The 56134-nt window shown below is 67.6% G+C and carries 52 protein-coding genes (2 of these 52 only partly in view); 25 read left to right on the top strand and 27 right to left on the bottom strand.

The window, feature by feature from the left end; all coding sequences use genetic code 11:
* The 7 genes from fdhA to glyA form a co-directional block, all read right to left on the bottom strand.
* A protein-coding gene (gene fdhA / locus B7D75_RS28105) for a formaldehyde dehydrogenase, glutathione-independent (RefSeq protein WP_012078002.1) crosses the window boundary here: on the bottom strand, window positions 1-317 show its 5' end (the start). The gene continues 883 nt to the left of window position 1, outside the view; 317 of the gene's 1200 nt are visible here — the first part of the coding sequence; its start codon is at window positions 315-317; its stop codon lies beyond the left edge, outside the window.
* Window positions 318-520: 203 nt separating this feature from the next.
* Window positions 521-1378 (bottom strand): formyltetrahydrofolate deformylase, encoded by an 858-nt coding sequence (locus B7D75_RS28100; RefSeq protein WP_003157890.1) that lies wholly within the window; start codon window positions 1376-1378, stop codon window positions 521-523.
* A gap of 49 nt (window positions 1379-1427) precedes the next feature.
* Window positions 1428-2063, bottom strand: coding sequence for a sarcosine oxidase subunit gamma (locus B7D75_RS28095; protein ID WP_058130381.1), 636 nt, complete (start codon window positions 2061-2063; stop codon window positions 1428-1430).
* A 93-nt stretch (window positions 2064-2156) separates the two neighbouring features.
* Window positions 2157-5174, bottom strand: a complete 3018-nt coding sequence (locus B7D75_RS28090) for a sarcosine oxidase subunit alpha (RefSeq protein WP_033997005.1) — start codon at window positions 5172-5174, stop codon at window positions 2157-2159.
* Window positions 5171-5491 carry a sarcosine oxidase subunit delta gene (locus B7D75_RS28085; protein ID WP_012078000.1) on the bottom strand — a complete coding sequence of 107 codons (321 nt, stop codon included), beginning with the start codon at window positions 5489-5491 and terminating at the stop codon, window positions 5171-5173. The genes B7D75_RS28090 and B7D75_RS28085 overlap by 4 nt, the downstream gene beginning before the upstream one ends.
* Before the next feature lie 93 nt (window positions 5492-5584).
* Window positions 5585-6835: a sarcosine oxidase subunit beta gene (locus B7D75_RS28080; RefSeq protein WP_034080655.1), complete on the bottom strand. Its 1251-nt coding sequence runs from the start codon at window positions 6833-6835 to the stop codon at window positions 5585-5587.
* 84 nt (window positions 6836-6919) lie between these two features.
* On the bottom strand, window positions 6920-8173 hold the full coding sequence (gene glyA, locus B7D75_RS28075) for a serine hydroxymethyltransferase (RefSeq protein WP_012077998.1): 1254 nt from the start codon (window positions 8171-8173) through the stop codon (window positions 6920-6922).
* Between the two features lie 215 nt (window positions 8174-8388).
* Between glyA and B7D75_RS28070 the strand changes: the two genes are divergently transcribed.
* The 3 genes from B7D75_RS28070 to B7D75_RS28060 all read left to right on the top strand — a co-directional run bounded on the left by B7D75_RS28070 (window position 8389) and on the right by B7D75_RS28060 (window position 13984).
* Window positions 8389-9030, top strand: coding sequence for a hypothetical protein (locus B7D75_RS28070; RefSeq protein ID WP_034082441.1), 642 nt, complete (start codon window positions 8389-8391; stop codon window positions 9028-9030).
* A gap of 83 nt (window positions 9031-9113) precedes the next feature.
* Window positions 9114-10154, top strand: a complete 1041-nt coding sequence (locus B7D75_RS28065) for a threonine aldolase family protein (protein ID WP_003105702.1) — start codon at window positions 9114-9116, stop codon at window positions 10152-10154.
* A 1400-nt stretch (window positions 10155-11554) separates the two neighbouring features.
* A complete protein-coding gene (locus B7D75_RS28060; RefSeq protein WP_107114612.1) occupies window positions 11555-13984 on the top strand; it encodes a ferredoxin in 2430 nt (809 codons plus the stop codon).
* Here B7D75_RS28060 and gbcB read toward each other — a convergent pair.
* A complete protein-coding gene (gene gbcB, locus B7D75_RS28055) occupies window positions 13978-15078 on the bottom strand; it encodes a glycine-betaine demethylase subunit GbcB (RefSeq protein WP_003096769.1) in 1101 nt (366 codons plus the stop codon). The genes B7D75_RS28060 and gbcB overlap by 7 nt on opposite strands.
* 423 nt (window positions 15079-15501) lie before the next feature.
* Between gbcB and gbcA the strand changes: the two genes are divergently transcribed.
* From gbcA to B7D75_RS28035, 3 genes are all read left to right on the top strand, one after another.
* Entirely contained in the window at window positions 15502-16791 is a 1290-nt protein-coding gene (gbcA, locus tag B7D75_RS28045) for a glycine-betaine demethylase subunit GbcA (protein WP_012077995.1), read from the top strand.
* Between the two features lie 336 nt (window positions 16792-17127).
* Window positions 17128-17688 carry an HdeD family acid-resistance protein gene (locus B7D75_RS28040; RefSeq protein ID WP_034082435.1) on the top strand — a complete coding sequence of 187 codons (561 nt, stop codon included), beginning with the start codon at window positions 17128-17130 and terminating at the stop codon, window positions 17686-17688.
* Between the two features lie 4 nt (window positions 17689-17692).
* Window positions 17693-17869 (top strand): hypothetical protein, encoded by a 177-nt coding sequence (locus tag B7D75_RS28035; RefSeq protein ID WP_053814822.1) that lies wholly within the window; start codon window positions 17693-17695, stop codon window positions 17867-17869.
* On the opposite strand, the gene B7D75_RS28030 is transcribed toward B7D75_RS28035, so the two are convergent.
* The 13 genes from B7D75_RS28030 to B7D75_RS27970 form a co-directional block, all read right to left on the bottom strand.
* On the bottom strand, window positions 17866-18156 hold the full coding sequence (locus B7D75_RS28030) for a cell division protein ZapA (RefSeq protein WP_003151858.1): 291 nt from the start codon (window positions 18154-18156) through the stop codon (window positions 17866-17868). The two genes, B7D75_RS28035 and B7D75_RS28030, sit on opposite strands and share 4 nt — an antisense overlap.
* A complete protein-coding gene (locus B7D75_RS28025) occupies window positions 18153-18386 on the bottom strand; it encodes a hypothetical protein (RefSeq protein WP_003105710.1) in 234 nt (77 codons plus the stop codon). The genes B7D75_RS28030 and B7D75_RS28025 overlap by 4 nt, the downstream gene beginning before the upstream one ends.
* 95 nt (window positions 18387-18481) lie before the next feature.
* The gene (locus B7D75_RS28020; RefSeq protein WP_012077991.1) at window positions 18482-18715 is read right to left on the bottom strand and encodes a hypothetical protein; all 234 of its coding nucleotides are present in this window, start codon (window positions 18713-18715) and stop codon (window positions 18482-18484) included.
* Window positions 18716-18741: 26 nt separating this feature from the next.
* Complete coding sequence (locus B7D75_RS28015) at window positions 18742-19146, bottom strand: hypothetical protein (protein ID WP_034082434.1); 405 nt, start codon at window positions 19144-19146, stop codon at window positions 18742-18744.
* Window positions 19147-19177: 31 nt separating this feature from the next.
* On the bottom strand, window positions 19178-19384 hold the full coding sequence (locus tag B7D75_RS28010) for a helix-turn-helix domain-containing protein (protein WP_003096753.1): 207 nt from the start codon (window positions 19382-19384) through the stop codon (window positions 19178-19180).
* Between the two features lie 7 nt (window positions 19385-19391).
* Complete coding sequence (locus tag B7D75_RS28005; RefSeq protein ID WP_053814821.1) at window positions 19392-19961, bottom strand: hypothetical protein; 570 nt, start codon at window positions 19959-19961, stop codon at window positions 19392-19394.
* A gap of 124 nt (window positions 19962-20085) precedes the next feature.
* Window positions 20086-20859 carry an electron transfer flavoprotein subunit beta gene (etfB, locus tag B7D75_RS28000; protein ID WP_034082431.1) on the bottom strand — a complete coding sequence of 258 codons (774 nt, stop codon included), beginning with the start codon at window positions 20857-20859 and terminating at the stop codon, window positions 20086-20088.
* Window positions 20860-20894: 35 nt separating this feature from the next.
* Window positions 20895-22127, bottom strand: a complete 1233-nt coding sequence (gene etfA / locus B7D75_RS27995; RefSeq protein WP_058136306.1) for an electron transfer flavoprotein subunit alpha — start codon at window positions 22125-22127, stop codon at window positions 20895-20897.
* Between the two features lie 118 nt (window positions 22128-22245).
* Window positions 22246-24222 carry a dimethylglycine demethylation protein DgcB gene (dgcB, locus tag B7D75_RS27990; protein WP_043102528.1) on the bottom strand — a complete coding sequence of 659 codons (1977 nt, stop codon included), beginning with the start codon at window positions 24220-24222 and terminating at the stop codon, window positions 22246-22248.
* A gap of 102 nt (window positions 24223-24324) precedes the next feature.
* A complete protein-coding gene (gene dgcA / locus B7D75_RS27985) occupies window positions 24325-26385 on the bottom strand; it encodes a dimethylglycine demethylation protein DgcA (protein ID WP_107114611.1) in 2061 nt (686 codons plus the stop codon).
* A gap of 15 nt (window positions 26386-26400) precedes the next feature.
* Window positions 26401-26931 carry a DUF5943 domain-containing protein gene (locus B7D75_RS27980; protein WP_003107282.1) on the bottom strand — a complete coding sequence of 177 codons (531 nt, stop codon included), beginning with the start codon at window positions 26929-26931 and terminating at the stop codon, window positions 26401-26403.
* Between the two features lie 124 nt (window positions 26932-27055).
* Complete coding sequence (locus tag B7D75_RS27975; protein WP_043102526.1) at window positions 27056-28033, bottom strand: dipeptidase; 978 nt, start codon at window positions 28031-28033, stop codon at window positions 27056-27058.
* Between the two features lie 221 nt (window positions 28034-28254).
* On the bottom strand, window positions 28255-28725 hold the full coding sequence (locus B7D75_RS27970) for a nuclear transport factor 2 family protein (protein ID WP_003096740.1): 471 nt from the start codon (window positions 28723-28725) through the stop codon (window positions 28255-28257).
* Window positions 28726-28877: 152 nt separating this feature from the next.
* Here B7D75_RS27970 and cls point away from each other — a divergent pair, with 152 nt between their 5' ends.
* From cls to argE, 5 genes are all read left to right on the top strand, one after another.
* Window positions 28878-30350 carry a cardiolipin synthase gene (gene cls, locus B7D75_RS27965; RefSeq protein ID WP_107114690.1) on the top strand — a complete coding sequence of 491 codons (1473 nt, stop codon included), beginning with the start codon at window positions 28878-28880 and terminating at the stop codon, window positions 30348-30350.
* A gap of 215 nt (window positions 30351-30565) precedes the next feature.
* The gene (locus B7D75_RS27960) at window positions 30566-31918 is read left to right on the top strand and encodes a flavin-containing monooxygenase (protein ID WP_107114610.1); all 1353 of its coding nucleotides are present in this window, start codon (window positions 30566-30568) and stop codon (window positions 31916-31918) included.
* On the top strand, window positions 31918-32340 hold the full coding sequence (locus B7D75_RS27955; RefSeq protein WP_003096732.1) for a RidA family protein: 423 nt from the start codon (window positions 31918-31920) through the stop codon (window positions 32338-32340). The genes B7D75_RS27960 and B7D75_RS27955 overlap by 1 nt, the downstream gene beginning before the upstream one ends.
* 13 nt (window positions 32341-32353) lie before the next feature.
* Complete coding sequence (locus B7D75_RS27950) at window positions 32354-33028, top strand: DUF1028 domain-containing protein (protein ID WP_034082414.1); 675 nt, start codon at window positions 32354-32356, stop codon at window positions 33026-33028.
* Window positions 33029-33087: 59 nt separating this feature from the next.
* Window positions 33088-34242: an acetylornithine deacetylase gene (gene argE / locus B7D75_RS27945; protein ID WP_107114609.1), complete on the top strand. Its 1155-nt coding sequence runs from the start codon at window positions 33088-33090 to the stop codon at window positions 34240-34242.
* Here the strand turns inward: argE and cdhR are convergent.
* Window positions 34172-35182, bottom strand: coding sequence for an HTH-type transcriptional regulator CdhR (cdhR, locus tag B7D75_RS27940; RefSeq protein ID WP_003153460.1), 1011 nt, complete (start codon window positions 35180-35182; stop codon window positions 34172-34174). The two genes, argE and cdhR, sit on opposite strands and share 71 nt — an antisense overlap.
* A gap of 210 nt (window positions 35183-35392) precedes the next feature.
* Here cdhR and B7D75_RS27935 point away from each other — a divergent pair, with 210 nt between their 5' ends.
* From B7D75_RS27935 to B7D75_RS27915, 5 genes are all read left to right on the top strand, one after another.
* On the top strand, window positions 35393-36331 hold the full coding sequence (locus B7D75_RS27935; RefSeq protein ID WP_107114608.1) for a choline ABC transporter substrate-binding protein: 939 nt from the start codon (window positions 35393-35395) through the stop codon (window positions 36329-36331).
* A gap of 72 nt (window positions 36332-36403) precedes the next feature.
* Window positions 36404-37288, top strand: coding sequence for a BKACE family enzyme (locus tag B7D75_RS27930; protein WP_003153458.1), 885 nt, complete (start codon window positions 36404-36406; stop codon window positions 37286-37288).
* Window positions 37289-37337: 49 nt separating this feature from the next.
* A complete protein-coding gene (locus B7D75_RS27925; RefSeq protein WP_107114607.1) occupies window positions 37338-38303 on the top strand; it encodes an L-carnitine dehydrogenase in 966 nt (321 codons plus the stop codon).
* Between the two features lie 50 nt (window positions 38304-38353).
* The gene (locus B7D75_RS27920; protein WP_034082408.1) at window positions 38354-38833 is read left to right on the top strand and encodes a thioesterase family protein; all 480 of its coding nucleotides are present in this window, start codon (window positions 38354-38356) and stop codon (window positions 38831-38833) included.
* 5 nt (window positions 38834-38838) lie between these two features.
* Window positions 38839-39834, top strand: coding sequence for an acylcarnitine hydrolase (locus B7D75_RS27915; RefSeq protein ID WP_107114606.1), 996 nt, complete (start codon window positions 38839-38841; stop codon window positions 39832-39834).
* Here B7D75_RS27915 and B7D75_RS27910 read toward each other — a convergent pair.
* On the bottom strand, window positions 39778-40845 hold the full coding sequence (locus B7D75_RS27910) for a YeiH family protein (protein ID WP_058136310.1): 1068 nt from the start codon (window positions 40843-40845) through the stop codon (window positions 39778-39780). The genes B7D75_RS27915 and B7D75_RS27910 overlap by 57 nt on opposite strands.
* Before the next feature lie 107 nt (window positions 40846-40952).
* Here B7D75_RS27910 and B7D75_RS27905 point away from each other — a divergent pair, with 107 nt between their 5' ends.
* Window positions 40953-41843: a LysR family transcriptional regulator gene (locus B7D75_RS27905; protein WP_003149677.1), complete on the top strand. Its 891-nt coding sequence runs from the start codon at window positions 40953-40955 to the stop codon at window positions 41841-41843.
* 272 nt (window positions 41844-42115) lie between these two features.
* Entirely contained in the window at window positions 42116-42364 is a 249-nt protein-coding gene (locus B7D75_RS27900) for a hypothetical protein (RefSeq protein WP_003149675.1), read from the top strand.
* Window positions 42365-42416: 52 nt separating this feature from the next.
* On the opposite strand, the gene gbdR is transcribed toward B7D75_RS27900, so the two are convergent.
* Both gbdR and B7D75_RS27890 read right to left on the bottom strand, forming a co-directional pair.
* Window positions 42417-43520 (bottom strand): choline metabolism transcriptional regulator GbdR, encoded by a 1104-nt coding sequence (gene gbdR / locus B7D75_RS27895; RefSeq protein WP_003096699.1) that lies wholly within the window; start codon window positions 43518-43520, stop codon window positions 42417-42419.
* A gap of 414 nt (window positions 43521-43934) precedes the next feature.
* Window positions 43935-45311 (bottom strand): L-serine ammonia-lyase, encoded by a 1377-nt coding sequence (locus B7D75_RS27890; RefSeq protein ID WP_033998040.1) that lies wholly within the window; start codon window positions 45309-45311, stop codon window positions 43935-43937.
* A gap of 463 nt (window positions 45312-45774) precedes the next feature.
* Between B7D75_RS27890 and B7D75_RS27880 the strand changes: the two genes are divergently transcribed.
* The 3 genes from B7D75_RS27880 to choV are packed head-to-tail and all read left to right on the top strand — an operon-like array spanning window position 45775 to window position 48776.
* Window positions 45775-46713, top strand: coding sequence for a choline ABC transporter substrate-binding protein (locus B7D75_RS27880; RefSeq protein WP_058136319.1), 939 nt, complete (start codon window positions 45775-45777; stop codon window positions 46711-46713).
* Between the two features lie 41 nt (window positions 46714-46754).
* Window positions 46755-47594, top strand: coding sequence for a choline ABC transporter permease subunit (gene choW / locus B7D75_RS27875; protein ID WP_012077971.1), 840 nt, complete (start codon window positions 46755-46757; stop codon window positions 47592-47594).
* 3 nt (window positions 47595-47597) lie between these two features.
* Window positions 47598-48776 (top strand): choline ABC transporter ATP-binding protein, encoded by a 1179-nt coding sequence (gene choV, locus B7D75_RS27870; protein WP_003149671.1) that lies wholly within the window; start codon window positions 47598-47600, stop codon window positions 48774-48776.
* A 209-nt stretch (window positions 48777-48985) separates the two neighbouring features.
* On the opposite strand, the gene B7D75_RS27865 is transcribed toward choV, so the two are convergent.
* Window positions 48986-50536 (bottom strand): BCCT family transporter, encoded by a 1551-nt coding sequence (locus B7D75_RS27865; RefSeq protein ID WP_107114605.1) that lies wholly within the window; start codon window positions 50534-50536, stop codon window positions 48986-48988.
* A gap of 332 nt (window positions 50537-50868) precedes the next feature.
* Between B7D75_RS27865 and betI the strand changes: the two genes are divergently transcribed.
* The 3 genes from betI (at window position 50869) to betA (ending at window position 54816) form a co-directional block, all read left to right on the top strand.
* On the top strand, window positions 50869-51462 hold the full coding sequence (betI, locus tag B7D75_RS27855) for a transcriptional regulator BetI (RefSeq protein WP_003096684.1): 594 nt from the start codon (window positions 50869-50871) through the stop codon (window positions 51460-51462).
* A gap of 60 nt (window positions 51463-51522) precedes the next feature.
* Window positions 51523-52995: a betaine-aldehyde dehydrogenase gene (betB, locus tag B7D75_RS27850; protein WP_058130366.1), complete on the top strand. Its 1473-nt coding sequence runs from the start codon at window positions 51523-51525 to the stop codon at window positions 52993-52995.
* Window positions 52996-53130: 135 nt separating this feature from the next.
* The gene (gene betA / locus B7D75_RS27845) at window positions 53131-54816 is read left to right on the top strand and encodes a choline dehydrogenase (RefSeq protein ID WP_058146151.1); all 1686 of its coding nucleotides are present in this window, start codon (window positions 53131-53133) and stop codon (window positions 54814-54816) included.
* 45 nt (window positions 54817-54861) lie between these two features.
* Here betA and B7D75_RS27840 read toward each other — a convergent pair whose 3' ends face one another.
* The gene (locus B7D75_RS27840; RefSeq protein WP_003096677.1) at window positions 54862-55266 is read right to left on the bottom strand and encodes an acyl-CoA thioesterase; all 405 of its coding nucleotides are present in this window, start codon (window positions 55264-55266) and stop codon (window positions 54862-54864) included.
* Between the two features lie 287 nt (window positions 55267-55553).
* Between B7D75_RS27840 and B7D75_RS27835 the strand changes: the two genes are divergently transcribed.
* On the top strand, window positions 55554-56134 hold the beginning of the coding sequence (locus tag B7D75_RS27835; RefSeq protein ID WP_034082394.1) for an MFS transporter. 736 nt of this gene lie beyond the right edge of the window; only the first 581 of its 1317 coding nucleotides appear in the window; the start codon lies at window positions 55554-55556; its stop codon lies off the right edge, out of view.

Here is a 56134-nt window from a genome sequence, read left to right as displayed (position 1 = left end):
TCCTTGCAGGTACGGCAATGGCCGCAGGCGACGTTGAACGGTACCGAGACCAGGTCGCCGATCTTCATGGTTTCCACGCCACGACCGATCTCCACCACCTCGCCGGTGATCTCGTGGCCCAGCACCAGGCCTTCCGGCGCGGTGGTGCGGCCGCGCACCATGTGCTGGTCGGAGCCGCAGATGTTGGTGGAGACCACCCGCAGGATCACCCCGTGGTCGATCTGCCGGCCCTGCGGGTCCTGCATCTTCGGATAGGGAATGTTCTGCACCTCGACCTTGCCCGGGCCGAGATAGACCACACCACGATTGCCAGACATACGCGTTTCCTCTTTGTCGTTGTGGGTACAAGTGCGCGGCGTCCACGGCCGCGCGGCTTTGCACTGGAAAGTCGTCTGTTGCGCGACAGGGCCGGAGAATGCTGGCAGCCGGCGGGCTGTCGATGTTGCTCGGATCGCGAGGCGGTCCGGGGCGCTCCTCTTCCTGGCCTTCTCCTTCAGGGAGGGTTTGGAAGAGGGCGCGCTTACAGCACCACGGTCCGATTGGCGTTGAGAAACACCCTCCGCTCGATGTGGTAGCCCACCGCCCGCGCCAGGGTCAGGCACTCGATGTCGCGGCCCTTGGCGATCAGGTCCTCGGGGTAGTGGGCGTGGTCGACCGTCTCGACGCCCTGGGCGATGATCGGCCCTTCGTCGAGGTCGTTGTTGATGTAGTGGGCGGTGGCGCCGACCAGCTTCACGCCCTTCTGGTAGGCCTGGTGGTATGGCTTGGCGCCCTTGAAGCCGGGCAGCAGCGAGTGATGGATGTTGATCGCCCAGCCGTCCAGGCGCCGGCACAGTTCCGGCGACAGCACCTGCATGTAGCGAGCGAGGATCACCAGTTCGGCGCCGCTCTCCTCGAGCACCTGCCAGACCCTGGCTTCCTGGGCCGGCTTGTCGTTCGGGTCGAGCGGGAAGTGGTGGTAGGGAATGCCGTGCCAGCGCGCCAGCGGCTCCAGGTCCGGATGATTGGAAATCACCGCCACCACGTCCATCGGCAACTGGCCGATGCGCTGGCGGTAAAGCAGGTCGTTCAGGCAGTGATCGGCCTTGGAAACCATGATCGCCACCTGGCTGCGGTAGCCCGGCGCGGTCAGCTCGGTACGCATGCCGAACGGCGCCACCCGTTCGGCCAGTCCGGCGCGGAAGGAGGCTTCGTCGAAGCCTTCGCCGGCGCGGAACTCAACGCGGATGAAGAAGCGTTGCGCCAGGCGGTCGTCGAACGAGTGGTGCTCGGTGACGTAGCAGCGCTGCTCGAAGAGGTAGCGCGTCACCACGTCGACGGTGCCCAGCAGGCTGGGACTGTCGGCGGTGAGGATCCAGGTGTCGGGGGTACGGCTCATCGCGAGGCTCCGGGTCCGGTATCCCCTCTCGGGGAGAGGGGAAGGCTGCTCATGCCGCTATCTGCAGGCCGTATTCGGCGCTGGCGTCCTGCAACCAGAGCCAGAAGTAGTCGGCGAAGCTGCGGCGCACGACCAGCTCCCAGGTGTCCTCGCCGGTATGGCGGATCACGCATTGCGACTTGGCGAAGATGCTGCCGACCGCCTTGCCCACCGGGAAGTTGCTCGGATGCACGTCGTAGCTGGTGGATTTCATCAGCAGTTCGCGGACGTTCGCTCCGCTCAGTTCGAGCAGCGTCTGCCCGCCGCTGACGTTGACCACCGCGTAGTGCAGCTCCCCGCCCAGGGCCTGGCGCAGGCGCTGCTCGACGGCGTATTCCTCGCCGCCGGGGACGATCAGCAACCATTCGTCCGGGGCCAGCCATTGCAGCGAGGTCTCGCCGCTGGCGACCAGGGTCAGGGCCACCGGCAGTTCCAGGCCGAGGGCCTGGTGTACGGCGGCGGCGAAGGTCGGGTCGGCGGCGTCGCCGCGCAGCACCAGGTGGCCGAGCAGCTTCTTCTCGCGCAGGACGATACCGGCCTTCGCGGCGGTCTTGCCGGCGAGCTTGTGCAGCTCGGCATGGTGCAGCGGCGATTCGGCGTGGACGCCGGGTTCGGGGCGTTGCTGGTAGACGTTTGCCTTGCTCATTCGTTTTCACCTTCGGGCGCCGCGCGCCCTGGTAGCCTGTCTGCCCTCTCCCTTCGGGGAGAGGGCCGGGAAGAGGGGCGAACCCCTCTCCGCTCAATCCACGTTCTGCCGTTCCCCTTTCGGGTCGTAGAACACCGAGGAACAGATCTCCGCCTCGATGAAGCGGCCGTCCGCCAGCGGCGCGTAGACCTTCTGGCCCATGCGCTTGAGGCCGCCCTTCACCACCGCCAGGGCGAAGCCGTGGCCGAGGCTGGCGCTCATGTAGCTGGAGGTGACGTGGCCGACCATCTTCATCGGGATCGCCTGCTGGGTGTCGAACACCAGCTGCGCGCCTTCGGGCAGTACCTCCTGCGGGTTGCTCGGCTTGAGACCGACCAGTTGCTTGCGCTCCTCGCGCAGGCAGTCGGCGCGGTTCATGCCGCGCCAGCCGATCCAGGAGAACGGCTTGCTGCGGCCCACCGCCCAGCCCATGTTGAGATCGTCCGGGGTGACCGAGGCATCGGTGTCCTGGCCGACGATGATGAAGCCCTTCTCGGCGCGCAGGACGTGCATGGTCTCGGTGCCGTAGGGCGTCAGGCCGTACTTCGCGCCGTGCTCGGCGAGCGCTTCGAGCACGCCCATGGCGTAGTCGGCCTGGACGTTCACCTCGTAGCTCAGCTCGCCGGTGAAGGAGATGCGGAACACCCGCGCCGGCACCCCGGCGACCTTGCCTTCCTTCCAGGTCATGAAGGGGAAGGCGTCCTTGTCCAGGTCGATGTCGGTGACTTCGGCGAGCAGCTTGCGGCTGTTCGGGCCGGACAGGGTGAGGGTCGCGTAGTGGTCGGTGACCGAGGTGAAGTACACCTTCAGTTCCGGCCATTCGGTCTGGTGGTACAGCTCCAGCCACTCCAGCACGCGGGCGGCGCCGCCGGTGGTGGTGGTCATGACGAAGTGGTTGTCGGCCAGGCAGGCGGTCACGCCGTCGTCGAAGACCATCCCGTCTTCCTTGCACATCAGGCCGTAGCGCGCCTTGCCGACGTCGAGCTTGGTCCAGGCGTTGGTGTAGACCCGATTGAGGAACTCCCGCGCGTCCGGGCCCTGGATGTCGATCTTACCCAGGGTCGAGGCGTCGAGCAGGCCGACCGCCTCGCGCACCGCGCGGCATTCGCGGGCCACGGCGGCGTGCATGTCCTCGCCGCGGCGCGGGAAGTACCACGGCCGCTTCCACTGGCCGACGTCCTCGAACTCGGCGCCGTTCTTCACGTGCCAGGCGTGCAGGGCGGTGAAGCGCACCGGTTCGAACAGATGCCCGCAGTGGCGGCCGGCGACGGCGCCGAAGGTCACCGGGGTGTAGTTCGGGCGGAACATGGTGGTGCCGGTGTCGGCGATGCTCTTGCCCTGGGCCCGCGCGGCGATCGCCAGGCCGTTGATGTTGCCCAGCTTGCCCTGGTCGGTGCCGAAGCCCAGCGCGGTGTAGCGCTTGACGTGCTCGATGGACTCGAAGCCCTCGCGGCAGGCCAGTTCGATGGCGGCGGCGGTGACGTCGTTCTGCGGATCGACGAACTGCTTCGGCGCGCGCGCCGTGGGCTTCTCGTGGGGCACCTGGAACAGCGCGACGGGCGCTTCCTCGCGGCGTGGCTGGACCTTCGGCAGGCTGCCGGCGGCGGTCTTGTAGCCGGCGTCGAGGGCGGCGCGGCCGCCGGCCTGGTAGCCGTCGGCGAGTACCTCGGCGAGCCCGAACACGCCGTTCACGGCGCCGGCGCAGATGCGCTTCTGCAGGCCTTCGCCGGGGACGAAGGCGAGGATTTCCTCGCGCCATTGCGGCTTGCCGCCCAGGTGCGAGGCCAGGTGCACGACCGGGCTGTAGCCGCCGGAGCTGGCGATCAGGTCGCAGTCCAGCCATTCGCCGCCGCTGGCGCGCATGGCCTGCAGGTCGATCCGGGCGACCTTGGCGCCGCTGACCCGCTTGCCGCCGCGAGCCTCGATCACCGAACTGCCGGTGATCACCCGCATGCCGCGTTGGCGTGCTTCCTCGACCCACTCGCCGCGCGGATTGGCCCGTGCGTCGGCGATGGCCACCACGTGCAGGCCGGCTTCCTGCCAGTCGAGGGCGACGCGGTAGGCGTAGTCGTTGTTGGTGGCCAGCACCAGTTTCCTGCCCGGAGCCACGCCGTAGCGCCGTACATAGGTGGAAACCGCGCCGGCGAGCATGTTGCCGGGCAGGTCGTTGTTGCCGTAGACCAGCGGCCGCTCATGGGCGCCGGCGGCCAGCACCACGCGCTTGGCGCGCACGCGGTGCACGCGCTGGCGAACCTGGCCGAGCGGGGCGACCTCGCCGAGGTGGTCGGTGCGTCGCTCGTGGATGGTGAGGAAGTTGTGGTCGTGGTAGCCGTTGACCGTGGCGCGCGGCAGCAGGATGACTTCCGGCAGGCCTCGCAGCTCGGCCACGGCGTCCGCGACCCACTCGGCGGCGGGCTTGCCGTCGAGGGTCTCGCGGGTGTCCAGCAGGCTGCCGCCGAATTCTTCCTGTTCGTCGGCGAGGATCACCCGTGCGCCGCTGCGAGCGGCGGCGAGGGCGGCGGCCAGGCCGGCCGGGCCGGCGCCGACCACCAGCACGTCGCAGTGGTGGTTCATCCAGTCGTAGCTGTCCGGATCGACCTCGGTCGGCGCGCGGCCCAGGCCCGCGGCCTTGCGGATGTACTTCTCGTAGGTCATCCACATCGACTGCGGGTACATGAAGGTCTTGTAGTAGAAACCGGGCGGCATCAGCTTGCCGCCGACCTTGCCGAAGATTCCCATCAGGTCGTTCTGCACGTTCGGCCAGCCGTTGGTGCTGGTGGCCACCAGGCCGCCGTAGAGGGCCTGCTGGGTGGCGCGCACGTTGGGGATCTGGGTGGCTTCGCGGGAGCCGATCTGCAGGATCGCGTTGGGCTCCTCGGCACCGGCGGCGACGATGCCGCGCGCCCGCGAGTACTTGAAGCTGCGGCCGACGATGTCGACGCCGTTGGCCAGCAGCGCGGCGGCCAGGCTGTCGCCGGCATAGCCCTGGTAGTGCTGGCCGTTGAAGCTGAAGGTCAGCGGGCGCTCGCGGTCGATGCGGCCGCCGCTGGACAGGCGATTGATCTGGCTCATGCCGGCTCCCCTTGTACGGCGGGTTTCTTCTCACCGTCGGCGGCGACGCCGGGTTGCTCGCCGATCGGGTAGGTCTCGAGAATCTCGTAGGTCACCGTGTGGCGGGTGACGTTGAAGTACTTGCGGCAGCCGGCGGCGTGTACCCACAGCTCGTGATGGAGGCCGCGCGGGTTGTCGCGGAAGAACATGTAGTCGCCCCATTCCTCGTCGCTGCAGGCGTTCGGATCTAGCGGGCGCGGGATGTGCGCCTGGCCCTTGGCGTGGAATTCCTCTTCGGAACGCAGTTCCCCGCAGTGGGGGCAGAAGATGTGCAGCATTTTGTAGTCTCCGGAAACTGTTCTTGCCGGCTGACCGGCACCCTCTCCCTGAAGGGCGAGGGGCAGCGGATTTCGCCCTTCGGGCGGCTTTTGTCAGTGCGCCACTGCCGCCGCGCCGTGCTCGTCGATCAGCGCACCGCTGTGGAAGCGTTCGATGGAGAAGGGCGCGGCCAGCGGATGCGGTTCGCCCTTGGCCAGGGTGGCGGCGAAGACGTTTCCGGAGCCGGGGGTGGCCTTGAAGCCGCCGGTGCCCCAGCCGCAGTTGAAGAACAGGTTCTGCACCGGAGTCTTGCCGATGATCGGGCAGGCGTCCGGGGTGGTGTCGACGATGCCGCCCCACTGGCGGTTCATGCGTACCCGCGAGAGCACCGGGAACATCTCGACGATGGCTTGCAGGGTGTGCTCGATCACCGGGTAAGAGCCGCGCTGGCCGTAGCCGTTGTAGCCGTCGATGCCGGCGCCGATGACCAGGTCGCCTTTGTCCGACTGGCTGATGTAGCCATGCACGGCGTTGGACATGATCACGCTATCGATGATCGGCTTCAGCGGCTCGGAGACCAGAGCCTGCAACGGGTGCGACTCCAGCGGCAGGCGGAAGCCGGCGAGCCTGGCCATGTGCCCGGAGTTGCCGGCGGTGACCACGCCGACACGACGCGCGCCGATGAAGCCGCGGTTGGTCTCGACGCCGATCACCGCGCCGTCCTGCTTGCGGAAGCCGGTGACTTCGGTCTGCTGGATCAGGTCCACGCCCAGGGCATCGGCGGCGCGGGCGAAGCCCCAGGCCACCGCGTCATGGCGGGCGACGCCGCCGCGACGCTGGATGGTCGCGCCCAGGATCGGGTAGCGGGTGTTCTTGCTGCAATCCAGATAGGGAATCTCCTCCGCCACCTGCTGCGCGTTCAACAGTTCGCCGTCGACGCCGTTGAGGCGGTTGGCGCTGACCCGGCGCTCGCCGTCGCGCATGTCCTGGAGGGTGTGGCAGAGGTTGTAGACCCCGCGCTGGGAGAACATCACGTTGTAGTTGAGGTCCTGGGACAGGCCCTCCCACAGCTTCATCGCGTGCTCGTAGAGCAGCGCGGACTCGTCCCACAGGTAGTTGGAGCGCACGATGGTGGTGTTGCGCGCGGTGTTGCCGCCGCCCAGCCAGCCTTTCTCGACTACCGCCACGTTGCTGATGCCGTGTTCCTTGGCCAGGTAGTAGGCGGTGGCCAGGCCGTGCCCGCCGCCGCCGACGATGACCACGTCGTAGACCGGCTTCGGCGTGGGCGTGCGCCACATGCGTTGCCAGTTCTCGTGATGGCTCAGTGAATGCTTTAACAGGCCGAAGCCGGAGTAGCGTTGCATGTGGATGCTCCTGAACTGTTGCTCCCTCTCCCGCGGAGAGGGTTGGGCCGGGGCGCGTCGGGCTCCCCGACCGTCTTCGGGGGCTCAGCGGTAGACCGGGAAGTCCGCGCAGAGACCGGCGACCTGGGTGGCGACCTTGGCTTCCACGTCGGCATCGCCGAGGTGGTCGAGGATGTCGCAGATCCAGCCGGCCAGTTCGCGGCTCTGCGCTTCCTGCAGCCCGCGGGTGGTGATGGCCGGGGTGCCGATGCGGATGCCGGAGGTGACGAACGGGCTCTGCGGATCGTTCGGCACGGCGTTCTTGTTCACCGTGATGCCGACCCGGCCGAGGGCGGCGTCGGCTTCCTTGCCGGTCAGGCCCTGGCGCACCAGGCTGATCAGCATCAGGTGGTTGTCGGTACCGCCGGAAACCACGTCGTAGCCGCGCCCGATGAATACCTCGGCCATCGCCCGGGCGTTGCGGATCACCTGCGCCTGGTAGTCCTTGAAGCCCGGCTCCAGCGCTTCCTTGAAGCACACCGCCTTGGCCGCGATCACATGCATCAGCGGGCCGCCCTGGGCGCCGGGGAATACCGCGGAGTTGAGCTTCTTCTCGATCTCTTCGTTGGCGCGCGCCAGGATCAGGCCGCCGCGCGGGCCGCGCAGGGTCTTGTGGGTGGTGGTGGTGACCACGTCGGCGAAGGGGATCGGGTTCGGGTAGAGGCCGGCGGCGACCAGCCCGGCGACGTGGGCCATGTCGACGAACAGCAGCGCGCCGACCTTGTCGGCGATGGCGCGGAAGCGCGGGAAGTCGAGGGTCTTGGAGTAGGCGGAGAAGCCGGCGACGATCATCTTCGGCTTATGCTCCACGGCCAGGCGCTCGACTTCGTCGTAGTCGATCAGCCCGGTAGCGGTGTCCAGGCCGTACTGCACGGCGTTGTACAGCTTGCCGGAGGAGGACACCTTGGCGCCGTGGGTGAGATGACCGCCATGGGCCAGGCTCATGCCCAGGATGGTGTCGCCGGCGTTGAGCAGCGCCAGGTACACCGCGGCGTTGGCCGAGGAACCGGAATGCGGCTGGACGTTGGCGTAGTCGGCGCCGAACAGTTGCCTGGCGCGGTCGATGGCCAGCTGCTCGACCTTGTCGACGTGTTCGCAGCCGCCGTAGTAGCGCTTGCCCGGATAGCCCTCGGCATATTTGTTGGTCAGGCCGCTGCCCTGCGCCTGCATGACCCGCCTGCTGGTGTAGTTCTCCGAGGCGATCAGTTCGAGATGGTCTTCCTGGCGGGCCTCTTCGGCGTCCATCGCGGCGAGCAGCTCGTCGTCGTAGCCGCGGATCTGGTCATGCTTGCTGAACATCGCTGGGTCTCCCTGCGGCGCCGGAACCGCGCCGGAATGGCTGCAACGGGACACGCGGTCCCTTTGCCAGCGATGGTATGACCGGCCCTGGCGGCCCAGATGCCTATGCACGCCACGGGGAGGTGCGTTTGCGACATGCCGGCGGGATTCGGCAACCGATGCGGAACGCCCCGGGCTGGCGCTAAACTGCGTGCTCTTCGTCCTGCGAGAACACCATGAAACGCCCGCTGATCTTCCTTTCCGCCGTGCTGCTCGGCGCATCCCTGCAAGGGTGCGGGGGCGGCGACGAAAAGCAGGCCGCCGCGCCTGCGTTGCCGGCCGACTCCTGCACCGGCCATGAACTCGAAGTGGCCTTGCCGCCGGCCGGCAAGCCACTGTTCGGCTACGACTTCCTCTCCCGCCAGTGTGGGTACAACGACGCCACCGTGGTCTTCGGCGCCGCCGACGGCAGCAAGCGCCTGGAGATCGTCCTCACCGACACCGGCCTGCCGGCGCCGCCGACCGAGGGCGACGCGGTGGCCTACCGGGCGGCGCAGGACAAGCTGCGCGAGATGACCCGGACCAACCTGACCCTGCTCCACAAGACCCGCGAGACCGCGCTGAAGAACGGCACCGCCGAGCGCTTCGGCGGCGAGGACTACCTGCCGCTGATCGATACCACGCGGATGGGCGACCCGCTGGGAGTGATGGTCCCGGCCAAGGGCGAGGAAGGCGCCTCGACCCTCAGCGGAGTGATCAAGAACCGCTACGTACTGACCCTCAGCACCCGCGACACGCCCAATGGCGGCAGCGCCACGGCGATGCGCCAGGTACTGGTGCCGTTCGTCGAGCAGATGAAGCTGACCAAGCTACCCTGACAGACTGTGTCGGCACGTACCGGTGCCGGCGCCACCGCACGGAGCCCCACAAGGGCTCGGCAACCGTTCCATCCGAGGCCCACATGACCGATCACACCCAACAGTTCGCCAGCGACAACTATTCCGGCATCTGCCCCGAAGCCTGGGCGGCGATGGCCGAAGCCAACCGTGGCCACGAACGCGCCTATGGCGACGACCAGTGGACCGCGCGCGCTTCGGACTATTTCCGCCAGTTGTTCGAGACCGATTGCGAAGTGTTCTTCGCCTTCAACGGCACCGCCGCCAACTCCCTGGCCCTGGCTGCGCTGTGCCAGAGCTACCACAGCGTGATCTGCTCCGAGACCGCCCACGTCGAGACCGACGAGTGCGGCGCGCCGGAGTTCTTCTCCAACGGCTCCAAGCTTCTGCTGGCGCAGACCGAGGTCGGCAAGCTGACCCCGGCGTCGATCCGCGATATCGCCCTCAAGCGCCAGGACATCCACTACCCGAAGCCACGCGTGGTGACGCTCACCCAGGCCACCGAGGTCGGCACGGTGTACCGCCCGGATGAGCTGAAGGCGATCAGCGCCACCTGCAAGGAGCTCGGCCTGCACCTGCACATGGACGGCGCGCGTTTCTCCAACGCCTGCGCCTTCCTCGGCTGCTCGCCGGCGGAGCTGAGCTGGAAGGCCGGGGTCGACGTGCTCTGCTTCGGCGGCACCAAGAATGGCATGGCGGTGGGTGAGGCGATCCTGTTCTTCAACCGCGACCTGGCCGAGGATTTCGACTACCGCTGCAAGCAGGCCGGCCAACTGGCCTCGAAGATGCGCTTCCTCGCCGCGCCCTGGGTCGGCGTACTGCAGGACGATGCCTGGTTGCGCTACGCCGATCACGCCAATCGTTGCGCGCGGCTGCTGGCCGAGCTGGTGGCCGATGTACCCGGGGTGAGCCTGATGTTCCCGGTGGAAGCCAACGGCGTGTTCCTGCAGCTTTCCGAGCCGGCGATCGAGGCCCTGCGCGCGCGCGGTTGGCGCTTCTACACCTTCATTGGCGAGGGCGGTGCGCGCTTCATGTGTTCCTGGGATACCGATATCGAGCGGGTCCGCGAACTGGCGCGGGACATTCGCCTGGTGATGGGCGCCTGAGCCCGCTCTCGGCCGCCTCCGTGACGCGGGGCGGCCGCTGTTCCTCATATCCTGTGGATAACTCTGTGAACTAACTGTTCGGGAGCTATGCAAAAGTACCCCCGGGTACGCCCTTCCTGTCTCCGCCGGGGGCGCCGAAAGCCTTTATCCACGCGGCTCCACTCCCGAGGCGCGAGAACCTGGCCAATCCACAAACACTGTGGAGCCGAATGTGAATAACGTGTTCGCAGTCGCTTCCGGGCAGCGCCCCGCCGGGCTCTTCGGAGGCTGGTCGGTTTTTGAGCGAAAACAGCCGTTTGTGAAAGGACGATGACGGTTCAGGTGAAAAGCGCTGACGAAACGATGACGGGCATTGTCCCCGGGGGCCCCTGCAAGCCTGTGGACAGAAAAGAAAGCACCGACGCGGGGTAAATGCCGAAAATATCCTGAGCGGACGTAATGGCTTGAGGGAAAAGACAAAATTCTCCCGCTCCGATGTCGCGGGACAGCGGATGCAATCGCCGAAGGGAATTTCCCCCAATTCCTGTTGAGGTCGGTGTGAAGAGCCTGTTTATAGAATGCTGGGAGCCAGAGTTTTCGCGCCTTCCAGGCTGTTGGTCAAGAATTGAGCGGAATCTCCGTCAACAGGCTGCCGGCTTACTTTAGGGAGCATGTGCATAAGCTTGGGGTTGCTCACAAAAGGCCTGGAAAGCCTTGTGGACAACCTGTATGGATAGCGCCGAAAGCCGCATAAAGACAGGTCTGCACTGGATTGGTCAACAAATGATCGGCGCGCGTGGGAAGAACTGGATTGCCAGAAAAGGCAGAGGTTTTTCTCCATGCTGTGAATATTTTTTTGATTTTCCCCAAGGAAAGTGTAAAGCCCTGTGGAAAAGTTGTTCGTTCACGCCTGGAGGGGCCGTACGGCGGGGCGCCTGGCGGATTGATCGTTAAATGAGCAGGAGCACGCGGCCAGCCCGAACGGGCGGCGAAGCGCGATTTACCGGGAAGGGAAGCCGGATAGGCTCGCGGAGCCCTCGCGCCTCGGAGAGTGGGGCATTGTCGGTATGTCGACCCTGAACCCGCAGGGCAATGGCTTGCACAACTTGTGGATAAGTCTGTGATCAACTCGCTCTCGAAAGGGCTTCCCGGAGACCGTGAAGGGCTTCGTGCCCAGCCCCTGAAACCCACTTGAATTTTTATAATTTACCTTTTATTTCAAATACTTGAATTAAGATTTCGCGAACCTCCAGGCGGCGAAGGAATACCTGTATGGAATTCCAGGCCGAATGTGGACAACCTTCGCACCCTGGTGTTTTCAAGTATGAGAAGGACAGCTTCGCGATGGCTCTGGTGGTTGGCCGGAGCCTTGATTACCCTTGGCTTTTGCCAGGAAAGTGGGATGGATCATGGATGATCGGATGTCAGACAAGCCGCTCGGCCGCTTGTTGCTCGAAGGCTTCGGCGAGATCGCCTGGATCGCCGTGCTGCTGGCCCTTGGCGTTCTCCTGCCATTGCCGCTGGTAGCGCTGGGCTGGGCGTTGCTGCTGGGCGCCGAGTGGGCCACGGATCGTTGGCGCGGCAAGGTGCCGTATCGTCTGCAACAGGCGCTGTTCTTCTGGGTTCTTGGTGGCGGCATCGCCCTGGGCCAGGCTCTGCCGGGCTTCTGGCTGGGACTGGGCGGTGGGTTGCTGGCGGTGATCGGCGGCGTGCTGTTGCAGATCCGTTTCGAGCGCGGCCTGCGCCTGGAGCGCCAGGCTCCGCGAGCGCTGGACGTACCGCTGCCGGCGGGAGGTAGCGCCTGGGGCGGCGAAGCGCCCGAGCGGACCCCCGAGGGCGAGGCGATCCGTCTGTTCGACGGCGGCGAGATCGCCATGGGCGGCCCGCTGGTATGCCACTACCTGATGCCTGACGGTTGCTTCATCCCCGACTGCAATCCTTCGGCACGCTTTTCCAGTGATGGCCGCCACTTCGTTTCGCCGATACCGAGCCGAGGCGCCTGGGGCCTGGCGATCTTCGACCGGCAGGAGCGCTTGCTCTACCGCTGTGCCGTGGACAACTTCTGGGAGCTGGACAGCGTCACCGAGCGCGAGGTGATCGGCCGGCACAGCCCGCTGACGTCCAACGCACCGCAGCGCCTCGAGCTGCAGGCGCTCAAGGCCGGCAGCGAGGCCGAGGCCTTCGTCGCCATCGGCGACCTCTGGCTGCCCGAGAGCGAATGGCAGCGCTGGAGCGGGGATCTGCGCGCGCATCCGCTAACGTCTCCACCTGGCGGGCCCGCGCTGGAAATCCGCCCCTGGTTGCCGGCCAGCCTCCTGGCCCTGGAGGATCCTTTCGCGCCGCTGCGCGCCAACCGCGGCGAGCTGTGGATAAACGGCGAGGCCAGCGGCCTCTATCCGTCCCGGGAAGCGCCGCCACTGGCCTGGAGCGATGACGGTCGGACGCTGGCGCTACAGGCTGCGCGCGAGCCGCTGGGGCATGACGCCTATTGGCTGTGGCGGGAGGAGGACGGTCTGCGGGCGCTGGGCGAGCCGTGGTCGGCGTTGTCCGCCGAGCCGCATGCCGGCGGGCCCGAACTGCTCGGGCTGGAGGATGGCTGGCTGCGTTTCGGCCTGGACCTGGCGCAACCCTGCCTGACCTACGAGCGCTACGGCACGCTGGGCTCGTACAGCCATTCCAGCCTCTACCTTCTGGAGGGGCACGATGCGGACGACCGGCCGCGCTGGCGCGAGGCCGACATGCCGCGCCTGGACCTGCTGCTGCCCCTGGATGGCGCGGCCGGCAGGCCGGGCTGCCGCTTGCGCAGCGCGCCGCTGGCCGATGGCAGCCGGGCCACCTGGGAGTGGTTGCGCGACGACCGGGAGGCGGAGCGCGGCGCCTATGCCTTGCGCCTGGGCGATTGGCGCCTGGATGGCGAGTGGACGCTCGACCACCGCGTGTCCGATTGCGGTCGCTACCTGGCCCTGGTGGCCTTCGCCGAGGCGCCGACCCTGCCGCAGCGCCTGGCCATACTCGATAGCCGGGAGCGGCGCCTGGAGTGGCTCGCCGAGCCGCTGGCCGATCTGCACCTGCAAGGTTTCATCGATGGCCAGGTGCATCTTGTCCACCTGCTCGGGCGCAACGCCTACCAGCCGCCGAGCGGGCCGGGAGAGGGCGACCCCGGGTTGCTGCGGCGCTTCGACGAAGGGCTGCCCGAGCCAGGCGCGTGGCACGCGTTCGGTCGCTTCCGCGACGACTGGCGGCATTACTACGAACAGGCGCGCGTCGCCTTCGACGGCTCCGCCTGGCGGCTGCTTCCCGCTACGCGCTGGCTGGATGCGCCGCCGCGGCCCTGGAGCGACGGCGACTTCATCCTGCCGGCGGTGGGCGCGAAGGACGCCGCCTGGGGCTTCGGCTTCCACTACGAGGGCATGCACCGCGACGAGGACGTGCGCGCCGGCTTCAGCCGCGATGGCTACCTGCTGACCGCATCGGGCATCGGCGTGGCCAACCTGGCGGCGCCGATGATCTGGTCGGCGGACGGTCGCTACCTGGCGCTGACCCGGCACGTCCAGCGCTACGCGGAAAGCGACCTGGAGCAAGACCAGTGGCGCCTGCTACTGCTCGACGTGCGCGAGCGCACGTTGCGCCGCTACCGCGACGACCTCGGCGAGTACCCGTGCTTCGACAGCTTCGACGTCGACCTGTGCTTCCGCAGTGCGGGGACGGGGCGCTACGTGCTGGCCCTGGATGACCTGCTGGAGGCGCCCGCCGAGTCGCTGCGGGACTGTGGCGGACGCTGGCTGCCGGCCGAGGAGTTGCCGCGGCGGCGCTACTGGGAGCGCCTGGCGTTTCCCGCGCGCCCTCAGTAGTCGATGACCACGTCGCCCTTGGGCACGCTGCAACAGGAGAGGATGTAGCCCTCGGCGACATCCTCGTCGGTGATCCCGCCGTTGTGCTCCATCTCCACCTCGCCGGCGGTCTTCATTACCTTGCAGGTGCCGCAGATGCCCATCCCGCAGGCCTTCGGAATGTGCAGGCCGAGCTTGGCGGCGGCGGCGTGCACGGTTTCCCCGGGGCTGACGCGGATGCTCTTGCCGGTGGCGGTGAATTCCACCTGGTGCTGGTCGGCGACCGGTACCTCCGGCGCCTCGGCGGCTTCCGCGGCCAGTTCCCTGACGTCGGCGCGGACCTCCGGCGGGGTCGGCCCGAAGGCTTCCTCGTGATAGCGGCTCATGTCGTAGCCGTGGCCCTGCAGCAGGTGCTTCACCGCGCTCATGTAGGGCGTCGGGCCGCAGCAGAAGATCTCCCGTTCGAGGAAGTCCGGGGCGATCAGCTCCAGCATGCGCAGGTTCAGGTAGCCACGGTAGCCGGCCCAGGCTTCGCCGAGGCCGTGGCGCTCGCAGATGATGTGCAGGCTGAAGTTGTCGATCCGCGAGGCCATGTGTTCCAGCTCGCGGTGGTAGATGATGTCTTTCGGCGAACGGGCGCTGTGGACGAAGACCATGTCGACGTTGGCGTTGGTGTCGAAGAACCAGCGCGCCATGGACATCACCGGGGTGATGCCGACCCCGCCGGAGAGGAACAGCACCTTGTCGGCCGGGAAGTCGATGGCGTTGAACAGGCCGACCGGGCCGTGCACCGGCAGCTCCTGGCCTTCCTTGAGATTGTCGTGCAGCCAGTTGGAGACCCGTCCGCCCGGCACCCGCTTGATGGTGATGGAGAAGCTGTAGGGCACCGAGGGCGAGCTGGAGATGGTGTAGGAGCGCATCACCGGCTCGCCGTCGATCTCCAGCTCCAGGGTGACGAACTGACCCGGCTTGAAGAAAAACAGGATCGGCTGGTCGGCCATGAAGCAGAAGGTGCGCACGTCCCAGGTTTCCTGGATGACCTTGACGCAGCGCACGAGGTGCCGGCCGTTGGCCCAGGTCTGGGTGGTGACCGGATTGAGGAAGTTGCTCGACATGGTGATCTCTCCGCGCGCACGGGGCCGGACGACGGCCTGATGGGGCGGATTGTGCGCATCGCCGGGGGCGCTCATTTACCTGCCAGCGACATTTACATGCTTATCGCGACCTGCCCGCTGGGGCGCGGCCCGCAGCGTCGGAAACGGATGCGGTCATGTCGCCCATGGATAAGGTCGTCGTCGGGCGCCGGCCCACACTCCAGACCAGCCGAGACGAGGGTTTGCATGAACCCCGGGAGGGTAAGACCCGGACGTGTAGAGCGACTGACCTTCATTCCCGCCACGGCGGGACCCGTCCATCGGCAGGGCGGGATTCCGGACCCGCGCCGGGATGAGGAAGGCTGTGAACGCCACCTTGCGTAGCAACCGTACCAGCCACTTTTTCCGCCGCCACCCGCGCGGGGGCGGCATGAGGAGTTACCGATGGACGTCACTTCCACCCTGAGTCTCGGCGATCCCCTGGAAGCGGCCCGCAAGGCCACCGCCGACATGTTGCGCAGCCGCGACCACAGCTTCTCCCTGCCACAGCCGTTCTACTGCGACCAGCGCCTGTTCGAGATCGACATGCAGGAGATCTTCCACAAGGAATGGCTGATCGCCGGCATGACCTGCGAGATTCCCGCCAAGGGCAATTTCCTCACCCTGCAGATCGGCAAGAACCCGGTGCTGGTGATCCGTGGCGCCGAGGGTCAGGTGCATGCCTTCCACAACGTCTGCCGGCACCGCGGCTCGCGCCTGTGCGTGAGCGAGAAGGGCAAGGTGGCCAAGCTGGTCTGCCCCTACCACCAGTGGACCTACGAGCTGGATGGCCGCCTGCTGTTCGCCGGTACCGAGATGGGCGCCGACTTCGACATGAAGGAGTACGGCCTGAAGCCGATCCAGGTGAAGACCGCCGGCGGCTACATCTTCATCAGCCTGGCGGAGAACCCGCCGGCCATCGACGACTTCCTGGCGACGCTCGAGCACTACATGGAGCCGTACGACATGGAGAACGCCAAGGTGGCGGTGCAGACCACCATCCGCGAAGCCGCCAACTGGAAGCTGGTGATCGAGAACAACCGCGAGTGCTACCACTGCAACGGCTCACACCCGGAACTGCTGAAGACCCTGCTGGAGTGGGACGACGTCACCGACCCGCGCGCCAGCCAGGCGTTCAAGGACCAGGTGGCGGCCTGCACCAGCGCCTGGGAGGCCGAGAAGATCCCGTACGCCCATGCCAGCTTCGGCCTGCGCAACCGCATCGTGCGCATGCCGCTGTTGGACGGCACGGTGTCGATGACCATGGACGGCAAGCAGGGCAGCAGGAAGCTCATGGGCCGGATCAAGAACCCCGACCTCGGCTCGATGCGCATCCTGCACCTGCCGCACTCCTGGAACCACTGCATGGGCGACCACCTGATCGTCTTCACCGTATGGCCGATCAGCGCCCAGGAAACCGTGGTCACCACCAAGTGGCTGGTGCACAAGGACGCGGTGGAGGGCGTCGACTACGACGTGGCGCGCCTGCGCGAGGTATGGGACGCGACCAACGACCAGGACCGTCGCCTGGCCGAGGAGAACCAGCGCGGGATCAACTCCGACGCCTACCAGCCGGGTCCATACTCGAAGACCTACGAGTTCGGCGTGATCAACTTCCTCGACTGGTACAGCGAGCGCATGCTGAACAACCTCGGCGAGGAGTCCGCCCACGTACGCAAGGTCGCCGGCAGCTGAGCCGGACGAGGCGCCCCCTGGCGGGGCGCCGCTTCGGAGGAAAGGTCATGGACAACCTGCTGTTCTACTTCAGCTCCGCCTTCGTCAGCCTGCTGCTGGCCTGGAACCTGTTCGCCTGCTGGCGGCGCCAGCGGTTGGCGGGGAAGTCCCGTCCCTGAACCGGCCCGTGCCATGCAAGGCCTTCCCCTGGCGCAGGGCGGCTATCCGCCGCCCTGCGCCGTGTTGCCAGCGAGCCTCCCTCGCGCATCCGGCCCCTGACAGTCCCCCGGCAAAAGGACTAAGGTGGAAAGGACTCAACCTGAACGGGCCGCTCAAGGGCGGCCTCTGGAGGCAAGCGTGGAAAACAATCCCCTGTGGGCCGAACTGGGCCGGCACTGGAAGCTGGTGGCCCTGCGTGGCGTGGCGGCGCTGGTGTTCGGCGTCCTGACCCTGCTCTCGCCGGCCCTGGCGCTGACCGTGCTGGTGCTGTTCTGGGGCGCCTACGCGCTGGTGGACGGGGTGTTCGCCCTGGTCGCCGCGTTCAGCATGCGCAGCGCCGGCCAGTTCAACTGGCCGCTGGCGCTGGTCGGGGTGATCGGCGTCGCGGCCGGCCTGGTGGCGTTCTTCTGGCCGCAACTGACGGCCATCGGCCTGCTCCTGATCATCGCCGGCTGGGCGCTGGCGATGGGTATCTTCCAGATCGTCGCGGCGATCCGCCTGCGCAAGTCGATCCGGAACGAGTGGTGGATGATCCTCTCTGGCGCCATCTCGGTGCTGTTCGGTGTGCTGATGATCGCCAACCCCGGCGCCGGGGCGCTGGCGGTGGTCTGGGTGATCGGCGCCTACGCGGTGTTCTTCGGCGTGCTGCTGGTCATGCTGGCGCTGCGCCTGCGCAAGACTTCGACCCTGAAGGCCTGACGCGGTGGCGGCGAAGCCGGCGGAGGAAACGCGCTGGTGCCTGTGGCGCCAGGACGACAACGGCAATGCCTTCGTCATGCGCCGCGACCTGACGCGCGACGAGGCCTGCGCGCTGGTCAGGGACTACCAGGCGCGCGGGCATCGGCAGCTGTATTGGGCGAGTCCGCAGGCGCGCGACTAGCTCGATGTCCCGGCGATCCGCTCGACCAGCGCCTCCAGGCGCTGCTCCACCGCCCGCAGGCGCGGCGACTCGCCGTCGTTCGCGCCGAGCTGGCGGGCGCAGAGATTGAGCGCGGAGAGCACCACCAGTTCGTTGCTGGTGACGTAGGGAAACTTGCGCTTGTTGGCGTCCACTTCCGCCTGCAGCAAGGCGGCGGCGTCCGCGAGGACGCGTTCCTCGCCGGCCGGCACGCGGATCGAATAGTCCCGGCCGAGGATCGACAGGACCTGGACGCCGTCGCGGCTCATGCGCTAACCGGTTGCTGCGCGCTGAGGCGCTCGACCAGGGCTTCCAGGCGGGCCTGGGTGCCGCTCTGCTTCTCTTCCTGCTCGAGCATGGAGAGTTGCAGGGTTTCGTTTTCCTCGGTGGCCTGGCGCAGCTGCTGCTGAAGCTGGTCGTGGCTGTCGCGCAGGGCCTGGTTCTGTTGCAGCAGTTCGGCTACCAGGGTTTCCAGGCGTTCCAGGGTATTCTCCAGCATGATCTCGTCCCAGTCGTTCAAAGGGCGCGCAGGATAAAGAAAAGCGCCTGCCGAAGCCAGGTCGGTGGTCGGTTGCCTGGCTTCGGCGCACGCATTCACCAGTGGAAAGTGCCGCCCAGCGAGTAATGGCCGGGATCGGCGACGAAGGGATCGCGATCGGTGGCCGGCGGGCAGCTGCGCCGCTTCAGGCAGTCTTCGGCGCGCTCGAGGTAGCTGCGCTCGTCGCCGGTGATGCGCACGTCCGGGAGGATGCTGGAAAAGGCGGGGTAGCCTTGCGCGCAGCCGCCCAGGAGGAAGAACGGCAGGAAGCGGAAGAGGCGTCGGGTCATGCTGAGGCTCCGTGGAAGCGTCGGGGTCATTGCGGTCGTTCGACGATGCGGCGGATGGTGCCGCCGCAGATGTCGGTGAAGCAGCGGTCGTAGTCCGAACTGCAGTTGAAGGCGCTGAAGCTGTTGTAGCCGCCGTAGCCGAAAGCGGAGGAGTAGCCCGGCGCCAGGCATTCCTTGCGCGCCTGCTTCTTGCTCTTGCCCTGGCTGCAATAGTGGTAGCTGCGCCGCTCCGCCTCGCGCAGGCGGTTCTCGTTCTGCCATTCCAGGCGCGCGAGGCTTTCGCACTGGCTCTGTTGCGTGCGGCACTGGGCGACGCAGGTGCGTCCCGCCTCGCTCGGCGGCATCACGTACTGGTAGCGCACGGAGGGGCCGCAGCCCGTCAGCAGGGCGAGCGCGAGCGCAGCGCCTGAGAGATTCAGGTGTCTGTTCATGGTTTCTTGCTGGGAAAGGGTGGAGCGGGGATCAGTCGTCCGCGACGTATTCCAGGATGTCGCCCGGCTGGCAGTCCAGGAAGGCGCAGATCTTCTCCAGGGTGTCGAGGCGGATGCCCTTGACCTTGCCGTTCTTCAGCAGGGACAGGTTCTGTTCGGTGATACCGATGGCTTCCGCCAGCTCCTTGGAGCGGACCTTGTTCTTCGCCAGGATGACGTCTAGTCGGATGATGATCATGGGGTCGTCATATGAAGGCTCTTACTTCTTCGTCCAGTTTCCTGGCTTCGCTCATCATCAGGCCGAACGAGCAGAGAAAGATCGCCTTGAGGAACTCGTAGGCCGCTTCGGAAGTGAGTCCGATCGAAACGCTCAGGACACGCTCGCCGTCGGGCAGGTCGAGAGATAGTACAAGACCTTGCAGCGTATTGATAAATGGCTGGAGCAAGAGTGCCAGGAAGGACAGCAGGCCGATGTGCACCAGGGTCCTGGCGTTGCGCTGCGACCAGCGTTCGCCCTTGGCCAGGCGGCGGAAGAACAGGCCGGTGAGCGCCAGGCCGAACGCGGAAAGCAGGGTCGGCAGGTAGTCCAGCAGCATCAGCAGCGCCCGGCTGCTCCAGGACAGGACGAAGCCGTCGCTGGCCAGGCGCGGCATTTCATCGCTCCAGGCCTGCAGGTAACCCTGTTCGCTGAGACCGGAGAGCCAGAGATGAGTGTTCGCCCCGAGTTCGATGCAGGCCATGCCCCAGGCCAGGATGGCGCAGAGCATGCCGAGCAGGTAGAGCTTGTGGTTGCTGAGATGCGTGGATAGCGTCATGCCGGGTTCCCCTGTGTGTTTCGCGTCTGGATGGCAAAACTAGGGAATAAATTATCGTAATACAATAATTTATCGTCACCGCGTCATAACTTGTGATCTGGAGCACAGTGCATCCTGGCCCGCTTCAGCGGATCACGCCTTCCTCGCGCAGGAGCTTGAAGATGGCTTCGGCACCGGCTTCCGCCGAAAGGTCCTTGAGTAACTGCCCGGTACCGCCGGAAGCCTTGGCGGTGGCGGCTTTCATCCGCTCGGCGCCGGTCTTCGCCCTGATCACCTTGAGCCGCTTCGGTCGCGGCCGGGCCGGTTGCAGGCTGTCTTCGGCGAGCAGCGGGTCGTCGACCACCTCCACCTCATGGGCCTCGATCTCGCCACGCCGGGCCGGGCCGAAGGCGCTCTGCCGGGCCGCCGGCGCGGCATTGTCGACACTGGCGACGAACGGCAGGCGTACCCGCAGCCGGCGTCGCTGGCCGCGAGGCAGGGCCTGGAGGACCTCGGCGCTACCGTCCTCGACCTTCTCGACCTCGGCCAGGCCGACCACCAGTGGCCAGCCCAGGCGCTCGGCGAGGAGGAAGGGCAGCATCCCGGAGCCTTCCCCGGTTTCCGCCTGGCTGCCGGTGAGCACCAGTTGCGCGCGGGAGTCGCGCAGGTGCTCGGCCAGTGCGGGCAGGGCGTCGGCGCCGGCCGGCTGTTCCAGCACGGACAAGCGTTCCAGGCCCATTCCGAGATAGCCGCGCAGCGCCTCGGCGTGCGGGTCGCCGGCGTGCAGCACCTGCAGGCGCGGGCCGCTCAGGCGCAGGCCGAGCTCCACCGCGCGGGCGTCCTGTTCGGCGCGGCGCGGGCGTCCGGAGGCGGGGTGGGCGCCGATGGAGACCAGCGCGACGATGTTCAGCTCAGTCATGGTTCGATACCGATGCAAGGTACGTGGAAGCGGATTCAGGCCGCATCGCGTGCGGCGCCGTTGCGGTGTGCCTCGGCCAGGCGGACCAGCGCGCGGAGGATTTCCGTCGAGTCGCCGATCACCGAGAGATCGGCGCGCTTGATCATGTCGCAGCCGGCGTCGCGGTTCACCGCCACTACCTTGTCGCAGGCGCCTATGCCCTGCAGGTGCTGGATCGCCCCGGAGATGCCCACCGCCAGGTAGACCCGCGCGGTGACCCAGGTACCGGTGGCGCCGACCTGGCGGTTGCGCGGCATGTGCCCGTCATCCACCGCCACCCGCGAGGCGCCCTCGGTGGCGCCGAGGGCGGCGGCGGCCTGGTGGAACAGTGCCCAGTCCTGCACGCCGTTGCCGCCGGAGAGGATGAACTCGGCCTCGGCCATGGGAATCCGCGCCGGGTCCACGGCCACCGGGCCGAGGTCCTCGATGCGTGGCAGGTTGCGCGCCACCTGCTCGGCCATGTGCAGTTCGCGAACCTCATGGCGGGTCTCGCTGACCGGCTCGGCGCATTCCGCCGCGGCCAGCAGCAGGCGCGGCAGGGCGCGCTGGATGTCCTCGCGGCCGGCGCCGGCGCGGCCGATGCAGCGACCCTCCTCGACCTGCCAGATGCGCGTGGCCGGTCGTTCGCCGAGGGCGGCGGCCAGGCGCCGGCCCAGTTCGCCGCCGCCGCTGCGGCTGTCCGGGAACAGCCAGTGACGCGGGACGAACTGGTTTTCCAGGTTGCGCAACGCCAGAACCCGTTGCTCGGGCGCGTAGCCGTCGTACTGGTCGCCGGCAAGGTGCAGCAGGCGATCGACGCCGGCGCTGTCGAAGGCGCTTTCCTTGTGTTCGCCGAACACCACGGCGAGCACCGCGCCGTCGCTGCCGGCGAGCTTGCGGGCCAGGCCGAGGAGATCCTTGTCGTGGCTGGTGAGGCGACCGCCGACCAGGTCCGGGACCACCGCGACGAGGAATGCCGGTTGCTCGATCACATGCAGCGGCAACTGCGCTTCCTGCGCCGGGCTGGCACGCCGCGCGCCGCCGCCCTGCTGGCCGCCGGAGCGATCGATGCGGCGGATGCCGTTGGGCCCGACGAAGCCGACGGCGTGCGGGTTCTTGCGGAGCACGCCGTTGGGGCCCATCCAGCGCGCTTCGCCGCCCTGGGCGGACTGCATGGCCGCATGCAGCGGATGCAGGCGGTTGCGGGCGATCCATTCGGCGCGTGGGTCGCGGCGGACGATGTCGTTCATGCGGAATGCTTCCTGTGGCTGCGGCTACCCTCTTCCCCGGTCCTCTCCCTGGAGGGAGAGGCCACTATCCGTGCTGCCCCGGTCAGCAGCGGACCTGATGCGAAGCTCGACACTCTCATCAATGCACCTCCGCCACGGCTTCACGCCGCACCGGCTTTTTTGCCGGCGCTTCCGCCTGCTCTATCAGCGCTTCCGCCACCAGCTCGGCGATGTCCTTGATCTCCGGTCGCGGCGCCACCACGCCCTCGAGCATCGCGGTGCATTGCGGGCAGCCGACGGCCACCAGCTCGGCGCCGGTCTCGCGGATGTCGGCCATGCGCATGTCGGGGATCCGCTGCTTGCCGGGGATGTCGGTGATCGGCGCGCCGCCGCCACCGCCGCAGCAGCGCGAGCGGAAGCCGGAGCGTTGCATTTCCTTGACCTCGATGCCGAGTGCGCGCAGCACGTTGCGCGGCGCCTCGTACTCGCCGTTGTAGCGGCCGAGGTAGCAGGGGTCGTGGTAGGTGACGCTGCCGGCCTTGCTGCGGCCCAGTCGCAGCGTGCCGGCGCGCAGCAGTTCGTCGATGAAGGTGCTGTGGTGCAGCACCTGGTAGTCGCCGCCGAGGGCGCCGTATTCGTTCCTCAGCACATGGAAGCTGTGCGGGTCGCAGCTGACGATGCGGGCGAAGCGGTATCGCGCCAGGGTCGCGATGTTGCGCCTGGCCAGGTTCTGGAAGGTCGCCTCGTCGCCCAGGCGACGCGCCACGTCGCCGCTGTCGCGCTCCTCCAGGCCGAGCACGGCGAAGTCCACTCGCGCCGCCTTGAGGATCTTCACGAAGGCGCGCAGGGTGCGCTGGTTGCGCATGTCGAAGGCGCCGTCGCCGACCCAGAACAGCACGTCGACGGATTTCTTCTCGCTCATCAGCGGCAGGTTCAGGTCCGCCGCCCAGTTCAGCCGGCCGCCGGGAGCGAAGCCGCCGGGATTGTCGGTGGCGATCAGGTTGTCCAGCACCTCGGCGCCCTTGTTCGGCGTGGCGCCTTTCTCCAGGGTCAGGTGGCGGCGCATGTCGACGATGGCGTCGACGTGCTCGATCATCATCGGGCATTCCTCGACGCAGGCGCGGCAGGTGGTGCAGGACCACAGGGTGTCGGCGTCGACCAGGGCCTTGCCGTCCAGCGCGACGATCGGCTGGTGCGGGCCGCCGCCATGTTCGCCCAGCGGTTTGCCTGGATAGGGGCTGCCGGCGAACTTCGCGTCGTTGCCGCCGGCCAGGCCGATGACCATGTCCTGGATCAGCTTCTTCGGGTTCAGCGGCTGGCCGGCGGCGAACGCCGGGCACATCGCCTCGCACTTGCCGCACTGCACGCAGGCGTCGAAACCGAGCAGTTGGTTCCAGGTGAAGTCGGTGGGCTTTTCCACCCCCAGCGGCGCCTGCGGATCGGCCAGGTCGAGCGCCTTGAGGCCGGTGGAGCGGCCGCCGCGCCCATCTTTTCTGGAGAACCGTTCGGCGCGGCGGTGCCAGGCCAGGTGCAGGGCACCGGCGAAGGCGTGCTTCATCGGCCCGCCCCAGGTCATGCCGAGGAACAGCTCGGACACGCCCCAGGCCACGCCCAGCGCGAGGACGGCCGCCAGCGTCCAGCCGCCGAAGCCCTGCGGGAGGATCCCGGCCACCGGCAGGGTGGCGAGGAAGAAGCTCGCGGCGAACGCCAGCAGGCTCTTCGGCAGGCGCATCCAGGGGCCCTTCGACAGCCGCGACGGCGGGTCGAGGCGGCGGCGGGCGACGAACAGCGCGCCGACGAACATCAGCGCCGTGGCCGCCAGCAGGGCGAAGCCGAGGATGCGGTCGTGCAGGCCGAAGCCGTGCACCAGGATCGCCAGCAGCGCTGCCAGGACGAAGCCGCCGGCGGTGGCCACGTGGGTCCTGGACATGTACCTGTCGCGCTCGACCACATGGTGCAGGTCCACCAGGTAGCGACGCGGCATCTGCATGAGGCCGCCGATCCAGTCGACCCTGGAGGGTCGGCCGCGGCGCCACATGAGGAAGCGCTTCGCGGCGCCGAGCACGGCAAGTGCCAGGGCGGCGAAGAGCAGGAGGGGGAGGAGGGTGTCGAGCATTTCTGGTCTCCCTGCGGGACGTCAGGCGGCGCTGGATCGGCCCCTATCCCGCTTGCGGGAGAGGGGGGCCGACCGTGCCGGTCGGATGCCACGAGGCGTGTCTTAGAAATCCTTGCACAAGCGCAGCGCGTCATAGATCGCCGCATGGGTGTTGCGCTGGGCCACGCAGTCGCCGATGCGGAACAGCAGGTAGCCATCGCCGTTCTCCGCCAGGCAAGGCTGCGGCTGGATCGCGAACAGCGCCTCGACGTCGATCTGGCCCTTGTTCCGCGAGCCCTGCTTGAGCGCGTAGTAGAGGCTCTCGTCGGGGCGCACGCCGTTTTCCACCACCACCTGGTCGACCACCCGCTCTTCCCGCGCGCCGGTGTATTCGTTCTCCAGCACCGCCACCAGCCTGTCGCCCTCGCGGTAGACCTTCTCCAGCATCAGGTCGCCGGTCATGATCACTTCCCTGGGGTACATGCTGCGGTAGTAGGTGGGGAAGGTGGTGCCGCCGATGGCCACCCCCGGCTTGATGTCGTCGGTGACGATCTCCACCTGGGCGCCCTTGTCGGCGAGGAAGTCCGCCACCGACATGCCGCTGAACTCGCAGATGGTGTCGTAGACCAGCACGTTCTTGCCCGGCTCGACCGTGCCGTCGAGCACGTCCCAGCTGCTCACCACCAGGCCCTCGGCGGCGCCCCAGTGTTCGTTCTGCTCGAGGAACGGATGTCCGCCGTTGGCCAGCACCACCACGTCCGGGCGCAGGTCGAGGATGGTCTCGGGGTCGGCCGCGGTGCCCAGGCGCAGGTCGATGCCCAGGCGCGCCAGCTCCAGTTGGTACCAGCGGGTGATGCCGGCGATCTGGTCGCGTTGCGGCGCCCTGGCGGCGGTGGTGATCTGGCCGCCGAGCTGCTCCTTCTTCTCGAACAGGGTCACGTCGTGACCACGTTCGGCCGCCACGCGGGCAGCCTCCATCCCGGCCGGCCCGCCGCCGACCACCACCACCTTGCGCTTCGGCCCGGCGGATTTCTCGATGATGTGCGGCACGCCCATGTATTCGCGGGAGGTCGCGGCGTTCTGGATGCACAGCACGTCCAGGCCCTGGTACTGGCGGTCGATGCAATAGTTGGCGCCGACGCACTGCTTGATCTGGTCGACCTGGCCCATCTTGATCTTGGCGATCAGGTGCGGGTCGGCGATGTGCGCGCGGGTCATGCCGACCATGTCCACGTAGCCGCCTTCGAGGATGCGCGTGGCCTGGTTCGGGTCCTTGATGTTCTGCGCGTGCAGCACCGGCACATCGACCACTTCCTTGATGCCGGCCGCCAGGTGCAGGAACGGCTCCGGCGGGAAGGTCATGTTGGGGATGACGTTGGCCAGGGTGTTGTGGGTATCGCAGCCGGAGCCGACCACGCCAATGAAGTCGAGCATGCCGGTATCGCTGTAGTACTTGGCGATCTGCTTCATGTCCTCGTGGGACAGGCCGTCCGGGTGGAATTCGTCGCCGCAGATGCGCATGCCGACGCAGAAGTCCTCGCCGACCTCGGCGCGCACTGCCTTGAGCACCTCGAGGCCGAACTTCATCCGCCCCTCGAAGCTGCCACCCCATTCGTCGGTGCGCTTGTTGACCCGCGGACTCCAGAACTGGTCGATCATGTGCTGGTGCACGGCGGACAGCTCGACGCCGTCCAGGCCGCCTTCCTTGGCGCGGCGGGCGGCCTGCGCGTAGTTGCCGATGACCCGCCAGATCTCCTCCACCTCGATGGTCTTGCAGGTGGCGCGGTGCACCGGCTCGCGGATACCCGACGGCGACATCAGGGTCGGCCAGTGGTAGCCGTCCCAGCGCGAACGGCGCCCCATGTGGGTAATCTGGATCATGATCTTGGCGCCGTGCTTATGCATGGCGTCCGCCAGGTTCTGGAAGTGCGGGATGATCCGGTCGGTGGACAGGTTCACCGAACTCCACCACTGCTGCGGGCTGTCGATGGCGACCACCGAGGAGCCGCCACAGATGGCCAGGCCGATGCCGCCCTTGGCCTTTTCCTCGTAGTACTTCACGTAGCGCTCGGTGGTCATCCCGCCGTCGGTGGCGTAGACCTCGGCGTGGGCGGTGGAGAGCACGCGGTTGCGGATGGTCAGCTTGCCGATCTGGATCGGCTGGAACATTGCTTCGAAGGCCATGACCCTTTCCTCGGCTTACAGGGGTTTGACGACGAACAGGCCGTCTTCGTGACCGTCCTCGGCGCCGCTGTAGACCTGTTCGGCCACGGTGCGCAGGCTGCTGCCGCGGGCGGCGAGGATCTGGTCCATGGCGCCGGCGAACCAGCCGGTGAACATGTAGTCGACCTTGCGGTTGACCTTGCCGTAGACGTAGACGAAGGCGGAGTGCCGCAGACGGACCTCGGCGGTGCCTTCCTCGAGGTTGATCCGCTCGATCTCGAACAGGCCCCAGCCGCGCTGGGACAGGCGCTTCATGTAGTGCTCGAACACCGCCACGCCTTCCAGGCCGTGGCATTCGGCTTCCTTTTCGCACCAGTGCCAGGCGGACTTGTAGCCGGCCTTGTAGAGGATCTCGGCGTAGGCGTCGGCGCCCAGCACTTCTTCGATGCCCATGTGGTTGTTGACGAAGAAATGCCGCGGCACGTAGAGCATCGGCAGGGCGTCGGTGGTCCAGACGCCGGTCTCGCTGTCGACCTCGATGGGCAGTTGGGGGGCGTGTTTGGCCATGGTGTAAGCTCCGATTCTTTAGGCTCCCTCTCCCTTCAGGGGGAGGGGCGGGGAGAGGGATGATGGGTGCGATGCAATGCCCTCTCCCTGAAGGAGAGGCGTCGAGTCGGGAGTGGGCCGGGAGTCACTCGCCCCAGACGTCCTGCAGGACCCTTACCCAGTTCTCGCCCATCACCTTGCGCACCACGCGCTCGGGCATGCCGCGCTCGAGCAGGGTCTCGGTGAGGTTGGGGAATTCGCCGACGGTGCGGATGCCCAGCGGGTTGACGATCTTGCCGAAGTTGGTCAGGCGCCGGGCGTAGCCCTTGTCGTGGGTCAGCCACTCGAAGAAGTCGTGGCCGTGGCCCTGGGTGAAATCGGTGCCGATGCCGATGGCGTCCTCGCCGACGATGTTCATCACGTACTCGATGGCCTCGGCGTAGTCGTCGATGGTCGAGTCGATGCCTTTCCTGAGGAACGGCGCGAACATGGTCACACCGACGAAGCCGCCATGATCGGCGATGAACTTCAGCTCCTCGTCGGACTTGTTGCGCGGGTGTTCCTTGAGACCGGACGGCAGGCAGTGGGAGTAGCAGACCGGTTTCTTCGATTCGAGGATGACCTCTTCGGAGGTCTTGCTGCCGACGTGGGAGAGGTCGCACATGATGCCGACCCGGTTCATCTCCGCGACGATCTCCCGACCGAAGCCGGAGAGCCCGCCGTCACGCTCGTAGCAGCCGGTGCCGACCAGGTTCTGGGTGTTGTAGCACATCTGCACGATGCCCACGCCGAGCTGCTTGAACACCTCGACGTAGCCGAGCTGGTCCTCGAATGCGTGGGCATTCTGGAAGCCGTAGAGGATGCCGGTCTTGCCCTGCTCCTTGGCCCTGCGGATGTCCGCGGTGCTGTGCACCGGGATCACCAGGTCGCTGTTGTCGCGGATCAGCTTGTTGCTGGCGACGATATTGTTCACCGTCGCCTGGAAGCCTTCCCATACCGACACGGTGCAATTGGCGGCGGTCAGGCCGCCCTTGCGCATGTCCTCGAACAGTTCGCGGTTCCACTTGGCGATGATCAGACCGTCGATGACGATGCTGTCGGCGTGCAATTCGGCTGGGCTCATCTGGCATACCCCTTTCAGGCTGGGCGCGCCGGGACTTGTGCCGACGCTTTGGGGGCAGCATATCGTCGGGGCCCGGCGCGACCCGGCCCGAAAACGACCAGGGTCGTGCCGAAAGCGTCAAGCGTGCGACCGCAACGACGGAGGGCGATGTCGCGGATGGAACAGGCGCTGGCCGCCCGGGACCGGCAACGGGGAGCGAACGCGCCCCTGCCGGCGCGGGTTCAGAGGCCGAGCTCGCCGAGCGACGGATGGTCGTCCGGGCGGCGCCCCAGCGGCCAGCGGAACAGCCGCTGGTCCTCGCGGATCGGCAGGTCGTTGATGCTGGCGTGACGTTCGTACATCAAACCCTGCTCGTCGAACGCCCAGTTCTCGTTGCCGTAGGAGCGGAACCAGTTGCCCGAGTCGTCGTGCCATTCATAGGCGAAGCGCACGGCGATACGGTTGCCGGTGAATGCCCAGAGTTCCTTGATCAGCCGGTATTCCTGCTCGCGCTGCCACTTGCCGCTGAGGAATTCGACGATCCGCTCGCGGCCGCGGACGAAGGTCGAGCGATTGCGCCAGACGCTGTCGGGGCTGTAGGCCAGCGAGACGCGCTGCGGGTCGCGGCTGTTCCAGCCGTCCTCGGCGGCGCGGACCTTCTGCGCGGCGGTTTCGGCGGTGAAGGGGGGAAGCGGGGGACGGACGTCGCTCATGGCGGGCTCCTCGGGCTGCGGTGGTTTTCGATGGGTACAGCGTAGGGCAGGGCGGGCGTGGCCGAATGACGTCGAGCCCACGGATCCTGCCAATCCGCCTTGTCCCCTGGCTGTTTGCCAGGCTGGCCAGACCCACCCCGGGCAGGGCTATGATGGCCGCCACCGGAGTGGACAAGGATCGACCTCGCGCAATGACCTCCACCACCTACCTCGGCCTGCTGCTGGTCGGCATGCAGGTGCTCGGCTTCGTCGCCGCCATCCATGCCGTGCTCACCGTGCGCACCGCCCAGGGCGCGATCGCCTGGGCCACCTCGCTGGTATTCATGCCGTACCTGACCCTGCTGCCGTACCTGGTGTTCGGGCGCAGCCGTTTCGACGCCTACATCGAGGCGCGGCGCCAGGCCAACCGCGAGATGCACCTGGCGGCCGCCGAGCTGGACTGGCGTCCCTGGGTCGAGGAGGCCCTGGCGGCCCGCCAGGTCAGCGGCTACAAGGGGCTCAAGGCGCTGGTGCGGATGACCCGCACGCCGACCCTGGCGAACAACCGGGTGCGCCTGCTGGTCAACGGCGAGGCCAGCTTCGAGGCGATGTTCAAGGCGATCTCCGCCGCCCGCCAGGTGATCCTGGTGCAATTCTTCATCGTCCGTGACGACGCCCTCGGCCAGCGCCTCCAGCAATTGCTGCTGGAGCGCGCGGCCAACGGCGTGGAAGTGTTCTTCCTCTATGACGCCATCGGCAGCCACGCGCTGCCGCACCGCTACGTCGAGCGGCTGCGCCAGGGCGGCGTACAGGTGCACGGCTTCAGCACCGGCAGCGGCATGCTCAACCGCTTCCAGGTGAATTTCCGCAACCACCGCAAGGTCGTGGTGGTGGACGGTGAATGCGGTTTCGTCGGCGGGCACAACGTCGGTGTCGAGTACCTCGGCGAGAAGCCGCCGCTGGCGCCCTGGCGCGATACCCACCTGGAACTGCGCGGACCGGCGGTGGCCTGCCTGCAGGAAAGCTTCGCCGAGGACTGGTACTGGGCGACCCACAGCCTGCCGCCGCTGATCCTGCCGCCGCAGTACGACAGCGAGGGCGCGCTCTGCCAGGTGGTCGCCAGCGGCCCGGCGGATGCCCAGGAAACCTGCTCGCTGTTCTTCGTCGAGATGATCAACGCCGCCCACGAGCGGGTCTGGATCACCTCGCCGTATTTCGTTCCCGACGAGGCGGTGATGGCCGCCCTGCGCCTGGCGGTGCTGCGCGGCGTCGACGTGCGCCTGCTGATTCCCGCGCGCGCGGACCACCGCACGGTGTACGCCGCCTCCAGCCTCTACGCGCTGGAGGCGATCCGCGCCGGGGTCAAGGTGTTCCGCTACCAGCCCGGCTTCCTCCACCAGAAGGTGGTGCTGGTGGACCGCGATACCGCCGCCGTCGGCAGCGCCAACCTGGACAACCGTTCGTTCCGGCTGAATTTCGAGGTGATGGTGGTGACCGTCGACGAGGGCTTCGCCGGCGAGGTGGAGACGATGCTCGAGGCGGATTTCGCCGAGTCGCTCGAATTCACTCCGGAAGACCGCCGCAGCGTACGCCGCCTGCAGCAACTGGGGATGCGCGTGGCGCGACTGGTCTCGCCGATCCTCTGAGGACCTGCCCACGACCGCTGCGCAACGGAAACCTGCCGTCAACAGGTTCCGCGCGCCGCCGCGTCGTCTCTGCCGCCCGCCGAACGCGCGGGCGTGCAGCTTTTCCCTAGCCAGCGACTACAAAAATCATAATTTCGCTATTCCCCGGCTCTGAACAGAATGCGGCCATCACGCAACCGCAGAACAAGAACGACCAGAGTCCGAGGAACCGAGCCATGACCGACCTGAATCGCACCGCCTTGCCCTCGCGCACGGACGGGACCGTGGAAAAGACCGACACCCTCGTCGTCGGCGCCGGCCAGGCCGGCGTGGCGATGAGCGAACACCTGGGCCGTCTCGGCGTGCCGCACCTGGTCCTGGAGCGCAGCCGCATCGCCGAGGCCTGGCGCAGTGGGCGCTGGGATTCGCTGGTGGCCAACGGCCCGGCCTGGCACGACCGCTTCCCGGGAATGGAATTCGACAGCGATCCCGACGGCTTCCCCGGCAAGGACCAGGTGGCCGCCTATTTCGAGGCCTACGCGAAGCGGATCGCCGCGCCGATCCGCACTGGCGTCGAGGTGACGAAGGTGGTGCGCAACGTCGGCCGCCCCGGCTTCACCGTGGAAACCTCCGCCGGGACCATCGAGGCCAACCGCGTGGTCGCCGCCACCGGCCCGTTCCAGCGTCCGGTGATCCCGCCGATCGCGCCGCGCGACGAGCGTATCCGGCAGCTCCACTCGGCCCACTACCATAACCCGCGGCAGTTGCCCGAAGGCGCGGTACTGGTGGTCGGCGCCGGTTCGTCGGGGGTCCAGATCGCCGACGAGCTGCAACGTGCCGGGCGCCAGGTCTACCTCTCGGTGGGCGCCCATGACCGCCCGCCGCGTTCCTACCGTGGTCGCGATTTCTGCTGGTGGCTGGGGGTGCTCGGCGAATGGGACGCGGAAGTCGCCAAGCCCGGCCGCGAGCACGTGACCATCGCCGTGAGCGGCGCCCGCGGCGGACATACCGTGGACTTCCGCGCCCTGGCACAGCAGGGCGTGACCCTGGTCGGACTGACCAGGTCCTTCACCGACGGCGTCGCCACCTTCCAGCCGGACCTGGCGGAGAACCTGGCGCGCGGCGACGAGAACTACCTGGCGCTGCTCGACGCCGCCGACGCCTATGTCGCCCGCAACGGCCTCGACCTGCCGGAAGAGCCCGAGGCGCGCCGCCGGCTGCCCGATCCGGCGTGCGTGACCGATCCGATCCTCGAGCTGGACCTGGCCGCGGCCGGGGTGGGCAGCATCATCTGGGCCACCGGCTATGCCGTCGATTTCGGCTGGCTGCAGGTCGACGCCTTCGACCCGAACGGCAAGCCGCGCCACCAGCGCGGCGTGTCCAGCGAACCCGGCGTGTACTTCATCGGCCTGCCCTGGCTGTCGCGGCGCGGCTCCTCGTTCATCTGGGGCGTCTGGCACGACGCTCGCCACGTCGCCGACCACATCGCCATCCAGCGCAAGTACCTCGACTACCACGCCGCCGCGCAACGCCAGCAACCGGAACGCGCCGCGCCCGCCCCGCAAACCAGCCTGCAGGAAGTCAGCTGATGCCTACCCACACCCGCATACGCATGTTCAACACCAAGGACACCTATCCCAACCAGTCCCTGGACAACGACCTCTGCCAGGCCGTGCGCGCCGGCAACACGGTGTACGTGCGCGGCCAGGTCGGCACCGACTTCGACGGCAACCTGGTCGGCCTCGGCGACCCGCGCGCCCAGGCCGAGCAGGCGATGAAGAACGTCAAACAATTGCTGGAAGAAGCCGGTAGCGACCTCTCGCACATCGTCAAGACCACTACCTACCTGATCGACCCGCGCTACCGCGAGCCGGTCTATCGCGAGGTCGGTAAATGGCTCAAAGGGGTGTTCCCGATTTCCACCGGGCTGGTGGTCTCGGCCCTCGGCCAGCCGCAGTGGCTGATGGAGATCGACGTGATCGCGGTGATTCCCGACGACTGGCAGCAATGAGGAGGCGCGCGCCATGACCTTTTCCATCGTCGGCCGCTGCGCCGAAACCGGCCAGTTGGGCATCGCCATCAGCTCGTCGAGCATCGCCGTCGGCGCCCGTTGTCCCTGGCTGCGCGCCGGCACCGGCGCGGTGGCCACGCAGAACATCACCCTGCCGGCGCTCGGCCCGCAGATCCTCGACCGCCTCGACCAGGGCCTGGCCCCTGGCGAAGCGCTGGACCAGGCGCTGAGCAGCAACGGCTATGGCCAGTACCGCCAGGTCACGGTGATCGACCAGCACGGCCGCACCGCGTTGTTCACCGGCCGCGAGGCGCTCGGCGTGCACCACGCGCTGGCTGGCGAGCAATGCGTGGCGGCCGGCAACCTGCTGGCCGCGCCGGCGGTGATCGAGGCGATGGTGGATGCCTTCGAGAACGCCGAAGGCCTGCTCGCCGAGCGCCTGCTGGCGGCGATGGGGGCCGCGCTGGCCGCTGGCGGCGAGGCCGGGCCGGTGCATTCGGCGGCGCTGTCGGTGGTCGGCGACCTGCTCTGGCCGGTGGTCGACCTGCGCGTCGACTGGGCCGAGCAAGACCCCATCGGCCAGCTCGAGCGACTGTGGCTCGCCTACAAGCCGCAGATGCAGGACTATGTGACCCGCGCCCTCGACCCGACCCGTGCGCCGAGCTACGGCGTGCCCGGCGACGAGTGAGGCCGCCGTTCCCTTTCCTACGACGGCGCGCCGCGGACGGTGCGCCACTGGAGTCCGACATGCCTGGCAGCCGCGACATCCTCGCCGACCTGGTGGCCTTCGACACCGTCAGCCGCGAGTCCAACCTGGCGCTGATCGACTACGTCCGCGACTACCTGGCGGGTTTCGGCGTCGACAGCGAACTGTTCTTCGACGCCGAGGGCCGCAAGGCCAATCTCTACGCCACCATCGGCCCCAGCGACCGTGGCGGCGTCTGCCTTTCCGGGCATACCGACGTGGTGCCGGCGGACGGCCAGGCCTGGAGCGTGCCGCCGTTCCGGCTCAGCGAGCGCGACGGCCGCCTCTACGGGCGTGGCACGGCGGACATGAAGGGCTACCTGGCCTGCGTGCTGGCGGCCGTCCCGGCGTTCCTCGCCGCGCCGCTGCGCCTGCCGGTGCACCTGGCGTTCTCCTACGACGAGGAAGTCGGCTGCCTGGGCGTCCGTTCGCTGCTCGCGGCGCTGGAGCGGCGTCCGCACAAGCCGTTGCTGTGCATCATCGGCGAGCCCACCGAGCTGAAGCCGGTGCTCGGCCACAAGGGCAAGCTGGCCATGCGCTGCGAGGTGCACGGCGCGGCCTGCCATTCGGCCTACGCGCCGCAGGGGGTGAATGCCATCGAATACGCCGCGCGGCTGATCGGCCGCCTCGGCGAGATCGGCGCGCGCCTGGCGGCGCCGGAGCGCCACGACCGGCGTTTCGATCCGCCCTGCTCGACGGTGCAGACCGGGCTGATCCAGGGCGGTCGCGCGCTGAACATCGTGCCCGCCGAATGCCGCTTCGACTTCGAGATCCGTGCGCTGCCGGCGGACGACCCGCGACAGGTCGCCGAGGAGCTCCGCGACTACGCTGAAAGCGAACTGCTGCCGCAAATGCGCGCCGTGCAGCAAGGCACCGACATTCGCTTCACGCCGCTATCGGCCTATCCCGGGCTGCTCACCGCCGCCGACAGCCAGGCGGCGGAACTGATCGGCCTGCTCAGCGGTTCGACGGAATTTTCCACCGTGGCCTTCGGCACCGAAGGCGGTCTGTTCCATGAAGCCGGCATCCCGACGGTGATCTGCGGTCCCGGCAGCATGGACCAGGGCCACAAGCCGGACGAGTTCGTCAGCCTCGCTCAGCTCGAGGCGTGCGACGCCCTGCTGGCGCGCCTGGCGGCGTGGCTGCGGGAGCCTTGAGCGGCAGCACCGCGCGATCCTGGCTGGGACTGGCGGCGAAGCGCGCGCGGTAGCTGCGGGAGAAGTACGAAGGCGACTCGAAGCCGCAGGCCAGGCTCACCTGTAGCACGCTGAGGTCGGTCTGGCGCAGCAACTGGCGGGCCTTGTCCAGGCGCAGGCCGAGGTAGAAGTTCGAGGGCGTGTCGTCCAGGTGCACGCGGAACAGCCGTTCCAACTGGCGGCGGGTGACCTGGATGCGCTCGGCCAGCTCCAGGGTGGTCAGTGGTGGCTCGGTATGCCGCTCCATCTCGCCGATCACCTGCACCAGCTTGCGGTTGCTCACCCCATAGCGGGTCGCCACCTGCAGGCGCTGGTGGTCCTGGCGCGGGCGGATGCGGCCGAGCACGAACTGCTCGGAAACCTGCACCGCCAGCTGCGGGCCGTGGGCCTGGGCGATCAGGTCGAGCATCAGGTCGATGGAGGCGGTGCCGCCGGCCGAGGTGATGCGCGGGCCGTCGATCTCGAACAGTTCCTGGGTCACGGTCAACTGCGGGTAGGACTCCTGGAAGGCGTCGATGGCTTCCCAGTGCAGGGTTGCGCGACGCCCGTCGAGCAGCCCGGCCTCGGCCAGCACCACGCTGCCGGTATCGATGCCGCCGAGGGTCACACCGTTGCGGTCGAGCTTGCGCAGCCACTGTACCAGCCGAGGAGTGACCGCCCGCAGCGGCTCGAAACCAGCCACCACGAACAGCAGGTCGCCCTTCTCCAGCGGCTCCAGCGCGCCGTCGCTGTTCACCGACATGCCATTGCTGGCCAGCACCGGGCCGCCGTCGGCGCTGAGCACGTGCCAGCGGTAGAGGTCGGCGTGGAAGCGGTTGGCCACTCGCAATGGCTCCACGGCGGAAACGAAGCCCATTACCGAGAAGCCGGGCAGCAGGAGGAACCAGAAGTCCTGGGACATGGGGAGCTCCATGGTCGAGGTTGCGCAGCCTGTGTGTAGCGCAGGCCTGCCGCGCTTGGCAATGGTCAGGTCGCTGCAGTGCAAGAGCTGGTCGCCGCAGTGCGTTTCGCCGCGGCGCCGCCTGCGTACCTTGGTCGCCAGGACCAGCCCCGGGAGGGGCCGGCACCGACCTCGCAGAAAAACAACCAATAGCCGCACGAGGGGAGACCGATGAAGACGACGATTCGCCAGCTGGGCTGCGCCCTGCTGATCCTGGCCAGTGGCGCCGCCCTGGCCGCCGAACCCGAGCAGTGCCGCACGGTGCGCCTGGGCACGGTGAACTGGACCGACGTGGTCGCCAGCAGCGCCGTGGCCGAAGCCTTGCTCGATGGCCTGGGCTACCAGGTGAAGCAGACCAGCGCCTCGCAACAGATCGTCCTGGCCGGCCTGGCCGACAAGCAGCTGGACCTGTTCCTCGGTTACTGGCAACCGACCATGCAACCGGTCGCCAGGCCTTACCTGGACAAAGGCCGGATCGAAGTGATCGAACCGCCGACCCTGGCCGACGCGCAGTCCACCTATGCGGTGCCGCGCTACGTCGCCGAGGGCGGGCTGAAGACCTTCGCCGACATCGCCCGCTTCAAGGACAAGCTCGGCGGCCGCATCTACGCCATCGAGCCGGGCAGCGGCTCGAACCGCATCACCCGGAAGATGATCGACGACGACCGTTTCGGCCTGAAGGGCTTCCAGCTGGTGGAATCCAGCGAGGCCGGGATGCTCACGGCGGTGAAGCGGGCGATCAAGCGCAAGCAGTGGGTGGTGTTCTTCGGCTGGAAGCCGCATCCGATGAACCTGCAGATCGACATGGCCTACCTCACCGGCAGCGAGGATGTGTTCGGTCCCGACGAAGGCGCGGCCACCGTCTCCACCATGACCGCCGCCGGCTACCAGGCGCAGTGCGGCAATGTCGCCCGGCTGTTGCGCAACCTGCGTTTCAGCAGCGCTCAGGTCAGCCAGGTGATGGCGCCAATCCTCGAGCGCACCCAGCCCCTCGACGCCGCGCGCCAGTGGCTGAAGGCCAACCCCGAGCCACTGAAGGCCTGGCTGGAGGGCGTGAGCACCTTCGACGGCAAGGACGGCCTGGCCGCGCTCCAGGCCTCGCTGAAGTAACCCGCACCTATCCGTTCCGCCCGGCGCGACCGGGCGGGGCTTCGTACACCCCGAATACAGGGAGCTACCACCGTGAACCATGAAGTCATCGTCACCTGCGCGGTGACCGGCGCCGGCGATACCGTCGGCCGGCATCCGGCGATCCCGGTCACCCCCAAGCAGATTGCCGAGGCCGCCATCGAGGCGGCCAGGGCCGGCGCCACCGTCGCCCACTGCCACGTCCGTGATCCCGCCACCGGCAAGCCCAGCCGCGACGTGGCGCTGTACCGCGAAGTGGTCGAGCGGATCCGCGAGAGCGACACCGACGTGATCATCAACCTCACCGCCGGCATGGGCGGCGACCTGGAGATCGGCAAGGGCGAGCAGCCCCTGGAGTTCGGCGCCGGCACCGACCTGGTCGGCCCGCTGGAGCGGCTGAAGCACGTCGAGGAGCTGCTGCCGGAAATCTGCACCCTGGACTGCGGTACCCTCAACTTTGGCGACGGTGACTACATCTATGTCTCCACCCCGGCCCAGTTGCGCGCCGGCGCCCGGCGCATCACCGAACTGGGGGTCAAGGCCGAGCTGGAAATCTTCGATACCGGCCACCTCTGGTTCGCCAAGCAGATGCTCAAGGAAGGGTTGCTGGAGGACCCGCTGTTCCAGATCTGCCTGGGCATTCCCTGGGGCGCGCCGGCCGATACCACGACCATGAAGGCGATGGCCGACAACCTGCCGCCGGGGGCGACCTGGGCCGGCTTCGGCATCGGCCGCACGCAGATGCCGATGGTCGCCCAGGCCATGTTGCTGGGCGGCAACGTGCGGGTCGGCCTGGAGGACAACATCTGGCTGGACAAGGGCGTGCCGGCGAGCAACGGCAGCCTGGTGGAGCGCGCCATCGAGATCATCGAGCGCCTCGGCGGGCGCGCCCTGAGCCCGGCGGAAGGGCGCCGCAGGATGAACCTGAAGCCGCGCTGATTTCTTTCCCCCGCCCCGCAGGGGGCGGGAACAACCTCTGGAGATGTCCATGTCCTTCGTCACCGAGATCAAGACCTTCGCCGCCCTCGGTAGCGGCGTCATCGGCAGCGGCTGGATCGCCCGCGCCCTGGGCCACGGCCTCGACGTCGTCGCCTGGGATCCGGCGCCGGGCGCCGAAGCGGCGTTGCGCGCGCGTGTCGCCAACGCCTGGCCGGCCTTGCGCAAGCAGGGCCTGGCGCCCGGTGCGGCGCAGGAGCGCCTGCGCTTCGTCGCCAGCATCGAGGAATGCGTGGGCGACGCCGATTTCGTCCAGGAGAGCGCCCCCGAGCGGCTCGACCTGAAGCTCGACCTGCACGCCCGGATCAGCGCTGCGGCGCGGCCCGACGTGCTGATCGGTTCGTCCACCTCGGGCCTGCTGCCCAGCGAGTTCTACGCCGAGGCGAGCCACCCAGAGCGCTGTCTGGTCGGCCACCCGTTCAACCCGGTCTACCTGCTGCCGCTGGTGGAGGTGGTCGGCGGCGAACGCACCGCTGCCGAGGCCGTGCGGGCGGCGATGCGGGTCTACGAGTCGCTGGGCATGCGTCCGCTGCACGTACGCAAGGAAGTGCCCGGCTTCATCGCCGACCGCCTGCTCGAGGCGCTCTGGCGCGAGGCGTTGCACCTGGTCAACGACGGCGTGGCCACGACCGGCGAGATCGACGATGCGATCCGCTTCGGCGCCGGCCTGCGCTGGTCGTTCATGGGCACCTTCCTGACCTACACCCTGGCCGGCGGCAACGCCGGCATGCGCCACTTCATGGCGCAGTTCGGGCCGGCGCTGCAACTGCCCTGGACCTACCTGCCGGCGCCGGAACTCACCGAAGCCCTGATCGACCGGGTGGTGGAGGGCACCGCCGGGCAGCAGGGCGCGCGCAGCATCGCCGAACTCGAACGCTACCGCGACGACTGCCTGCTGGCGGTGCTCGGGGCGATCAGGGAAACCAAGGCCCGGCACGGCTTCGCCTTCGCCGAATGACCTGACGTGTCTTCCGCCCCGCCGGGCGGAGCGCAACCACGGAGCCTGCCATGAGCCAAGCCCTGACGACCTACGAAACGCCGGTCCTGCCCGAGTGGGTGGACTACAACGGCCACTTGCGCGACGCCTTCTACCTGTTGGTCTTCAGCTACGCCACCGACGCGCTGATGGCGCATATCGGCCTGGACAGCCAGAACCGCGAGGCCAGCGGACATTCGCTGTTCACCCTGGAATGCCACCTGAACTTCCTCCATGAGGTGAAGGAGGGCGCCAGGGTCGAGGTACGCACGCAACTGCTCGGCCACGACCGCAAGCGCCTGCATGTCCACCATGCCCTGTATCTGCCTGGCAGCGGGCAGGCGCTGGCGCTGAGCGAGCAGATGCTGCTCCATGTCAGCCTCGATGGCCCGCGCTCGGTGCCGTTCGAAGGCGAGGTGCTGGCGCGGGTCGAGGCGCTCGCCGAGGCGCATCGCGCGCTTCCCGTGCCGGAAGGCGTCGGCCGGGTGATCGGCCTGCCGCCGGTGCGCTGAGCGCGATGGCCGCGAAGTATCCGCTGTCTCCGGCGATGTGGCGCTTCGTCGAGCGCAGCCGGGCGTTCGCCAGCGACAGTCCGCGCCTGGATGCGCAACGCGCGGCCTACGCGCGGATGTGCAAGGCGTTCGCGCCGCCGCGCCCGGCCGGTTTGCTGGTGGTCGACTCCTGCTTGCCGGCCGCGCCGCCGGTGCGCGTGCGCCGCTATCGCCCCGAGCGCCCGGCACCGCCCGGCGGCTGGCCGGCGCTGCTCTACCTGCACGGTGGCGGCTGGATGCTCGGCGGCCTCGATTCACACGATTTCATCTGCGCCGACCTGGCGGCGCGCCTCGGCCTGCTGGTGCTGGCGGTGGATTACCGGCTGGCGCCGGAGCATCCGTTCCCGGCGGCCTTGCAGGACTGCCTGCGTGCCTGGCAGGCGCTGAGCCTGGGCGAGCTGGACGAAGCGCTGGACCCACGCCGCCTGCTGGTGGCCGGCGACAGCGCCGGCGGCAACCTGGCGGCGGCGCTGTGCCTGGCCCTGCGCGATGGCGGCGCGCCGTCTCCGGCCGCGCAGGTACTGGTCTACCCCTTGCTGTCCGCCGCGTCATCGCCCTCGCGGATCGACTACGTCGACGCGCCGTTGCTCGGCCTCGGCGATGTGCAGGCGTGCCTGGACGCCTACCTGCCGCTGGAGGGGCTGCGCGACCAGGCGCTGGCGCTGCCTTTGGAGGCGGCTGATTTCAGCGGCCTGCCGCCGGCCTTCGTGGCGGTCGCCGAGTTCGACCCGCTGCGCGACGACGGCGAGCGCTATTGCGCAGCGCTGCGGGCAGCGGGAGGGCAGGCGTGTTTCTACCCGGGGCGCGGGCTGGTCCATGGCTGCCTGCGCGGCCATGGCATCGACGAGGTGGAAGCCCTGCACGACGCTTTGCGCCAGGCCCTGCGGCACTCCCTGGCGGAAGGCTCAGGCGAGCGCCAGGCGGGTGAGGAAGCCACCGCCGAGCACCAGCCAGGCGAATAGCAGGGCGGCCAGCAGCAATGGCTTGAGGCCGGCGCGGCGGATCGCCGAGAGGTGCGTGCCGAGGCCGAGGCCGGCCATCGCCATGGCCAGGAGGAAGGTGTCGAGGTCGTTGACGTGACTGACCAGCGCTGGCGGCAGCTCGACCAGCGAATTGAGCCCGGCGACCAGCACGAAGCCGACGGCGAACCAGGGAATGGTGATCTTCGCCGCGCCGCTGTGCTGCCGGCGGTGTGCCTTGTCGCGTGCCAGCCAGGCCGAGAGCAGGATCAGGAAAGGCGCCAGCATCATCACCCGGACCATCTTGGCGATCACCGCGGTGTCCGCCGCCTCGATGCCGATCGAACGACCCGCGGCGACCACCTGGGCCACCTCGTGCACCGTGGCGCCGATGTATACGCCCCAGACGCCGGGGTCGCGCGGCAGCAGCCCGCAGTCCTGGTCGAGCTGGAACAGCGCCGGGTAGAGGAAGATGCCCAGGGTGCCGAACACCACCACGGTGGAGACCGCCACCGCGACCTGTTCGGCGCGGCCGCGCACCACCGGCTCGGTGGCCATTACCGCGGCGGCGCCGCAGATCGAGCTGCCGGCGCCGATCAGCAGGGTGGTGGTGCGGTCCAGGCCGAACAGCCGGGTGCCGAGCAGGCACGCCAGGCCGAAGGTGCTGGCGAGCATCAGGGCGTCCAGCAGCACGCCGTGCAATCCGACGCCGGCGATGTCCTGGAAGGTCAGGCGCAGGCCGTAGAGGATGATCCCGGCGCGCAGCAGGATCTGCTTGGAGAAGCCGACGCCGGCGGCGCTGCCGGCGGCGATCCGAGGGTACAGGGTGTTGCCGGCGACGATGCCGAGCACGATGGCCAGGGTCAGCGCGCTGATGCCGTTGTGCTGCAACCATTGCGAACGACCCAGGAGGATCGCCGCGCCGGCCAGGGCGGCGCTGAGCAGCAGGCCGGGGATGAGTTTCTGGACCTGGGCCAGGGGTCTGGTAGCGGTCTTGACGGGGAGGGTGTGCATCCTTCGCTCCTCAGGTGAGGTCACGGGACGCAGGTTAGGGAGCGGCAATGGATTTGTGAAACGAATAGTTTCTGTATTAAATACCTGAAAAACAGGTAGATCCTCCCATGGCCCTCAGTTTTCGTCAGCTCCAGATCTTCTGCGCGGTAGCTCGCAGCGGCAGCACCACGGCGGCGGCGGAATCCATCTCGCTGTCGCAGTCGGCCACCAGCGCCGCGCTCAATGAGCTGGAGTCGCAGCTTTCCACGCGCCTGTTCGACCGGGTCGGCAAGCGCCTGCAACTCAATGAGGTCGGCCGCCGCTTCCTGCCCCAGGCGTTGCGCCTGCTCGACGGCGTGGCGCAACTGGAGCAGCAGTTCGCGGCTTCCGCGGCGCCCCAGGCGAGCCTGACGGTGGCGGCCAGCAGCACCATCGGCAACTACGTGCTGCCACGCCTGCTGGCGTCCTTCGAACGCGAGCAACCGGGCGTGAGGGTCGACGCCAGCATCGGCAACACCGGTTCGGCGGTGCACGACGTGGTGACCTTCGCCGCGGACATCGGCCTCATCGAAGGTCCCTGCCACGAGCCCGGCCTGCGGGTGGAGCCCTGGCTCGAGGACAGCCTGATCGTGGTGGCGGCGCCCGGTCATCCGCTGGCCGCGCGCACCCAGGTTTCCCGCGAGGCCCTGCGCCGAGCGCGCTGGCTGCTGCGCGAGCCGGGCTCAGGGACGCGCGAGGAAGTCAGCCATGCCCTGCTGGGCCACCTGCACTACCTGGAAGACAGCCTCGACCTGGGCAGCTCCGAGGCGATCAAGCACAGCGTCGCCGCCGGGCTGGGCATCAGTTGCCTGTCGCGCTGGGTGGTCGAGGAACAGCTGGCCTCCGGCGCGCTGGTCGAGCTGCGCAGCAGCCTGCCACCGCTGCGCCGGCGCTTCTACATGCTGCGCCAGCGCGACAAGTTCCTCTCGCCGGGTTTCGAGCGTTTCTGGGAGCACTGCCGGGCCGGTCTCGCGGCCTGAGGGGCGGCGCGCCGGCACAAAAAAATCCCCCTGTCGCGCCCGACGCGCGAAGGGGGATGAAAAAGGAGCCAGGAACGGCCCTCAGTGTGAGCCTGGCGTCTTCCGCAAGCCGTGAGCTGCCTCGGAGGTCGCTGGGGAGGATTGTGGCGGTGTCGGCGAGCACTGGATTAGCCGAAAACGACCTGCCCATGCCCAGGCGGGACAGCCCCCTTGCCGGGAGCGGCGCGCGCTCAGCAGAATCGACGGCAATCCCCATCGAAGGAGCTGCCGCGATGATGCACGCCGATCTGATCGACCAGGACGATTTCCGCGAACGCCTGCAGGCGCTGGGCTTCAGCGTGCCGCCGGACGCGACTCCGGAGCAGGCCTGCGAATACGCCGTGCGCGGTCTCAGCCCGGAGCGCGCACAGGCGCTGCGACGGCTGGTGGAGGACATGCTCGGCGGCCCCGCCACGCTGCTGCCGGCAGTGCGCGAGGCGATCTCCCGGCAATTGCTGCCGGCGCTGGTGCCGCGCGGCTGAAGAGACGCTGCCCGCTCCCCTCACGGGAGCGGGCAGGAGCGCGCCGGGTCGCTCAGATCCTCACGCTGGCGAAGGTCGATTCCCCTTGCGCCTGGCTCAGGGCCGACAGCGCCGAGGAGTTGGGCATCAGCGCCAGGTCCTGCGGGATCGGCATCAGCACCACCGGCTGGCCCAGCGGCTGGCCCTGGCGCTCGTCGCGCGGCGGGATGCCGAAGTACTCGCGATAGCACTTGGAGAAGTGCGGGGTGGAGACGAAGCCGCAGACCGAGGCCACCTCGATGATCGACATGGAGGTCTGCTTGAGCAGCTGGCGCGCGCGGATCAGGCGCAGCTTCAGGTAGTAGCGCGACGGCGAGCAGTGCAGGTACTTCTGGAACAGGCGCTCGAGCTGGCGCCGCGAGACGTTGACGTAGACCGCCAGTTCGTCGAGGTCGATCGGTTCCTCCAGGTTCGCCTCCATCAGCGCGACGATCTCCTGCAACTTCGGCTGGTTGGTGCCGAGCATGTGCTTGAGCGGCACGCGCTGGTGGTCCTGCTCGTTGCGGATGCGCTCGTAGATGAACATCTCGGAGATCGCTGCCGACAGCTCGCGGCCATGCTCGCGGCCGATCAGGTGCAGCATCATGTCCATCGGCGCGGTGCCGCCGGAGGAGGTGAAGCGGTTGCGGTCTATCGAGAACAGACGGGTACTCATGGCTACCCGCGGGAAGGCTTCCTGCATCGCCGCCAGGCATTCCCAGTGCACGCTGCAATCGTAGCCGTCGAGCAGGCCGGCGCGGGCCAGCGCCCAACTGCCGGTGCACACCGCGCCGAGGCGCCGGCCCTGGCGGGCCTGGGCCTGGAGGAAGGTGACGTGCTCGCGGGTGACGCTGCGCTGGATGCCGACGCCGCCGCAGACGATCACGCAATCCACCGCCGGGGCGTTGTCGGTACCGGCGTCGGGGGTGATCTGCAGACCGTCGCTGGCCCAGACCTGGCGGCCGTCCAGGCTCAGCGTGTGCCAGCGGTAGAGTTCGCGCCCCGAGAGCTGGTTGGCCATGCGCAGCGGCTCCACTGCCGATGCCAGGGAGATGAGGGTGAAATTGTCCAGCAGCAGGAAGCCGATGGACTGCGGATTTCGGTTCTGTGGTGGGACTCCGGGCGCGTACGTGGTCATGGGTGCATCTCCTCACGCTGAGCAAGCAGGCCTCGATCAGAGGCTCTTTTATGATTGTTGGTATTGCCGGCTGGCCTGGGCCACGCCGTGCCGTTGCTTGTTACCAGAGCAAGGCAAATGCCATGCCTATGTTGATTGGGCGTTCAATTAAAAAAGTCCGAAGGCTTTAGCTCGGGATTTTCCATCGGACCTGGCGGAATGGCGGCAACGGAGACGATTGGCGCGCGTCGCGCGCTTGAGCATTTCGGTAGCACCAGGGCGGCGCCCGGCGAGGGGGCGGGGGAGCGGCCCTGGCGACAAATGTAACGATGGGCGGCGATCCGTTACGCCGGAGTGTGCCGGATGGCGACCGCCCGGTCACGCGTCATATGCGCCAAAAAGTGGCGCCTTGATCGTTTCGTGAGCAATTCCGGTTCAGCATTCGATGGCGTTGACCGCCAGGCCTCCGCGCGAGGTTTCCTTGTATTTGTCGTGCATGTCGGCGCCGGTGTCGCGCATTGTGCGGATCACCTTGTCCAGCGAGATGAAATGCTGGCCGTCGCCGCGCAAGGCCATCTGCGCCGCATTGATGGCCTTCACCGCGGCGATCGCGTTGCGCTCGATGCAGGGCACCTGGACCAGCCCGCCGACCGGGTCGCAAGTCAGCCCGAGGTTGTGCTCCAGGCCGATCTCGGCGGCGTTCTCGACCTGTGCCGGGGTGGCGCCGAGGACCTCCGCCAGGCCGGCGGCGGCCATCGCGCAGGCCGAGCCGACCTCGCCCTGGCAGCCGACCTCGGCGCCGGAGATCGAGGCGTTCTTCTTGCACAGGATGCCCACCGCGGCGGCGGCCAGCAGATAGTCGACGACGTCGTGGTCCCGGGCGTCGGGATTGAACTTCATGTAGTAGTGCAGTACCGCCGGGATGATCCCCGCCGCGCCGTTGGTCGGCGCGGTGACCATGCGCCCGCCGGCGGCGTTCTCCTCGTTCACCGCCAGGGCGAACAGGTTGACCCATTCCATGGCGCTGAGGGTCGAGCCGATCACGTTGGGCTTGCCGATCTCCTGCAGGTTGCGGTGCAGGCGCGCGGCGCGACGCTGCACGTTGAGCCCGCCGGGGAGGATGCCTTCGTTGCGCAGGCCGTTGTCGACGCAGTCGCGCATCGCCTGCCAGATGCGCCGCAGGCCTTCGCGGATGTCGGTCTCGCTGCGCCAGGTGCGTTCGTTGGCCAGCATCAGCTCGGATACCCGCAGGTTGTGCCGCTTGCACAGCAGCAACAGTTCCTCGGCGCTGGAGAAGTCGTAGGGCAGCACCGTGTGGTCCTGGTCGAGCTGGCCGGAGGCGGCCTGCCCGGCGTCGACCACGAAGCCGCCACCGACCGAGTAGTAGGTTTCCTGGTGCAGTTCGCCCTGTTCGCCGTAGGCGACCAGGGTCATGGCGTTGGGGTGGTAGGGCAGGTTCTCGTCGAGCAGGCGCATGTCGCGCACCCAGTCGAACGCTACCGGGAAGCTCCCGTCCAGTTGCAGCAGGCCGCTGTCGAGCAGGGCGGCCATGCGCGGGGCGATCTGCGTCGGGTCGATGCGGTCCGGCCATTCGCCCATCAGGCCCATGATCACCGCGCGATCGGTGCCGTGGCCGACGCCGGTGGCAGACAGCGAGCCGTACAGGCGCACCTCGAGGCGGCGTACCGCCGGCAGCGCCTGGCGTTGGCGCAGGGCGGCGGTGAACAGCGCGGCGGCGCGCATCGGGCCGACGGTGTGCGAACTGGACGGGCCGATACCGATCTTGAAAAGGTCGAACACACTGATAGCCATGCCGGCCTCCGGGAATACCGCGGCATCCATGCCTGCGTAGTGGGGGTGGCGGCTCCTCCGCCCGCGTTTCCTGCGCATCATCGGGCTTTCCCCGGGGCGGGCCGCATCCGCCACCGACCCGGCCATGTCCAAAAGCGCCGCGTTCGCGCATGGAGCGGGGAACCTCCGTGGCCGCCGGGCGTCTGCACCTGCGCGGTGGCGAAATGCGAACGGGCTCGCGCCGCTCTGAAAACGGCATCCGCCGGTCGCCGGCAAAGGCCACTATGATTGAATGCGACACAGCGGGTACTGAATGCGACCCCGCCTGCACTGGTTGCGACCCACCCGGTAGGCGACGGATGCGTCCTGTTTCATGATCGTTCACGAATTGCCCGCTGAGGGCCGCAACCGGTCGGCCCGCTACAGACAGACCGCCGCGCCTTCCGGGGCAGCGCCGGCGCCTTACCCTGCAGAGGAGTTCGCTATGAAAGGTTGCAAGTCTTGGCTGCTGGTCGTGTCTTTATGCGCACCGCTGGCAGCCCAGGCCGCGGAGCCCGAATCCTGTGGGTCGGTGCGTTTCGCCGATGTCGGCTGGACCGACATCACCGTGACCACCGCCGTCACCCGCCAGGTCCTCGAGTCCCTCGGCTACAAGACCAGGGTCAATCTGCTCTCGGTGCCGGTGACCTACCGCTCCCTGGCCAACAACGACCTCGATGTGTTCCTGGGCAACTGGATGCCCACCATGACCAACGACATCAAGCAGTACGCCGAGAAAGGCACGGTCGAGACGCTGCGCGCCAATCTGGAGGGTGCCAAGTACACTCTGGCGGTTCCCCAGTACGTCTACGAGGGCGGCCTGCGCAGCTTCGCCGATATCGCGAAGTTCTCCGACAAGCTGGGCAACAAGATCTACGGCATCGAGCCGGGCAACGACGGCAACCGCGTCGCCCAGAGCATGATCGACAAGAACGCCTTCGAGCTGGGCAGGTTCAAGCTGGTGGAATCGAGCGAGGCGGGCATGCTCTCGCAGGTGCAGCGGGCGATCCGGCGCAACCAGTGGGTGGTGTTCCTCGGCTGGGAGCCGCACCCGATGAATACGCGCTTCCAGATGAAGTACCTGGAAGGCGGCGACGACTTCTTCGGCCCCAACTATGGCGGCGCGACCATCTACACCAACGTGCGCAAGGGCTACGCCCAGGAATGCGCCAACGTCGGCCGGCTGTTGAAGAACCTCAGCTTCACCCTCGAGATGGAGAACAAGCTGATGGATGCCGTACTCAACGACAACAAGAAACCCGAGGAAGCCGCTAAGGCCTGGTTGAAGGACCACCCGGAACAGCTCGATGCCTGGCTGGCCGGCGTCACCACGCGCGACGGGCAGCCTGCCGCGGCTGCGGCCAAGCTGGCCTTCGCCAAGTAGGCGACCGGTCGTTCATTTCCCGCTCTTGATGGACCCTGATTATGTTCCTGACTGATCACAAGCTCCCGCTGGGAGAGCAGATCGCCGGTTTCGTCGACTGGCTGACCCTGCATGGCGCATCGTTCTTCGACAAGGTTTCCGACACCCTGGAATTTCTCATCCACGGCGTCACCAACGGACTGCTCTGGTTCAACCCGCTGGTGCTGATCGCCCTGCTGGTGGGGCTGGTGCACGTCATTCAGCGCAGTTGGGGGCTGACCGTGTTCGCCCTGGCCTCGCTGCTGCTGATCCTCAACCTGGGCTACTGGCAGGAGACCATGGAAACCCTCGCCCAGGTGATATTCGCCACCCTGGTGTGCATCGCCGTCGGCGTGCCGCTGGGGATCGTCGCCGCGCACAAGCCGTGGTTCTACACCGCGCTGCGGCCGCTGCTGGACCTGATGCAGACGGTGCCGACCTTCGTCTACCTGATCCCGACCCTGACCCTGTTCGGCCTCGGTGTGGTGCCGGGGCTGATCTCCACGGTGATCTTCGCCGTCGCCGCGCCGATCCGCCTGACCTGCCTGGGTATCCAGGACGTGCCGGCGGAGCTGCTCGACGCCGGCAAGGCCTTCGGCTGCTCGCGCTGGCAACTGCTGACGCGCATCGAGCTGCCGCATGCGATGCCGAGCATCGCCGCCGGCATCACCCAATGCATCATGCTCTCCCTGTCGATGGTGGTGATCGCCGCGCTGGTCGGCGCCGATGGCCTCGGCAAGCCGGTGGTGAACGCGCTGAACACCGCCGACATCTCCCTCGGCTTCGAAGCCGGCCTGGCCATCGTCCTGCTCGCCATCCTGCTCGACCGGGTGTGCAAGCAGCGCGCCGTGAAGGGGAAATAAGCCATGACCGCGATCCGATTCGACCACGTGGACGTCATCTTCGGCACCCACACCAAGGAAGCCCTGAAGCTCCTCGACCAGGGCCTCGGCCGCGCCGAGATCCTCAAGCGCACCGGCCAGGTGCTCGGCGTCGAGGACGCCTGCCTGGACGTCAACCGCGGCGAGATCTGCGTGCTGATGGGGCTTTCCGGCTCCGGCAAGTCGAGCCTGCTGCGCTGCATCAACGGCCTGAACAAGGTCAGCCGCGGCAAGCTGCTGATCGAGCACGAAGGTTCGCAGGTGGACATCGCCAACTGCTCGCCGGCGACCCTCAAGGCGATGCGCACCAAGCGCATCGCCATGGTGTTCCAGAAGTTCGCCCTGATGCCCTGGCTGACGGTGGCCGAGAACGTCGGTTTCGGCCTGGAGATGCAGGGCCGCCCGGCCGCCGAGCGGAAGAAACTGATCGACGAGAAGCTCGAGCTGGTCGGCCTCTCGCAGTGGCGCGACAAGCGTCCCGACTCGCTCTCCGGCGGCATGCAGCAGCGCGTCGGCCTGGCCCGCGCGCTGGCGATGGACGGCGACATCCTGCTGATGGACGAACCCTTCTCCGCCCTCGACCCGCTGATCCGCCAGCAATTGCAGGACGAACTGCTGGTGCTGCAACGGCAACTGCACAAGACCATCGTGTTCGTCAGCCACGACCTCGACGAGGCGCTGAAGATCGGCACCCGTATCGCGATCATGAAGGACGGCCGGATCATCCAGCACGGCAGGCCGGAAGAGATCGTGCTGAGCCCGGCGGACGACTACGTGCGTACCTTCGTCGCCCATACCAACCCGCTCAACGTGCTGTGCGGGCAGAGCCTGATGCGTGGCCTCGACCAGTGCATCCGGCAGAACGACGAGATCTGCTTCGACCAGGGCCGCGACTGCTGGATCGGCCTGAGCGAAGGCGACGTGCTCAAGGGCGCGCGCCAGGGCGGCAACGTCATCGACCTGCAACGCTGGCGCCAGGGCGACCCGGTGGAGAAGCTGCGCCGCGAACCGACCCTGGTGGATGTCAGCATCCGCATGCGCGATGCCTTGCAGATCCGCTACCAGACCGGCCACAAGCTGGTCCTGCAGGAGCAGGACAGGGTGGTCGGGGTGCTCGGCGACAGCGAGCTGTATCACGCGCTGCTGGGCAAGAACCTCGGCTGACTCCCGCCACGGCCCCCTCCGGGGCCGCTTCGAATGCCCGGCGCTGCCGGGCATTCGCGTTTATCCTCCGCGCTTTTTCCGTCTGCTCTTCCTTTCGCGCGCTTCCTCCGGCATGCGCCGGGCGACCGGGAGGCACGAAAGAAAGGCCCGGCGAAACGCCGGGCCGAGTACGCACCTGACTGGAGAGGGCGCCCGAGCGGCGCCGGACTTCAGGTCTGCGGCTGGGTTGGCGCCGGCACCGGCTGGTAGGTGCGGCGGTCGCCGACCTGGGCCTCGTAGTCGGCGCGCATGGCCTTGTGCAGGCCGAACATGAACAGGATCAGCACCGCCGAGAACGGCAGCCCGGCGAGCACCACGACGGTCTGCATCGCCGTGAAGTTGCCGGCGAACAGCAGGCCGATGGTGACTACCGTGACGACGGCCGACCAGAGGATGCGCAGCCAGTTCGGCGCGTCCTCGTCCAGCTCGCCGCCGCTGCGCGAGAGATTGGCCAGCATCACCGAGCCGGAATCCGCCGGGGTGAGGAACAGCACGAAGCCGACGAAGATCGACAGGCCGATGACGATCTTCGACAGCGGATAGTGTTCCAGCAGCAGGTAGATCGACATAGACGGCTGCTCCAGCGCGGCCTTGCCGAGATCGGTCGCGCCGTGGTTCATCACCAGATCCAGGGCGCTGTTGCCGAATACCGACAGCCAGGCCAGGGTGAAGCCCAGCGGGATCAGCAGTACCCCGCAGACCAGTTCGCGTACGCTGCGGCCCCGGGAGATGCGGGCGATGAACATGCCGACGAAGGGCGCCCAGGAAATCCACCAGGCCCAGTAGAACAGGGTCCACAGGCCCAGCCATTCCTCGCTCTTGCCAGCGCCGGCGCCGGTGTAGACGTAGAGGTCGAAGGTCTTCAGCACCAGGCCGTCGAGATAGTCGCCGAGGTTCTGCACGAAGCCGTTGAGCAGTTCCAGGGTCGAACCGCAGACCAGCACGAACACCAGCAGCGAGCTGAACAGCACGATGTTCAGGTTGGACAGCCGGCGGATGCCTTTCTCGATGCCGGACACCGCCGCCAGCGTGGCGACCAGGCTCATCACCAGGATCACCGCCAGCAGGGTGCCCTTGCTGTGCGGGATGCCGGTGAGGTACTCGAGACCGGACGACACCTGCAGGGCGCCGATGCCCAGGTTGGTCACCAGCCCGAGGAGGGTGACGAAGATACCGAAGCAATCCACCGCGTGGCCCGCGGCGCCTTTCACCCAGCGTTCGCCGAGGATCGGATAGAGCGCCGAGCGCAACGCCAGCGGCTGGCGATGGCGGTAGGCGAAGTAACCGACGGCGAGGCCGACCAGGGCATAGATCGCCCAGCCGTGCAGGCCCCAGTGGAGGAAGGTCAGTTGCAGCGCCTGGCGCGCCGCCTGAGGGCTGCCGGGAACGCCTTCGGGTGGGTGGTAGAGGTGGTCGATCGGCTCGGAGGCGGCGAAGTAGAGCAGCGAGATGCCGATCCCGGAGGAGAACAGCATGCCGGCCCAGGCGCCGTAGCTGAAGTCCGGCTTCTCGTGGTCCTCGCCGAGCTTGAGGGTGCCGAAGCGCGAGAAGGCGATCCAGACCACGAAGAACAGGTAGGCACCGATGGCCAGCATGTAGTACCAGCCGAAGCTGTGCGACAGCCACGCCTGGATGCGGCCGAGCAAGGCTCCGGCGCTATCGGGATAGAGGATGAGGGCGGCGGTCAGAACCAGGATCAGTGCGGTCGAGCCGAAGAACACGATCGGGTTCAGACGTACCTGCTCGTTTGTTTTTATTGGCGAAGCAGTACTCATTGGAGGATGACCCCATGGCAGTGAAAGCATGGCGGCTTATGGCCGCGGACTACAGACACAGCATTGCCACCCCACTTGAAGCCCGGATTCTGCGATCCTTGGCGGACTTCGGCGACGAGGTGATGAACGGCGCGGGCCAGGTTGCACGCAGGCTGGGAGCCGCTCATGGACGCCGAGCTTATTCTTAGTTGATTGAACGTTCAATAAAAACAAAATAGACTGGCCACCAATGACGTCGGTCGGTGCCCGCACGCACCCATCGACGAGAGGAGATAGCAATGCCCAAGGTCGGTATGCAGCCCATCCGCCGCTCGCAACTGATTCACGCCACCCTGGAGGCGGTCGATCAGGTCGGCATGGGAGACGCCAGCATCGCCCTGATAGCCCGCCTGGCGGGTGTTTCCAACGGCATCATCAGCCACTACTTCCAGGACAAGAACGGCTTGCTGGAAGCGACCATGCGGCACCTGCTCAGCGCCTTGAGCAAGGCCGTGCGCGAACGCCGCGCGGCGCTCTACGACGACAGCCCGAGGGCGCACCTGCGAGCGATCGTCGAAGGCAACTTCGACGACAGCCAGGTCAATGGTCCGGCAATGAAGACCTGGCTGGCGTTCTGGGCGACCAGCATGCACCAGCCGGCACTGCGTCGATTGCAGCGGGTCAACGACCATCGCCTGTATTCGAACCTGTGCTACCAGTTCCGCCGCCAGCTTTCGGCGGACGACGCCCGCGCCGCGGCACGCGGCCTGGCGGCCCTGATCGACGGCCTGTGGTTGCGTGGCGCGCTGACCGGCGACGCCTTCGACACCGACGAGGCCCTGAACATCGCTTACGACTACCTCGACCAGCAGTTGGCAAAACAGTCGGGGTAGGGACGAAAACCCCTGCGGCGCCGCCTTGCGCCTGCGATACCGATAAGAGAGGACTGCAACATGGCCCGATTCGAAGAACAGAAGCTCTACATTGGCGGTCGCTACGTGGAGGCCAGCAGTGGCGCCACCTTCGAGACCATCAACCCGGCCAATGGCGAAGTGCTCGCCAAGGTCCAGCGGGCTTCCAGGGAAGACGTCGAGCGGGCCGTGCAGAGCGCCGTCGAAGGGCAGAAGGTGTGGGCGGCGATGACCGCCATGCAACGCTCGCGCATCCTCCGTCGCGCCGTCGACCTCCTCCGCGAGCGCAACGACGAACTGGCCGCCCTGGAAACCCTGGATACCGGCAAGCCGCTGGCGGAAACCCGCGCGGTGGACATCGTCACCGGCGCCGACGTGCTCGAGTACTACGCGGGCCTGGTCCCGGCCATCGAAGGCGAGCAGATTCCGCTGCGCGAAACCAGTTTCGTCTACACCCGCCGCGAGCCGCTGGGGGTGGTCGCCGGCATCGGCGCCTGGAACTACCCGGTGCAGATCGCCCTGTGGAAATCCGCCCCGGCCCTCGCTGCCGGCAACGCGATGATCTTCAAGCCCAGCGAGGTCACCCCGCTGACCGCCCTCAAGCTGGCCGAGATCTACACCGAGGCCGGCGTGCCGGACGGCGTGTTCAACGTGCTCACCGGCAGCGGACGCGAAGTCGGCCAGTGGCTGACCGAGCACCCGCTGATCGAGAAGATATCCTTCACCGGCGGCACCTCCACCGGCAAGAAGGTCATGGCCAGCGCCTCCAGCTCGTCGCTGAAGGAAGTGACCATGGAACTGGGTGGCAAGTCCCCGCTGATCATCTTCCCCGACGCCGACCTCGACCGCGCCGCCGACATCGCCGTCATGGCCAACTTCTTCAGCTCCGGCCAGGTCTGCACCAACGGCACCCGGGTATTCATCCACCGTTCCCAGCAGGCCCGCTTCGAAGCCAAGGTACTGGAGCGCGTGCAGCGCATCCGTCTCGGCGACCCGCAGGACGAGAACACCAACTTCGGCCCGCTGGTCAGCTTCCCGCACATGGAAAGCGTGCTCGGCTACATCGAGTCCGGCAAGGCGCAGAAGGCTCGCCTGCTGTGCGGCGGCGAACGGGTGACCGAGGGGGCGTTCGGCAATGGCGCCTACGTCGCGCCGACCGTGTTCACCGATTGCCGCGACGACATGACCATCGTCCGCGAGGAAATCTTCGGGCCGGTGATGAGCATTCTGGTCTACGACGACGAGGACGAGGCGATCCGCCGCGCCAACGACACCGAGTACGGCCTCGCCGCCGGCGTCGTGACCCAGGACCTGGCCCGCGCCCACCGCGCCATCCATCGCCTGGAAGCCGGCATCTGCTGGATCAATACCTGGGGCGAGTCGCCGGCGGAAATGCCGGTCGGCGGTTACAAGCAATCCGGTGTCGGTCGCGAGAACGGCCTGACCACCCTGGCTCACTACACTCGCATCAAGTCCGTGCAAGTGGAGCTGGGCGACTACGCCTCGGTGTTCTGAGCCTCGACGCAGCGCTCGAATCCCTAACCAGGCCGGTCCCAGGCAACGCTCCCTGACACCGGCCATTCCGAACTTCCAGACACCGGCGCGCCAGCGTCGCGGCCGGTGTCATGCCGAGAAAAGAGGAAGGCCTGCATGTCCCAGGAATTCGACTACATCATCATCGGAGCCGGCTCCGCCGGTAACGTACTCGCTACCCGCCTCACCGAAGACGCTGACGTCAGCGTCCTGCTGCTCGAGGCCGGCGGTCCCGACTACCGCTTCGATTTCCGCACCCAGATGCCGGCGGCCCTGGCCTTCCCGCTGCAGGGGCGGCGCTACAACTGGGCCTACGAGACCGACCCCGAGCCCTACATGAACAACCGTCGCATGGAGTGCGGCCGCGGCAAGGGCCTGGGCGGCTCCTCGCTGATCAACGGCATGTGCTACATCCGCGGCAATGCCCTGGACTTCGACGGCTGGGCCAAGGAGCCGGGCCTGGAGGACTGGAGCTACCTCGACTGCCTGCCGTACTTCCGCAAGGCGGAAACCCGCGACATCGGTCCCAACGACTACCATGGCGGCGACGGCCCGGTCAGCGTGACCACGCCGAAGGCCGGCAACAACCCGCTGTTCCATGCGATGGTCGAGGCCGGCGTGCAGGCCGGCTATCCGCGAACCGAAGACCTCAACGGCTACCAGCAGGAAGGCTTCGGCCCCATGGACCGCACCGTGACCCCGGAGGGCCGTCGCGCTGCCACCGGGCGCGGCTACCTGGACCAGGCCCGCGGCCGGCCCAACCTGACCATCGTCACCCACGCGCTGAGCGACCGCATCCTGTTCAGCGGCAAGCGCGCCATTGGCGTCTCCTACCTGGTCGGCAACGGCGACAATCCGGTCACCGCCCACGCCCGTCGCGAAGTGCTGGTATGCAGCGGCGCGATCGCCTCGCCGCAATTGCTGCAACGCTCCGGCGTCGGCCCGGCGGCCCTGCTGCGCGACCTGGACATCCCGGTGGTGCATGACCTGCCTGGCGTTGGCGCCAACCTGCAGGATCACCTGGAACTCTACCTGCAATACGCCTGCAAGCAGCCGGTGTCGATCTACCCGGCGACCAAATGGTGGAACCAGCCGGCCATCGGCGCCCAGTGGCTGTTCCTCGGCAAGGGCCTCGGCGCCAGCAACCAGTTCGAGGCCGGCGGCTTCATCCGTACCCGCGAGGCGTTCGAATGGCCGAACATCCAGTTCCATTTCCTCCCGGTGGCGATCAACTACAACGGCAGCAAGGGCGTGCAGGAGCATGGCTTCCAGGCGCACATGGGCTCGATGCGCTCGCCGAGCCGCGGGCGCATCCACCTGAAGTCCAGGGACCCGCGCCAGCATCCGAGCATCCTGTTCAACTACATGTCCCACGAGCAGGACTGGCAGGAGTTCCGCGACGGCATTCGGCTGACCCGCGAGATCATGAACCAGCCGGCGCTGGACCCCTATCGTGGCCGCGAGTTGAGCCCGGGCGTGAACGTGCAGTCGGACGCCGAGCTCGACGAGTTCATCCGCAACCATGCGGAGACCGCTTTCCACCCTTCCTGCTCGTGCAAGATGGGGAGCGACGACATGGCGGTGGTCGATGGCCAGGGGCGGGTCCATGGCATGGAAGGGCTGCGAGTGGTGGATGCGTCGATCATGCCGCTGATCATCACCGGCAACCTCAATGCCACCACCATCATGATGGCCGAGAAGATCGCCGACCGGATCCGCGGTCGCCAGCCACTGCCGCGCAGCACGGCGAAGTACTACGTGGCCGGGGATGCGCCGGTACGCGGCAAGCCCATGCGGGCCTGAGGAACGCGCAAACAAGAACGCCGGCGATAGCCGGCGTTCCTGCTTCTAGCCCCGGCGTGGCGGGACCGGGCGGGTGCGCCCGCTGCCATCGATGGCGACGAACACGAACACCGCCTCGGTGACCTTGCGCCATTCGCTGGACAGCGGGTCGTCGCTCCACACCTCGACCAGCATGCGGATCGAGCTGCGACCGACTTCCAGGGTCTGGGTATAGAAGGAAAGCTGGGCACCGACCGCGACCGGCACCATGAAGGCCATGCGGTCGATGGCGACGGTGGCGATACGGCCGCCGGCGATCTTGCTGGCCATGGCGGTTCCCGCCAGGTCCATCTGGGATACCAGCCAACCGCCGTAGATATCGCCGAAACCGTTGGTTTCGCGCGGCAGCGCGGTAATCTGCAAGGCCAGGTCTCCCTGGGGAATGGGGTCTTCTTGTTCAAGCTCGATCATAGGTAAGGGCCTCGTGCCCCCCGGATTTCTTGTTCAAGCGCGGTTTAGGGGAAAACTCTCCCAAAACGCCTGCCGGTGCAAGGTCTTGGGACAGCTTTCAGAGGCGCCGGGGCATTATATAGAGGAGTAGGGCGGCCGACGACCGCCCGGTTCTCTCTTCGACCGACTGTGTGGACATTCGTCGATTTGCTATGGTTTCGCTCCTGCGTCCCCGGGTCGCAGGTCGACACGCCTGCCGGTCGAACCCCGCTCATGCTTGCTGAACGAATAAAGAGAACAATCCCGACATGCCATCCGCGAATGCTCCCGAGGCGCCGGCCCAGCGTCCATTGACCCGCAGCGACTACAAGACCCTGTCCCTCTCCGCCCTGGGCGGAGCGCTGGAGTTCTACGACTTCATCATCTTCGTGTTCTTCGCCACCGTGGTCGGCAAGCTGTTCTTCCCGGCGGACATGCCGGAATGGCTGCGTCAGTTGCAAACCTTCGGCTTGTTCGCCGCCGGCTACCTGGCGCGGCCGCTGGGTGGGGTGATCATGGCCCACTTCGGCGACCTGCTCGGGCGCAAGCGCATGTTCACCCTGAGCATCTTCATGATGGCGGTGCCGACCCTGATCATGGGGTTGTTGCCGACCTACGCGCAGATCGGCATCTGGGCGCCGCTGGCGCTGCTCCTGCTGCGGGTGGTCCAGGGTGCCGCCATCGGTGGCGAGGTGCCGGGCGCCTGGGTGTTCGTCGCCGAGCATGTACCGGCGCGGCATGTCGGTTATGCCTGCGGGACGCTGACTTCCGGCCTGACGGCGGGCATCCTGCTGGGCTCGCTGGTGGCTACTGCGATCAATAGCTTCTATAGCGCGACAGAGGTGCAGGA

Origin of the sequence: Pseudomonas paraeruginosa (assembly GCF_003025345.2) — a bacterium.
GTDB classification, from domain to species: Bacteria; Pseudomonadota; Gammaproteobacteria; order Pseudomonadales; family Pseudomonadaceae; genus Pseudomonas; species Pseudomonas paraeruginosa.
Note: the sequence above shows the minus strand (reverse complement) of the source record. Positions and strands in the feature narration are given on the sequence as shown.

What these genes read in the sequence shown, in the direction of transcription:
- B7D75_RS28100 (WP_003157890.1), bottom strand. Translation starts at nt 1,378, where the DNA reads ATGAGCCGTACCCCCGACACCTGGATCCTCACCGCCGACAGTCCCAGC.
- B7D75_RS28095 (WP_058130381.1), bottom strand. Translation starts at nt 2,063, where the DNA reads ATGAGCAAGGCAAACGTCTACCAGCAACGCCCCGAACCCGGCGTCCAC.
- B7D75_RS28090 (WP_033997005.1), bottom strand. Translation starts at nt 5,174, where the DNA reads ATGAGCCAGATCAATCGCCTGTCCAGCGGCGGCCGCATCGACCGCGAG.
- B7D75_RS28085 (WP_012078000.1), bottom strand. Translation starts at nt 5,491, where the DNA reads ATGCTGCACATCTTCTGCCCCCACTGCGGGGAACTGCGTTCCGAAGAG.
- B7D75_RS28080 (WP_034080655.1), bottom strand. Translation starts at nt 6,835, where the DNA reads ATGCAACGCTACTCCGGCTTCGGCCTGTTAAAGCATTCACTGAGCCAT.
- glyA (WP_012077998.1), bottom strand. Translation starts at nt 8,173, where the DNA reads ATGTTCAGCAAGCATGACCAGATCCGCGGCTACGACGACGAGCTGCTC.
- B7D75_RS28070 (WP_034082441.1), top strand. Translation starts at nt 8,389, where the DNA reads ATGAAACGCCCGCTGATCTTCCTTTCCGCCGTGCTGCTCGGCGCATCC.
- B7D75_RS28065 (WP_003105702.1), top strand. Translation starts at nt 9,114, where the DNA reads ATGACCGATCACACCCAACAGTTCGCCAGCGACAACTATTCCGGCATC.
- B7D75_RS28060 (WP_107114612.1), top strand. Translation starts at nt 11,555, where the DNA reads ATGTCAGACAAGCCGCTCGGCCGCTTGTTGCTCGAAGGCTTCGGCGAG.
- gbcB (WP_003096769.1), bottom strand. Translation starts at nt 15,078, where the DNA reads ATGTCGAGCAACTTCCTCAATCCGGTCACCACCCAGACCTGGGCCAAC.
- gbcA (WP_012077995.1), top strand. Translation starts at nt 15,502, where the DNA reads ATGGACGTCACTTCCACCCTGAGTCTCGGCGATCCCCTGGAAGCGGCC.
- B7D75_RS28030 (WP_003151858.1), bottom strand. Translation starts at nt 18,156, where the DNA reads ATGAGCCGCGACGGCGTCCAGGTCCTGTCGATCCTCGGCCGGGACTAT.
- B7D75_RS28025 (WP_003105710.1), bottom strand. Translation starts at nt 18,386, where the DNA reads ATGCTGGAGAATACCCTGGAACGCCTGGAAACCCTGGTAGCCGAACTG.
- B7D75_RS28020 (WP_012077991.1), bottom strand. Translation starts at nt 18,715, where the DNA reads ATGACCCGACGCCTCTTCCGCTTCCTGCCGTTCTTCCTCCTGGGCGGC.
- B7D75_RS28015 (WP_034082434.1), bottom strand. Translation starts at nt 19,146, where the DNA reads ATGAACAGACACCTGAATCTCTCAGGCGCTGCGCTCGCGCTCGCCCTG.
- B7D75_RS28010 (WP_003096753.1), bottom strand. Translation starts at nt 19,384, where the DNA reads ATGATCATCATCCGACTAGACGTCATCCTGGCGAAGAACAAGGTCCGC.
- B7D75_RS28005 (WP_053814821.1), bottom strand. Translation starts at nt 19,961, where the DNA reads ATGACGCTATCCACGCATCTCAGCAACCACAAGCTCTACCTGCTCGGC.
- etfB (WP_034082431.1), bottom strand. Translation starts at nt 20,859, where the DNA reads ATGACTGAGCTGAACATCGTCGCGCTGGTCTCCATCGGCGCCCACCCC.
- etfA (WP_058136306.1), bottom strand. Translation starts at nt 22,127, where the DNA reads ATGAACGACATCGTCCGCCGCGACCCACGCGCCGAATGGATCGCCCGC.
- dgcB (WP_043102528.1), bottom strand. Translation starts at nt 24,222, where the DNA reads ATGCTCGACACCCTCCTCCCCCTCCTGCTCTTCGCCGCCCTGGCACTT.
- dgcA (WP_107114611.1), bottom strand. Translation starts at nt 26,385, where the DNA reads ATGGCCTTCGAAGCAATGTTCCAGCCGATCCAGATCGGCAAGCTGACC.
- B7D75_RS27980 (WP_003107282.1), bottom strand. Translation starts at nt 26,931, where the DNA reads ATGGCCAAACACGCCCCCCAACTGCCCATCGAGGTCGACAGCGAGACC.
- B7D75_RS27975 (WP_043102526.1), bottom strand. Translation starts at nt 28,033, where the DNA reads ATGAGCCCAGCCGAATTGCACGCCGACAGCATCGTCATCGACGGTCTG.
- B7D75_RS27970 (WP_003096740.1), bottom strand. Translation starts at nt 28,725, where the DNA reads ATGAGCGACGTCCGTCCCCCGCTTCCCCCCTTCACCGCCGAAACCGCC.
- cls (WP_107114690.1), top strand. Translation starts at nt 28,878, where the DNA reads ATGGCCGCCACCGGAGTGGACAAGGATCGACCTCGCGCAATGACCTCC.
- B7D75_RS27960 (WP_107114610.1), top strand. Translation starts at nt 30,566, where the DNA reads ATGACCGACCTGAATCGCACCGCCTTGCCCTCGCGCACGGACGGGACC.
- B7D75_RS27955 (WP_003096732.1), top strand. Translation starts at nt 31,918, where the DNA reads ATGCCTACCCACACCCGCATACGCATGTTCAACACCAAGGACACCTAT.
- B7D75_RS27950 (WP_034082414.1), top strand. Translation starts at nt 32,354, where the DNA reads ATGACCTTTTCCATCGTCGGCCGCTGCGCCGAAACCGGCCAGTTGGGC.
- argE (WP_107114609.1), top strand. Translation starts at nt 33,088, where the DNA reads ATGCCTGGCAGCCGCGACATCCTCGCCGACCTGGTGGCCTTCGACACC.
- cdhR (WP_003153460.1), bottom strand. Translation starts at nt 35,182, where the DNA reads ATGTCCCAGGACTTCTGGTTCCTCCTGCTGCCCGGCTTCTCGGTAATG.
- B7D75_RS27935 (WP_107114608.1), top strand. Translation starts at nt 35,393, where the DNA reads ATGAAGACGACGATTCGCCAGCTGGGCTGCGCCCTGCTGATCCTGGCC.
- B7D75_RS27925 (WP_107114607.1), top strand. Translation starts at nt 37,338, where the DNA reads ATGTCCTTCGTCACCGAGATCAAGACCTTCGCCGCCCTCGGTAGCGGC.
- B7D75_RS27920 (WP_034082408.1), top strand. Translation starts at nt 38,354, where the DNA reads ATGAGCCAAGCCCTGACGACCTACGAAACGCCGGTCCTGCCCGAGTGG.
- B7D75_RS27915 (WP_107114606.1), top strand. Translation starts at nt 38,839, where the DNA reads ATGGCCGCGAAGTATCCGCTGTCTCCGGCGATGTGGCGCTTCGTCGAG.
- B7D75_RS27910 (WP_058136310.1), bottom strand. Translation starts at nt 40,845, where the DNA reads ATGCACACCCTCCCCGTCAAGACCGCTACCAGACCCCTGGCCCAGGTC.
- B7D75_RS27905 (WP_003149677.1), top strand. Translation starts at nt 40,953, where the DNA reads ATGGCCCTCAGTTTTCGTCAGCTCCAGATCTTCTGCGCGGTAGCTCGC.
- B7D75_RS27900 (WP_003149675.1), top strand. Translation starts at nt 42,116, where the DNA reads ATGATGCACGCCGATCTGATCGACCAGGACGATTTCCGCGAACGCCTG.
- gbdR (WP_003096699.1), bottom strand. Translation starts at nt 43,520, where the DNA reads ATGACCACGTACGCGCCCGGAGTCCCACCACAGAACCGAAATCCGCAG.
- B7D75_RS27890 (WP_033998040.1), bottom strand. Translation starts at nt 45,311, where the DNA reads ATGGCTATCAGTGTGTTCGACCTTTTCAAGATCGGTATCGGCCCGTCC.
- B7D75_RS27880 (WP_058136319.1), top strand. Translation starts at nt 45,775, where the DNA reads ATGAAAGGTTGCAAGTCTTGGCTGCTGGTCGTGTCTTTATGCGCACCG.
- choW (WP_012077971.1), top strand. Translation starts at nt 46,755, where the DNA reads ATGTTCCTGACTGATCACAAGCTCCCGCTGGGAGAGCAGATCGCCGGT.
- choV (WP_003149671.1), top strand. Translation starts at nt 47,598, where the DNA reads ATGACCGCGATCCGATTCGACCACGTGGACGTCATCTTCGGCACCCAC.
- betI (WP_003096684.1), top strand. Translation starts at nt 50,869, where the DNA reads ATGCCCAAGGTCGGTATGCAGCCCATCCGCCGCTCGCAACTGATTCAC.
- betB (WP_058130366.1), top strand. Translation starts at nt 51,523, where the DNA reads ATGGCCCGATTCGAAGAACAGAAGCTCTACATTGGCGGTCGCTACGTG.
- betA (WP_058146151.1), top strand. Translation starts at nt 53,131, where the DNA reads ATGTCCCAGGAATTCGACTACATCATCATCGGAGCCGGCTCCGCCGGT.
- B7D75_RS27840 (WP_003096677.1), bottom strand. Translation starts at nt 55,266, where the DNA reads ATGATCGAGCTTGAACAAGAAGACCCCATTCCCCAGGGAGACCTGGCC.